The organism is Pseudomonas avellanae BPIC 631, from assembly GCF_000444135.1.
In the GTDB taxonomy this organism is placed as follows: Bacteria; Pseudomonadota; Gammaproteobacteria; order Pseudomonadales; family Pseudomonadaceae; genus Aquipseudomonas; species Aquipseudomonas avellanae.
Map to the genome: position 1 here is coordinate 1 of NZ_ATDK01000040.1, position 56,050 is coordinate 56,050.

Genomic DNA, 56,050 nt, shown 5'->3' on the forward strand with positions numbered 1-56,050 from the left:
ACGCAGAGCGTCCAGAACGGCATGCGACGCGGAGCGTCGCACGATAGTTGAGGTTGAGATAGTTACGATTATCGTTCCGCACGCTCCAGCGTCGGAATGCAGTGCGTGACGCTCCGCGTCACAGATCTGTGCCGCGCCGCGCATTCAAGATCGGACGCAGAGCGTCCAGAACGGCATGCGACGCGGAGCGTCGCACGATAATCCTCAGGCGAAAAAAAGCCCCGAGCGACTTGGTCGTTCGGGGCTTCTTTAGGAGTTTTACAGGCCGGCAGCGGCGCGCAGGGCGTCGGCGCGGTCGGTTTTTTCCCAAGTGAAGGCGGTGAAGGTGTCATCGCCAACGGTCATTTCGACCGGGGTACGACCGAAGTGGCCGTAGGCCGCAGTGGCCTGGTACATCGGGTGCAGCAGGTCGAGCATGGTGGTGATGGCATACGGACGCAGGTCGAAGTTGTCGCGGACCAGTTTGATGATCTTGTCGTCCGACAGCTTGCCGGTGCCGAAGGTGTTCAGCGAGATCGACGTAGGCTGAGCCACACCGATAGCGTAGGACACCTGAATTTCGCAGCGTTCGGCCAGACCGGCAGCGACGATGTTCTTGGCCACGTAACGACCGGCGTAGGCCGCCGAACGGTCAACCTTAGATGGGTCCTTGCCGGAGAACGCACCGCCACCGTGACGGGCCATGCCGCCGTAGGTGTCGACGATGATCTTGCGACCGGTCAGACCACAGTCGCCTACCGGGCCACCGATGATGAAGTTGCCGGTCGGGTTGATGTGGAACTGGGTGTCCTTGTGCAGCAGGTGCGCAGGAATGACGTGCTTGACGATCAGTTCCATTACGCCTTCGCGCAGGTCTTTGTAGGACACATCCGGGTTGTGCTGGGTCGACAGCACGATGGCATCGACGCCGACCACCTTGCCGTTTTCATAGCGGCAAGTGACCTGGGATTTTGCATCCGGGCGCAACCACGGCAGCAGGCCGGATTTGCGGGCTTCGGCCTGACGCTGTACCAACTGGTGAGAGAAGGTGATCGGCGCGGGCATCAGCACGTCTGTTTCGTTGCTGGCGTAGCCGAACATCAGGCCCTGGTCGCCAGCGCCCTGATCTTCAGGCTTGCTGCGGTCAACGCCTTGGGCGATGTCCACCGACTGCTTGCCGATGATGTTCATCACGCCGCAGGTCGCGCCGTCGAAGCCGACGTCGGAGCTGTTGTAGCCGATGTCGAGGATGACGTTACGCACGATGTCTTCCAGATCGACCCAGGCCGAAGTCGACACTTCGCCAGCGATGATTGCCACGCCAGTCTTGACCAGCGTTTCGCACGCTACACGGGCGTATTTGTCTTCAGCGATGATGGCGTCCAGAACCGCGTCGGAAATCTGGTCGGCGATCTTGTCCGGATGCCCTTCGGACACGGACTCGGAGGTGAAAAGTGAGTATTCGCTCATCTCTACGGGTTTCCTTCATTTTACCGATGGTGAGTGTTGCCAGCCGGTCGCTGAAAATGGCGAACCTGGATCTGGAAACCATTACGTAAGCCTACATAGAGGCTTTCCCCGGGAACTAGCCCCGCAGCGATGGCCCAACGGGCCAGGTCTTCCTGCTCGAAACCTAACCAGAGATCGCCACAGGCCTCTCTGGCCCAACTCTGGTCATGACTACACAATTCTGTTACCAGCAAGCTACCGCCGGGTTTTACATGGTCGGCCAGTTGCCTCAAGGCTTCGGCCGGTGCTGCAAAATGGTGAAGCACCATGTTGAGGACGACACAATCGGCGCTGACTTTAGTGTCGGTCAGTGCATCGGCCAGTCTCAGCTCAACGTTAGCCAGCGCCCTGCGCTCGCACAGGCCCCGCGCCAGTTCAAGCATGGCCGGGCTGCTGTCCATGGCAATCACCTGCTGGAAGCGTTGCGCCAGCTCTGGCAGAAAGCCGCCGTCGCCGGGGCCTACTTCCAGCGCGGTTGCCTGCGCACCGAAGCTCAGTTTGTCGAGCAGCGTCAGCAGGCTCTCGCTGTATTGCGCCAGCCCTGCAATCAGGTCTTGCTGGGCGCGAAATTTCTCCGCAGTGCGGGCAAAAAAATCCTGGCTGGCCAGTGCGCGTTGCCGATGCACCAGGCCGATACGCCCCTGAACATCGTCGGGCAAGCCTAGCGTATCGATTTCATCGAGCAACGCCGCGTGCAGCCTGCCGCCGGGCAGATCGGTATGGGGCAGGGCGCGACGGTAGAAAATCGCATTGCCTTCACGCCTTGTAGCAACCAGATCAGCCTGTGCCAGCACTTTGAGGTGGTGACTCATGCCGGACTGGCCAATGGCAAAAATCTGCGCCAGTTCCAGCACGCCAAACGAATCGTTGCTCAGCGCGCGCAGCACATTCAGTCGCAAAGGGTCGCCGCCGGCCTTGCACAATGCAGAGAGGTCGTCGCAGGCGTCATGGCGAATGGCAGGTACGCGCAGGTTCATGGTTGCGCAGTCTAAAGAGCGATCCTGAACGTCGCAAGGGCAATATCAAAAAGTTTTGATATTGCTTGATGGGTGGCATCGGTCAGGCTTTGTGAACTTGTCGCGCTGATGGGTAATCCAGTCCTTACAGGCCAAATAATGTCCGTGATGCAGGAAAAAAGCCTATGGTCGACTATCTGTGATTGCCCCCGGCCTGTCCCTGAGGGAAAATGGCCGTCTTTTTTCCGATCCTAATTTTACAATTCCCAGGAGATCAGCGATGCCAAGCCGTCGTGAGCGTGCCAATGCTATTCGTGCCCTAAGCATGGATGCCGTGCAAAAAGCCAACAGCGGCCATCCGGGTGCCCCGATGGGCATGGCGGATATCGCCGAGGTTCTGTGGCGCGATTATCTGAAACACAACCCGACCAACCCGTCGTTTGCCGACCGTGACCGTTTCATCATGTCCAACGGCCACGGCTCGATGCTGGTCTATTCGCTGCTGCACCTGACCGGCTATGACCTGTCCATCGACGATCTGAAAAACTTCCGTCAGTTGCACAGCCGCACGCCGGGCCACCCGGAGTTTGGCTACACCCCAGGCGTTGAAACCACCACTGGCCCACTGGGTCAGGGTTTTGCCAATGCCGTCGGTTTCGCCGCTGCCGAGAAGACCCTCGCTGCACAGTTCAACCGTCCAGGCCACTCCATCGTTGATCACCATACCTACGTGTTCATGGGTGATGGCTGCATGATGGAAGGCATTTCGCACGAAGTCGCCTCCCTGGCCGGCACGCTGCAACTGGGCAAGCTGATCGCGTTCTACGATGACAACGGCATCTCCATCGACGGCGAAGTCGAAGGCTGGTTCACCGATGACACGCCAAAGCGTTTTGAAGCCTACGGCTGGCAGGTCATTCGCAATGTCGACGGTCATGACGCCGACGAAATCAAGACCGCCATCGACACCGCTCGCAAAAGCGACCAGCCAACGCTGATCTGCTGCAAGACCACCATCGGTTTCGGCTCGCCGAACAAGCAGGGCAAGGAAGAGTCCCACGGTGCACCGCTGGGCGCTGACGAAATCGCCCTGACCCGCGCTGCTCTGAAGTGGAACCATGGTCCTTTCGAAATCCCGGCTGATATCTACGCCGAGTGGAATGCGAAGGAAAAAGGCCTGGCTGTTGAAGCTGAGTGGGACCAGCGCTTTGCTGCCTACTCTGCTGCCTTCCCGGAGCTTGCCAATGAATTTATCCGTCGCATGAGCGGCGAACTTCCTGCTGACTTTGCCGAGAAGTCGGCGGCTTACGTTGCCGAAGTCAACGCCAAGGGCGAAACCATTGCCAGCCGCAAGGCCAGCCAAAACGCGCTGAGCGCACTGGGCCCGTTGCTGCCGGAAATTCTCGGCGGTTCGGCTGACCTGGCCGGTTCCAACCTGACCATCTGGAAAGGCTGCAAGAGCATCACTGGCGAAGATCCTAACGGCAACTACCTGCATTACGGCGTTCGCGAGTTCGGCATGGCCGCCATGATGAACGGCATTGCTCTGCACGGTGGCTTCGTGCCATATGGCGCAACCTTCCTGATCTTCATGGAATACGCGCGCAATGCGGTGCGTATGGCCTCGTTGATGAAAAAGCGCGTGATCTACGTGTTCACCCACGACTCCATCGGTCTGGGTGAAGACGGTCCGACTCACCAGCCAATCGAGCAACTGACCAGCCTGCGTACCACGCCGAACCTGGACACCTGGCGTCCGGCAGATGCCGTTGAATCGGCAGTGGCCTGGAAATACTCGCTGGAGCGTAACGACGGCCCTTCCGCGTTGATCTTCTCGCGTCAGAACCTGACTCACCAGGCGCGTGAACCGCAGCAAATAGATGCCATCGCTCGTGGTGGTTACGTATTGCGCGACTGCGCTGCAGAACCCGAGCTGATCCTGATCGCGACCGGTTCGGAAGTTGGTCTGGCCGTTGAAGCCTACGAAAAGCTGACCGCTCAGGGCCGCAATGTTCGTGTGGTTTCCATGCCATGCACCAGCGTCTTCGAAGCTCAGGACGCAGGCTACAAGCAAGCCGTTCTGCCACTTCAGGTCAGCGCACGTATTGCTATCGAAGCGGCTCATGCCGACTACTGGTACAAATACGTGGGCCTGGAAGGCCGTGTGATCGGCATGACCACCTTCGGCGAGTCGGCGCCTGCGCCACTGCTGTTCGAAGAGTTCGGCTTCACGCTGGAAAACGTCCTGAGCATTGCTGACGAGCTGCTGGAAGACTGATCAGCTGCTTGATGTTGATGTTGATGTTGTGGGAGCGAGCTTGCTCGCGAATGAGAGCACTCGGTTTGCCTGACTCACCGAGGCGCTTCCTTCGCGGACAAGTCCGCTCCCACAGGTTTTATCGTTTACGCAACCTGGTTCATCCCCTGGCGAAAATTTCATGCCCCAGCCCCGCCCTTACAAAGTTGCTCTGAACGGTTACGGCCGTATTGGCCGTTGTGTTGTACGCGCGTTGTGCGAGCGGGGGGCCAAGGCCGGGTTTGAAGTGGTTGCCATCAACGACCTGGCTGACATGGCCAGTCTCGAATACCTCACGCGCTTTGACTCCACACACGGCCGGTTCCCTGGCGAAGTGCGGGTCGAAGGGCAATACCTGCACATCAACGACCACCGCATCAAGGTGCTGCGCAGTGCGACGCCGGAAGGCATCGACTGGGCCGAGCTGGAAGTCGATCTGGTGCTTGAGTGCTCAGGTGTCTACAACAACCGTGACGACGGCCAGCGTTTTCTCGCGGCCGGTGCGCCACGGGTGCTGTTTTCCCAGCCGATGGCCAGTGAGCGCGATGTCGATGCCACGGTGGTGTTCGGCATCAATCAGCAGAAACTGACCGGCCGGGAATTACTGGTTTCCGCAGCGTCGTGCACCACCAACTGCAGTGTGCCACTGCTGCGTTTGCTGGATCAGGCCATCGGGCTTGAATACATCACCATCACCACGATCCACTCGGCGATGAACGATCAACCGGTGATCGACGCTTATCACCACGAGGATCTGCGCCGCACACGCTCGGCGTTCCAGTCGATCATTCCGGTGTCCACCGGTCTGGCGAGAGGAATCGAGCGGCTGCTTCCGGAACTTGCCGGCCGAATTCAGGCCAAAGCTGTTCGTGTGCCGACCGTCAATGTGTCGTGCCTGGACATCACGTTGCAAACGGCGCGGGACACCGACGCCGTGGAAATCAACCGTATCCTGCGCGAGGCTGCCACCAGTGGCCCGCTCAAGGGGCTGCTGGCCTACACTGAGTTGCCGCACGCCAGCTGCGATTTCAATCATGACCCGCATTCGGCGATTGTCGATGCGAGTCAGACCCGCGTTTCTGGTCCAAGGCTGGTGAATTTGCTGGCCTGGTTCGATAACGAGTGGGGCTTTGCCAATCGAATGCTCGACGTCGCTGATCACTTTTTGCGCGTCGCTGACCAATAACAGTAAAAAACAGGAATGCTCATGACCGTCTTGAAGATGACCGACCTCGATCTGCAAGGTAAACGTGTACTGATCCGCGAAGACCTCAACGTTCCGATAAAGGACGGCGTGGTCAGCAGCGATGCACGTATTCTTGCCTCGCTGCCGACCATCAGGCTGGCGCTGGAAAAAGGCGCGGCCGTCATGGTCTGCTCGCACCTGGGCCGTCCGACCGAGGGCGAGTTTTCTGCTGAAAACAGCCTCAAGCCGGTTGCTGAATACCTGAGCAAGGCATTGGGTCGTGACGTTCCGCTGGTCGCCGATTACCTGGACGGCGTTGACGTCAAGGCGGGCGACATCGTGTTGTTCGAGAACGTTCGCTTCAACAAGGGCGAGAAAAAGAACGCCGACGAGCTGGCGCAGAAGTACGCGGCCCTGTGCGACGTGTTCGTGATGGACGCTTTTGGCACCGCTCACCGCGCTGAAGGCTCGACCCACGGCGTGGCCAAATACGCCAAGGTGGCTGCTGCTGGCCCGTTGCTGGCTGCCGAACTGGAAGCGCTGGGCAAGGCGCTGGGCGCTCCGGCTCAGCCAATGGCTGCTATCGTCGCCGGTTCCAAAGTGTCGACCAAGCTGGACGTGCTCAACAGCCTGAGCGCGATCTGCGATCAGTTGATTGTTGGCGGCGGGATTGCCAACACCTTTCTGGCCGCAGCCGGTCACAAGGTCGGCAAGTCGCTCTACGAGCCAGACCTGCTGGACACCGCGCGCGCCATTGCCGCCAAGGTCAGCGTGCCGTTGCCGACTGACGTGGTGGTTGCCAAGGAATTCGCCGAGAGCGCCACTGCAACCGTCAAGCTGATCGCTGATGTGGCCGACGACGACATGATTCTGGACATTGGCCCACAAACTGCTGCGCACTTCGCCGAACTGTTGAAATCTTCCGGGACTATCCTGTGGAACGGTCCGGTTGGCGTATTCGAGTTCGACCAGTTCGGTGAAGGCACCAAAACGCTGGCCAAGGCCATTGCCGAGAGCAAGGCGTTCTCCATCGCGGGCGGTGGCGATACGCTGGCAGCGATCGACAAGTATGGTGTGGCAGATCAGATTTCCTACATCTCGACCGGTGGCGGTGCGTTCCTCGAATTCGTGGAAGGCAAGGTTCTGCCAGCGGTTGAAATGCTCGAACAACGTGCCAAGGCCTGAGTAGCGGCTTTGGGCAAGGAGTAGTCAATGGTCAGGGCGTTACCGTGGTTTCTCATCGCAGGTTTGCTGGCCGGTTGCGCGGGCAAACCTGCGGCTGATGAGGTGGAGAGTGACTCCCCGACCCAGCCGCTCCAGCTGAGCTGCTATCAGGCGGGCTGGCAAGCCGAGACCGTGCCGGTGATCTACAAGCGTGGCGGGCCGGAGGTGTGGGATCGGTACGAATTCATGCCGCGCAAAACCGGCAGCGTGGGTTGCCTGTAGTTCAGGCCTCAGACCTGTCAGTCACCATTGACGGGCTTCGGTGGTTTTTATTGAATGAATATTTTTCCGAGCAGCCAGGAGACGTGATGAAAGGCGTGATTGCCCTTGGGGCTTTGGCACTGCTTGGCGGTTGTTCGAGCATGAGCACACCGCAGCAGAATGACCCCTGGAACCGTTGGGTCTGCGACAGCAATGCAGAGGTCAACTGGCGCTACATCGACTCGGCCAAAAAGGAAGTCGATGTTCGCCTGAATCAGAGCGATCAGGTGTTCAGGCTCAAGGCTGAACCCGGCGCTGCCAGCGGAACGCTGTACAGCAACAACGTGTTGGCATTCGTCAACAAGGGTAGCGAAGGCCTGATTTATTGGGACGCTACCAACGATCTGATCGGTCGCGGCTGCAAGGCCCGATAAGTCGGATCACGCGCACACACGCCCGGCCCCTGTGGCCGTGCCTATAACTTGAATAGCAGCCGCCACTACGGCAGGCTTGCACGATAACGACCCTACCGGGAGAGAGACAGACAATGGCACTTATCAGCATGCGCCAGATGTTGGACCACGCAGCCGAATTCGGTTATGGCGTTCCAGCTTTCAACGTAAACAACCTGGAACAGATGCGCGCCATTATGGAAGCGGCCGACAAGACCGACTCCCCGGTGATCGTTCAGGCTTCTGCCGGTGCCCGCAAATACGCCGGTGCGCCGTTCTTGCGCCACCTGATTCTGGCGGCTGTTGAAGAATTCCCGCACATCCCGGTGGTCATGCACCAGGATCACGGCACCAGCCCGGATATCTGCCAGCGCTCGATCCAGCTGGGCTTCAGCTCGGTCATGATGGACGGCTCGCTGCGCGAAGACGGCAAGACCCCGGCTGACTATGACTACAACGTCGATGTAACCCGTCGCGTGGTCGCTTTTGCCCACGCCTGCGGCGTTTCCGTGGAAGGCGAGCTGGGCGTTCTGGGTTCGCTGGAAACCGGCATGGCCGGTGAAGAAGACGGCGTTGGCGCAGAAGGCGTTCTGGACCACAGCCAGATGCTGACTGACCCGGAAGAAGCGGCCGACTTCGTCAAGCGCACCCAGGTTGATGCACTGGCCATCGCCATTGGCACCAGCCACGGCGCGTACAAGTTCACCAAGCCGCCTACCGGCGACATCCTGGCAATCGAGCGCATCAAAGAGATCCACAAGCGCATCCCGAACACTCACCTGGTGATGCACGGTTCTTCGTCGGTTCCACAGGAATGGCTGAAGATCATCAACGAGTTCGGCGGCGACATCAAAGAAACCTACGGTGTGCCGGTCGAAGAAATCGTTGAAGGCATCAAGCACGGCGTGCGCAAGGTCAACATCGACACTGACCTGCGTCTGGCCTCTACCGGTGCCATCCGCGAATTCATGGCCAAACACCCAAGCGAGTTCGACCCGCGCAAGTACCTGGCCAAAACCGTTTCGGCCATGCGCGACGTGTGCATCGCGCGTTACGAAGCATTCGGCACCGCTGGCAACGCCTCGAAGATCAAACCGGTCTCCCTGGACGCCATGTTCGAACGCTACGCCCGTGGCGAGCTGGATGCCAAGATCAACTGAGTTGATTGCGCATTGAAAAAAACCGCAGAAATGCGGGTTTTTTATAACACTTCGAAATTGGCTGCGCGGCACAGGTTTGTGACGCGGAGCGTCGCGACAGGCATTCCCACGCTGGAGCGTGAGGAACGATCGATGTCCGGGAGAGCACCTACAGCTATCGTGCGACGCTCCGCGTCGCATGCCGTTCTGGACGCTCTGCGTCCTCTCTTGACGTGCTTAAACGCTCTTCATCAACCCAGCACACGCTGCCTTGTAAGCCTCGTGCTGATACTTGTTCAGCGTATCGGGCAGGGCGAAAGCGTGTTTCTTGTTTTGCGCGTTGATGGTCTGCGGCGAGATCAGCGCTACATCGCAATCGGACATCAGTTGAAAGATGGTTTCGATCTTGAAGGTGGTCGGGCCGCCGGCGAATTCGCCTTTCTTGCTGCGCTTTTTGATGGCGATGTGGCTAACGCCGTTTTCGCGTACGAAGCTGGCGAGCTGCGTAGCGAAAGCCTTGACGTTGGCAGGCTCTTCATCGTCTTCCAGCGCGATCTTTTTCGTGGCCAGGGGCAGATGAGCGAGCCCGCTGCTCTGCCGAGTGGCGAGGGCGAAAATGGCTTCGCTGCCTTTGATTTCTACACCGCAAATAATCATGAGAAAACCTGATGAGCTCGTTCATATAAAGAAGCAGGTTATCTCATCGTAGCCGTTATTCCTGCGCAATCGACTCCAGGTATTCCGAACGCTCATCGCTCATGCGCGCAATACAGTCGTTTTCACTGATGGTGAACGCCTTGCTGCCAGCGGCAGAAGGGAACACATCGACCGCGCAATCGGCATCACGCAGCTTTTCCCACGCCTGCTGAGCCGTCTTGAGTTTGCTCGTAAAATCGTTGAACTGTGATTTGTTGGCAACGAACTGTGACTGAACGCGCTTGAGCAGGTTGTCGAAGTTTTCCTTGAGCAACTGTTCTGCGGTCGTGCGGCTGTAAACCGAGCATTCCAGGGTTTGCTTGTCGTCGTCGACACCGTCACAAGGCGAAGCGTCCGGGTTCTGAGCAGCCTGCACGCCAGTCACAGCCGTTGCCGTCAGGGCCAGGGTCAGCAAAAACGTTTTCATCGAGTCGCTCCGATCCATTGATACGCTGGATTCTGTCTCAAGCGCGAGACAATGAACAGGTTTACGACATCGCAGGGCGATACGCCGTCACCCTTTGTCGCATCTTGACGCTTTCGGCAAACCCCCTGTCGTTTTTGCACCCGGCTCGCCTGACCCTCCGGCATATGCTGGCCTCATTAGCGCCGACAGCCGATTCGGTGCGCCGGAATCAAAAAAGGGGACAGCCTGATGAGCCCAGCCGAATTGCACGCCGACAGCATCGTTATTGACGGGCTGATCATTGCCAAGTGGAACCGCGAGCTGTTTGAAGACATGCGCAAGGGCGGCCTGACGATGGCCAACTGCACCGTTTCGGTATGGGAAGGTTTTCAAGCCACCATCAACAGCATCTGCACCAGCCAGAAACTGATGCGCGAAAACAGCGACCTGGTCATGCCGGTGCACACCACCGCCGATATCCACAAGGCCAAGGAACTGGGCAAGACCGGCATCCTCTTTGGCTTCCAGAATGCGCATGCTTATGAAGACCAGATCGGCTACGTCGAGATCTTTAAGCAGCTCGGCGTTGGTATCGTGCAGATGTGCTACAACACGCAGAACCTGGTCGGCACCGGCTGTTACGAACGCGATGGCGGCCTGTCGGGTTTCGGGCGTGAAATCGTCGCTGAAATGAACCGTGTCGGGGTGATGTGCGACCTGTCCCACGTGGGGTCGAAAACCTCTGAAGAGGTCATTCTCGAATCGAAGAAACCAGTCTGTTATTCCCACTGCCTGCCGTCCGGTCTTAAAGAGCATCCGCGCAACAAATCCGATGCTGAACTGAAGTTCATTGCCGACCACGGCGGCTTTGTCGGGGTGACCATGTTCGCGCCGTTCTTGGCCAAGGGCATCGAGTCGACCATCGACGATTACGCCGAAGCCATCGAATACGTGATGAACATCGTGGGTGAGGATGCCATCGGTATTGGCACCGATTTCACCCAGGGCCACGGTCAGGACTTTTTTGAATACCTGACCCATGACAAGGGCTACGCCCGCCGCCTGACCAGCTTCGGCAAGATCATCAACCCGCTGGGCATTCGTACCGTGGGCGAGTTTCCCAACCTCACGGAAACCCTGCTCAGGCGCGGTCACCCCGAGCGCGTGGTGCGCAAGATCATGGGCGAGAACTGGGTCAACGTGCTGGCCGACGTCTGGGGCGAGTAACCCGCCAGCCAAACCTTATCGAATTGAACCCCCACGGCCCTGGCGGCGGTGGGTGTAAACCAAATTATCTGGAGTTTGACCCCCATGGCTAAAATCGCCCCGCAACTGCCCATCGAAGTCGACAGCGAAACCGGTGTCTGGACCTCCGATGCGTTGCCGATGCTCTACGTGCCGCGGCACTTTTTCGTCAACAACCACATGGGCATCGAAGAAGTGCTGGGCGCCGACGCGTACGCCGACATTCTCTACAAGGCCGGTTACAAATCCGCCTGGCACTGGTGTGAAAAAGAAGCTGAATGCCACGGCCTGCAAGGCGTTGCGGTATTCGAGCACTACATGAAGCGTCTGTCGCAGCGCGGCTGGGGGCTATTCAAGATTCAGGACATCGATATCGAAAAAGGCACCGCCAGCGTGAAGCTTGAGCATTCGTGCTTTGTGTACGTCTACGGCAAGGTCGGACGCAAGGTCGACTACATGTTCACCGGCTGGTTCGCCGGGGCGATGGACCAGATACTCGCCGCCAGCGGCAGCTCGATCCGTACCGTCGCCGAGCAGGTTTACGGTGGCTCCGAAGAAGGTCACGACGACGGACTGTTCGTCGTCAAGCCGCTGTAAATCGAGGATCGCGTTATGGCTTTCGAAGCGATGTTTCAGCCGATCCAGATTGGCAAGCTCACCATCCGCAACCGTGTGCTCAGTACCGCGCACGCCGAGGTGTACGCCACTGACGGCGGCATGACCACTGACCGCTACGTGAAATATTACGAAGAGAAAGCCAAGGGCGGCATCGGCCTGGCCATTTGCGGCGGCTCATCAAGCGTTGCCATCGACAGCCCGCAAGGCTGGTGGAAGTCAGTCAATCTGGCGACCGACAGGATCATCCCGCACTTTCAGAACCTCGCCGACGCCATGCACAAGCACGGTGCGAAGATCATGATTCAGATTACCCACATGGGCCGTCGCTCGCGCTGGGATGGCGATCACTGGCCGACCCTGATGTCGCCGTCGGGCATTCGTGAGCCGGTGCACCGCGCGACCTGCAAAACCATCGAGCCGGAAGATATCTGGCGCGTTATCGGCAACTACGCCAGCGCAGCCGCCCGTGCCAAGGCCGGCGGGCTGGACGGCGTCGAATTGTCTGCCGTGCATCAGCACATGATCGACCAGTTCTGGAGCCCTCGGGTCAACAAACGCACCGATGAATGGGGCGGCAGTTTCGAGAACCGCATGCGCTTCGGCCTGGAAGTGATCAAGGCCGTGCGCAAGGAAGTCGGCCCCGACTTTTGTGTGGGTCTGCGCATCTGTGGCGACGAGTTCCACCCCGATGGCCTGAGCCACGAGGACATGAAGCAGATCGCCAAGTATTACGACGAAACCGGCATGATCGATTTCCTCGGCGTGGTGGGCTCGGGTTGCGACACCCACAACACCCTGGCCAACGTCATCCCTAACATGAGTTATCCACCGGAGCCGTTCCTGCATCTGGCGGCCGGTATCAAGGAAGTGGTGAAAGCGCCGGTGCTGCACGCGCAGAACATTAAAGACCCGAATCAGGCCACGCGGATTCTGGAAGGTGGCTATGTCGACATGGTCGGCATGACCCGCGCGCACATTGCCGACCCGCACCTGATCGCCAAGATCAAGATGGGTCAGATCGACCAGATCAAACAATGCGTGGGCGCCAACTACTGCATCGACCGTCAGTATCAAGGGCTGGACGTGCTGTGCATCCAGAACGCCGCCACCTCCCGCGAATACATGGGCGTGCCGCACATCATCGAAAAGTCCGCCGGGCCGAAACGCAAGGTCGTGGTGGTCGGTGCTGGCCCTGCCGGCATGGAAGCGGCGCGGGTTTCTGCCGAGCGCGGCCATGACGTGACGCTGTTCGAGAAGAAGGCGTTTATCGGCGGGCAGATCACCACCGCATCGAAAGCACCGCAGCGCGACCAGATTGCCGGCATCACGCGCTGGTTCCAGCTGGAACTGGCGCGCCTGAAAGTCGATCTGCGGCTCGGCACTGCTGCGGATGCGGCAACCATCCTCGACCTGCGCCCGGACATTGTGGTGCTGGCAGTGGGTGGTCATCCGTTTCTGGAACAGAACGAACACTGGGGCGCGGCAGAAGGGCTGGTGGTCAGCAGTTGGGACGTACTGGACGGCAAGGTCGCGCCGGGCAAGAACGTGCTGGTCTACGACACCATCTGCGAGTTCACCGGCATGTCGGTGGCTGACTTTCTGGCCGACAAGGGCTGTCAGGTCGAGATTGTCACCGATGACATCAAGCCGGGCGTGGCGATCGGCGGTACGTCGTTCCCGACCTACTACCGCAGCATGTACCCCAAGGAAGTGATCATGACCGGCGACATGATGCTGGAAAAGGTCTATCGCGAGGGCGACAAGCTGGTCGCGGTGCTGGAAAACGAATACACCGGCGCCAAGGAAGAGCGGGTGGTCGATCAGGTGGTGGTGGAAAACGGCGTGCGCCCGGACGAAGCGATTTATTACGCGCTCAAGGAAGGTTCGCGCAACAAGGGCCAGATCGACATCGACGCACTGTTCGCCATTCAGCCACAACCTTCATTGAGCGAGCCGGGCGACGGTTATTTGCTGTTCCGCATCGGCGACTGCGTGGCGCAGCGCAATACCCATGCAGCGATCTACGACGGCTTGCGGCTGTGCAAGGATTTCTGACCGCAGCGGCAAGTTGTCAGCTGCAAGCTGCAAGTAGAAGCCTTTGCTCAGTGCTTTTTCTTGAAGCTTGCAGCTTGAGGCTTCCAGCTTAAAGCTCGCACCTTGAGGTCAACGTGATGCTAGACACCCTTCTTCCCATCCTGCTGTTCAGCGCCCTGGGCCTTGCGGCGCTGGGCGCATGGCGGCGGGTAAGCATGTGGCGCAACGGACGGCCCTCGAAAGTCGACCTGCTCGGCGGGCTGTTGGCCATGCCCAAGCGCTACATGGTCGACCTGCACCACGTAGTCGCACGCGATAAATATATCGCCAATACCCACGTGGCCACGGCAGGCGGCGCAGTCGCCTCGATTGTGCTGGCGATTCTGGTGCATGGTTTCGGCTTGCATAACCGGGTGCTGGGCTACGCGCTGCTGCTGATGACCACGGTGATGTTTGTCGGCGCGGTGTTTGTCTACCGACGTCGCCTCAACCCGCCTGCGCGTTTATCCAAAGGACCGTGGATGCGCCTGCCGAAAAGCCTGATGGCGTTTTCTGCAAGCTTCTTTCTGGTCACGTTGCCGGTAGCCGGTATTCTTCCCGAGCACTTCGGCGGCTGGGTGCTGGTCGCCATTCTCGTGCTGGGCGTGTTGTGGGGCGTGAGCGAGCTGTTCTTCGGCATGACCTGGGGCGGGCCGATGAAGCACGCTTTCGCCGGGGCCTTGCACCTGGCCTGGCATCGGCGTGCCGAGCGTTTTGGCGGCGGACGTTCCACCGGCCTGAAGCCACTTGATCTGAATGATCGGACTGCACCGCTGGGTGTCGAGAAACCCGCAGACTTTACCTGGAACCAGTTGCTGGGTTTCGACGCCTGCGTGCAGTGCGGTAAATGCGAAGCTGCGTGCCCGGCGTTCGCGGCAGGTCAGCCGCTGAACCCCAAGAAGCTGATCCAGGACATGGTCGTCGGCCTTGCCGGCGGCACCGACGCAACATTTGCCGGCAGCCCGTACCCATCGCTGGATGGCAAAGGCAAGCCACTGGGCGAGCATGGCGGCAACCCGCATCAGCCCATCGTCAACGGTCTGGTGGATGCCGAGACGCTGTGGTCCTGTACCACCTGCCGCGCCTGTGTCGAAGAGTGCCCGATGATGATCGAGCACGTTGATGCCATCGTCGATATGCGCCGTTACCTGACCCTGGAAAAAGGCGCGACGCCGAACAAAGGCGCGCAAGTGCTGGATAACCTGATCGCCACCGACAACCCCGGCGGTTTCGCACCGGGCGGGCGGATGAACTGGGCGGCGGATCTGAACCTGAACCTGCTCAGCGATACAAAGACCGTGGACGTGCTGTTCTGGGTGGGCGATGGCGCGTTCGACATGCGCAATCAACGCACGCTGCGTGCGTTCGTCAAAGTCCTCAAGGCCGCCAGGGTGGATTTCGCCGTGCTGGGCCTTGAAGAGCGCGACAGCGGTGACGTGGCTCGGCGTCTGGGCGATGAGGCGACGTTTCAGACGCTCGCCCGCCGCAACATTCAGACCCTGGCCCAATACCGCTTCAAACGCATCGTCACCTGCGACCCGCACAGCTTTCATGTGCTGAAAAACGAATACGGCGCACTGGGCTGCGACTATCAGGTGCAGCATCACAGCACCTTCATGGCCGAATTGGTACAGCGCGGCGTCCTGAATCTGAGTCAACACAAAGGCGCCAGCGTCACCTATCACGACCCGTGTTACCTGGGCCGCTACAACGGCGAGTACGAGGCTCCGCGTGAAGTGCTGCGCGCGCTGGGTATCGAGGTCAGGGAAATGCAGCGCTCGGGCTTTCGTTCTCGCTGCTGCGGTGGCGGGGGCGGCGCACCGATTACAGACATCCCCGGCAAACAGCGGATTCCCGACATGCGCATGGACGACATTCGCGAAACCGCTGCCGAGCTGGTGGCGGTGGGCTGTCCACAATGCACGGCCATGCTTGAAGGTGTGGTTGAACCGCGGCCGCTGATCAAGGACATCGCTGAACTGGTGGCCGATGCGCTGATTGAAGAAGTTATCCCCAGTCCGTCTGTTGCCGCCAAACGTGAACCTGCGGAGGTGCACTGATGAGCGACATTATCCGCCGCGATCCTCGAGCTGAATGGATCGCTCGTAATCGGCTGCACCCGTTGCATGCGGCCATGCAGCCCGCACACAGCAACTGGATGGGACCCAACGGCTTGATGCGCAAGAACGTGCATGGCCTGGGGTTTATCGGCCCCAACGGCATCAAGCGCATCGACCGTAGCGGCGCGCAGCAGGGCGGGACGAGCAAGCGTTCGGCGGTGTCCGATGTGCAGTTGCCGGTGCATGTGGTTGCTGCGCCAGCGTTCTATATCAACGTTGTTCCCGACATGGTTGGCGGTCGCTTGAGCAGCCATGATCGCGACTTGTTGGGCCTTGCGCGTCAACTGGCCGGTGCCGAAGGCGCGGTGCTGGCGGTGGTGTTCGGCGAACATAAAGAGAAAGCGTTCGACAGTGCAGGTGTGGACCGGCTGTTGGCGCTCAATGGTAACGAGTTCGATGGCTACTCTCCTGAACAGCGCGTGCAGGGTTTGCGCGCTGTGGATAACCAGTTCGGCCCGCAGCACTGGTTATTCCCTGATAGCCGCACTGGCGGTGGTGAACTGGGGCGGCGCTTTGCGGCCAGCCTTGGCGAGCGTCCTGCAACGCGGGTCTGGCAGGTCAAGGGCGAGCACTGCACAAGCCGCGCCGGGGCCGGCCGCGAAGACCTTGTTCGTCCCTTGGCGCGTTTGATTCTGGCCGACATCGAGTGCGCCGAGCCGGTCAGTGAAACCCGCCATGAAGCGTTGCCCGTCGAGTTATCCACAGGCACGGCGCGCCGCTTGTCGCGCATCGAAGACCTGGGCGCAGTGGCGGTTGATCCTGCAGTTATCCCCATGGCCGAAGCAGAATTCATTTTGTCCGGCGGTAATGGTGTGCGGGACTGGGCGCTTTTCCACCGCGCCGCTTTAGCCTTGGGCGCAACCGAGGGGGCGTCGCGGGTAGCGGTGGACGATGGTTTCATGGGGCGTGAGCGTCAGGTGGGTGCCAGTGGCACGTGGGTCACGGCGCGGGTTTACCTGGCGGTCGGCATCTCCGGGGCGATTCAGCACCTGCAAGGTATCGGCGCCTGCGACAAGGTCATAGCGATCAATCTGGATGCGGGCTGCGACATGATCAAGCGCGCTGATCTGTCGGTCATCGGCGACGGTGGCGAAATCCTCACCGCATTGATTGCAGCGGTCCAAGCCTGGCGTAACGGGGAGAAGCGTGATGCGGCCTGACGTGTCTGTGGATAAATATGGCGTACAGATCATCAGCCTGGTCTCCGTAGGCGCGCACCCGACATCAGGCCGTGCGCGCCGCGCCGAACAGGACGCGCGGGCAGTCGAACTTGGCTTGCAACTGGTTGGGGATAACTTGCAGGTGCTGCATGCCGGCAACCCTGAAGAGCCAGCTTTGCGCGCCTACCTGGGCATGGGCTTGAGCGAACTGCATGTGCTTGAGCAGCCCGACGGTGCTGACGCGCTGGCCGCGCTGACCGATTACATACGCAACTCCGGCGCACAGATGGTGCTGGCTGGCAGCCAGGCGGAAACCGGCGAAGGCTCGGGCATGCTGCCGTTTCTGCTGGCCGAAGGGCTTGGTTGGCCGCTGGTGACCGGGCTTGCGCAGGTCGAGTCGCTGAGTAATGGCATCGCACTGGTTTTGCAGGCATTGCCACGTGGCCAGCGCCGTCGCCTCAAGGTTCGACTGCCGTTTCTCGCCACTGTGGATAACGCAGCGCCTGCGCCTCGGCAAAGTGCTTATGGGCCGGCGCAGCGCGGCTTGGTTGAGGTAGAAACTGTCGAAGCAGTTATTGATGAGTTATGCACAGCTCAATCACTGCGCCCCGCTAAACTGCGCCCCAAGCGTCTCAAGGTGATCAAAGCCAAGAGCGGCGCTGACCGTATGAAAGCGGCTACTGCCAAGGCTAGCGGGGGCAGTGGGCAGGTGTTGAAGGGAGTAAGTGCGGAGGAAAGCGCGGCTGCAATATTGAAATTGCTGATTGAGGAAGGTGTTGTCAGGTGAGGCGTTCGACTTACGCACATTCTCTGTGCGTGCAGCTGTGGATAACATGTTTGCGGGTTGCCAGGCGCCCCGGATTGCGCGGCTTTGAAGGCCGTGATCATAAAACGAACAGTTTGCCGTAAAAGGCGGCTTATCCTGATTGTGGATAAAAATCCCCTTCGGGGAGTGGGTTGGGTAATTGCCCACAATCTCTGTTGGTGTGCCTGTGGGTAAGTTGTTCATGGTTGTCTGCACGCCTTTAAATACGTGGCCTTTAAAGGTTTGTACAAAAAACGATCAAAGTTTGCGCCAGGTATGCCGGTTCCTTTCGCAGGCAGTGCGGGGGAATTGAGTCGAGTTTTCCACAGGGCATTTAATCTGCCGACTCAAGTTACTCCCAAAGTCTGTTGGTGCATCTGTGGATAAAGTGTTGGCGTCTGGCTGCAGCCTTTGAAATACGGGCTTTACAGTGAGCTGGTTGAAAAGTAACCAGCTCATCTGTACACGCTGGCAATCACCTATGGAATTGCTTCATCACCCCCTATTACCGGGAAGGTTTAGAAGCTCCCCGGTAATGGCGTTTGAGCTGTTAGTGTCTGGAACCCGCTGACCGCCCGAGTAACAACCACAACGACTCGGAGCCAGGTTTCTCTGGTGACCATTCCGGGATTGATTTATGGGTCTGAAGGCATCTATAACTGATGCCCTGATGGGTTACCAAGTGACCTACCTGATACTGAACGCCTGGTGCCCACGCCGTGACGCCACCGCCGCTCTCGGATTCAGTTGTGACGGTCAGAGGTTCGCTTCCAGCGGAAAAGCCGTCCTTTTCGTCCTGCGCGATGATCTGGTACATATAGTCAGTGGCAGAAGTGAGTCCAGCGTCGGTATAGGTGGTTTGTGGCGAGGTGACAACAGCAATCCGCATCTGATTTCGGTGAACAAGGTACTGCCTGATGGTGTGCAGCCCTGTAGAAGCTGTCCATTCAAGGGACACGCTATAAGCAGAAATATCCGTTGCTTTAAGATCAGTCGGTGCTGATGGCGGTTGATTCTGATCCATATACACAGTCAGCACTGGGGACAAGTCCGATGTGTTGCCCTCGATGTCAGTCGCGCTGATCTGATAATCGTAGATAGCGCCAGGTGAAACATCTGTATCGATAAACGGTGGCGCCGTTGGAGTACCCACAAGCGCGCCGTTTCTGAACACATTATAGATTCGGACCGGGTGTGCACCTTCCGAAAGCCGCCAGATCAGCGTTATCGAATCTTTTGTTTGCCATGACAATGTAAGGTCAGCAGGTACTGAGGGTTTGTCCGGCACAGGCGTCTCACCTCCGGTCAGATAACCGTAGCGGTTCACGAACTCCCAGTTGTACTCCTTGCCATTCTTGTCTTTCCCGGCATCCCAGTTGACCGACCAGGTCATCAGACCACGGATTGGGTTTCCAGCATCTTTCAGTTCTTGCAGTGCGTCTTTGACGTCCTGTGGATTAACCACGTAACCGGTAGCGGCACCGTCATTATTGCTGGGTAGTCCAATCGCCAGCCTGTCAGCCGGAATCGATGCGTAACCACGTGTTCCGTGAATCAGGCTATCGGTCAGGTAATAAAGAAATGCTTTCTTTTGGGTGTCGTTGTTTTGAGTGACCCACAGGTTCAGTTCATCGACCCAAATGCCATCGCCGCCCTGGTTGTAGTACTGAGGTGCGATAAAGTCGTACAGGTCTTCCAAGGCGTTGATGTAGGCGAGATAGGAGCCCGCTGCTCGCAGGTAGGGAAACTCCGGGGCCATACTGATAATGAAATGTTTTCCTTCTGCCTCGTAATGCTTGCGTACCAACCGCAGTGCGGCCGGTAATACCGTCCGGTTATCGGCAAAGGTAATGGCGGCTTGTTCAAGGTCGATGTCCAGGCCGTCAAAGCCATAGACTTCGACCAGGCGAATAATTTCATAGGCCAGTGCATCTTCCTGACCTTCATGCAGCTCAATATGTGCGTCAGCCCCACCAAGAGAAATAAGCACCGCACGGCCTTGTGCATTCAGCGCTGCTACTTGGGCGCGAAACGCATCGTCACTCAGGTTGTAAGGTTTGAAGGTGGGAATGCCTGCACCTTTCATGAAGGCCACTGCCACGACGTTATAAGCCTCGGGAATATCTGTCAGCGCCATCTCCTTGAACAGGCCCTGCTGGTAGCCCTGACCGGGTTCGGAAGGCCAGTTGTGCCAGAAGCCCATGAGAATATTTTTGCCTCTTATATCCGGCATGTCCGAGGCTGCGTCGACTTTCCTGTTTTTATATTGATTGATGATTTTTGGGTTGAGCATGGTTCGTGTCTCCGTCCGTTGGATTGACTTCAATGGGAGTTGATCACGAAAGGATTTTTCACGTAACTGTCAGAAATGACGGTATCGGCGGAGCAATTGTTGTGCAGGGGAGCGGGAAAGTCGTCAGTCGACGATCATGCGAGCAGGCTCACCTCGCAGGAGAGTGAGCCGTACTGGGTATTGCCATAGGCGTGGGAGACCGCTACTCGTGATTCACCGCCACACCTTTCAGATAAGGCGCGGGCTCTGCGCCGAGGTTTTCCAGCATGCGCGCGCTGTACCAGTCAATAAAGTTGACCACGCCGAACTCATAGGTTTTCGAGTAGGGGCCGGGCTGATAAGCGGTGGAGTTGATGCCGCGCTGGTTTTCTTCGGCCAGACGGCGGTCCTGGTCGTTGGTGGCGTCCCAGACCTGACGCATGCGCGCTACGTCGTAGTCCACGCCTTCCACTGCGTCCTTGTGGACAATCCACTTGGTGGTGACCATGGTTTCCTGCGCGCTGATCGGCCACACGGTGAACACGATGATGTGATCGCCCATGCAGTGGTTCCAGGAGTGGGGCAGGTGCAGGATGCGCATCGAGCCCAGCTCCGGGTTCTGGATGCGGCCCATCAGTTTTTTACAGCCGACCTTGCCGTCCATGGTCATCGACACGGTGCCCTTGAGCAGCGGCATGCGCACGATGCGGTTACGCAGGCCGAAACTGGCGTGGGCGTAAGGGATTTTCTCGGCGTCCCACGCTGCGGCGGATGCGGCCACATGGTCCTTGAAGGCCTGATCGGCACGCGGGTCGGTGACGTCGTCCCATTCCAGCAGGGTCTTGAGCAATTCCGGGTGTGCGCCGCCGCAGTGATAGCACTCGCGGTTGTTCTCCAGCACCAGCTTCCAGTTGGCCTTCTCCATCAAGGTGGTTTGCACCGCCACCTTGGTGTTTTCCATGTCGTAGGGTTCCATGTAGTGCTTGAGTGTCGCCAGGAACTCATCGATGGCAGGCGGGTTTTCCGCCAGGCTGATGAAGATGTAACCGCCTGCGGTCTTGACGTGCACCGGCTTGAGGCCGAACTGCTTCATGTCGAAGTCGTCGCCCATTTCAGTGCCGGCGTACAGAAGGCGGCCGTCCAGTTCGTAGGTCCACTGGTGATAATGACAGACCAGTTTGGCGACCTTGCCTTTCTCGGCAGTGCAAAGGCGCGAGCCGCGATGGCGGCATACGTTATGGAACGCATTGACCGCGCCGTCCGGGCCACGTACCACAAGGATCGGGTTCTTGCCGATCTGCAGCGTCAGGAAGTTGCCCTTGGTCGGGATCTCGCAGGTCATTCCGGCGATCAGCCATTCTTTATGAAAGATTTCCTGCATGTCGATTTCAAACAGCCGGTCATCACTGTAAAAAGGCTGCGGCAGCGAGTACGTGCGCTCGCGATTTTGCAGCATCCCGGCAGTGGCCTTGCGTGCAGGTTCCAGCGGATCGCCCAGGCTCAAGGTTGCGGTGACGTCCATCGTTAAAATCCCTCATGACCGCGTCATGGGCGGCCTGCGAATGTGGCTGATACGGTTGTGGTCAAGACGATAGATCAGTCGTTCACGCTTATGACCCTTGATGGCGAGTGTGGAGCCGGGCGCTTGGCGAACCTTATCCATGGGCGACATGGCCCAATCTGTTCCCGACGCGACAGCCCTTGTTCTTCGGGGCTGGTCGCGGTAAGTACGTGAATGTCGTTGATGGATAAACGGCCGCTTCGCGCGTTACGCAGAATCGGCACATGAGAGGCCGACAGTCGGCCGTGGAGATCACGTATGTCCCAAAGCTTCCTCAGCCCGGTTACCACCCAGACATGGGCCAACGGGCGTCACCTGGTTCGGGTCGTCAAGGTGATCCAGGAAACCTGGGATGTTCGCACCTTTTGCTTCATGGCCGACCAGCCGATCATGTTCTTTTTCAAGCCCGGGCAGTTCGTGACCCTGGAGCTTGAGATCGACGGCGTGCCGATCATGCGCTCGTACACCATCTCCAGCTCGCCATCGGTGCCCTACAGTTTTTCGATCACCGTCAAGCGCGTGCCGGGCGGCAAGGTCTCCAATTACCTGCATGACACGCTGAGTGAAGGGCAGGAGCTGGCGGTGCACGGCCCGGTCGGGCTGTTCAATGCCATCGACTTCCCGAACCCGAAAATCCTCTACCTCAGTGGCGGTGTCGGTATCACCCCGGTGATGTCCATGGCGCGCTGGTTCTACGACACCAACGCCAATGTCGACATGGTCTTCGTGCACAGCGCGCGCTCGCCAAAAGACATCATCTACCACCGCGAGCTGGAGCACATGGCTTCGCGGATCGACAACTTCAGCCTGCATCTGGTCTGTGAAAAACACGGGCTGGGCGAGCCGTGGGCCGGTTATCGCGGCTACCTGAACCAGAAAATGCTCGAGCTCATGGCTCCGGATTTCATGGACCGCGAAGTGTTCTGTTGCGGGCCGACGCCGTACATGACCGCCGTCAAGCGCCTGTTGCAGGAAAACGGCTTCAACATGGCCCAATACCATGAGGAGTCGTTCGGAGCGACACCGCCCGAAGCCCGCGCCGATGCCGTCGAACAGGCAGAAATCGCTGCCGACGCACCTGATGTTGACGCCGCTGACCTGCATCAGGTCGAGTTCACCGACACCGGCAAGAGCATCCGCGTGGCTCCGGGCGAAACCGTCCACGCCGCCGCCGCCAAACTCGGCCTGATGATCCCCAAAGCCTGCGGCATGGGCATTTGCGGCACGTGCAAGGTCATGAAGCTGAGCGGCGAGGTGGAAATGGAACACAACGGCGGCATCACCGACGAAGATGTTGCTGATGGCTACATCCTGTCGTGCTGCAGCGTGCCGAAGGGGGATGTGCGGATTGAGTATTGAGACAGGACGCAGAGCGTCGGACGATAGTTGAGATTATCGTTGCGCACGCTCCAGCTTCGGAATGCAGTGGGTGACGCTCTGCGTCACGAATCTGCGCCGCGCCGCAGACTCAAGACCTGACGCAGAGCGTCCAGAACTGCATGCGACGCGGAGCGTCGCACGATAGTTGGGGGTATCGTTGCGCACGCTCAAGCGTGGGAATGCAGTGCGTGATGCTCTGCGTCACAGATCTGCGCCAAAACGCGTAGTCAGGATCTGGCTGGGGCTTCATGACCCCTTCTGGCTCTGCCTGTAAACCGCCAGCGCGGGCAGCAGTTGCTGGTCGATGGCCTGGCGGACGGCGGGGAGGAGGGTAGCGCTGCCGCTCAAAAGTTGTTCTACCAGACGCCGCAGGGCTGTCGCGCGCTCGGCGTTCAGGCCGCAGACGGCGTGGGCGCAAGCCTGTTCGGCTGTGGCGCCGCCGGGTGTTTCGAACCCCAGCGCTCTGAGTTGGCCGAGCAGGTCTTCCTGGTCAATCAAATCTGCGTGCATCATGGCGTCTGTTCCTTTGGTCGGGCTTTTTTTCGATTCTGGTCGGGCCGCCTGCCAAGGGCAAGTCCTGTGCGTCGTGCATGGCAGGATTGACTACAGGTGCGTCGTTTTCAGTTCAGGTCGTGGTCATTGGGTTTGCAGGTTTTCTATCGTGTTGTCGACCATGACTTTTGCCATTTCCACCAGGTGCATGATCGTCAGCGTCATGTCTCGCTGTGCGCCGTTCATGCTGTCGCTGAATTCGTAGGCACTGGTTGAGGCGCAGCGCAGCAGGTCACTGGCATACATCAGTGCGTCTTCGTGGCTAATGGTGGGGCTGGCGCGGTAGGGGGGTGGATCGGGGACGAGTTTGAGCATGTGATGTGTCTCCTGGAGTTTTAAAAGACCATTACCGTCGGCTACTAAGCGAGGGTGGTGATCATGCGCAGGTAGTAGCCCGGTCCAGGAACCCCGGTGCATCCGAAGATGCCCCACGCACGACCACCATAAAAGTGCAGGCCGTTGAAAGCACCTTGCACGAGGTGGCGCGATGCGCCTGGATAACGAGGGCTACTAATCCTCATCGCTGAATATGCAGCGACGGGCGCAGAGTAGTCATCGAAATCGGCAGGCACAATAGGCCGGGAGTTTCTCGGAAATTTCCTTCAAGTGATACAGACAAGTCCCGCAAATTCGTTACAAATTCTTGTTCGTTGCTCAGGTTTGCTAAACTGCGCAGCTTGCCAGGAGCTGCCATGAATTACCGTCACGCCTACCATGCCGGCAACCACGCCGACGTGTTCAAACACCTCACCCTGACTCGCTTGATCGCCCTGATGGCGCGCAAGGAGCAGCCGTTTGCCTATCTCGATACCCACGCCGGGCTCGGGCTTTACGACCTAAAAGGCGATCAGGCTACCCGCACGGGCGAATGGCTTGAGGGCATCGGCCGTCTGTGGAACACTCCGGACCTGCCAGCGCTGGCGGCCGATTACATGCAAGTGCTGCACGACATGAACCCCGATGGCGAGCTGCGCTATTACCCCGGCTCGCCTGAACTGGCCCGCCGCCTGACCCGCGAGCGCGAGCGTGTGCTGCTCAATGAGAAGCACCCCGAAGACGGGCGTCTGCTCAAGGAAAACATGAAGGGCGACCGCCGTGTGGCGGTGCATCTGGGTGAAGGCTGGCATGTGCCGCGTGCCTTGTTGCCGGTTGCTGAAAAGCGCGCGGTCATGCTCATCGACCCGCCCTTCGAGCAGCTCGATGAAATGAAGCGCTGCGCGGTGGCGCTCAAGGAAACCATCGCGCGTATGCGCCAGACGGTGGCTGCGATCTGGTACCCGATCAAGGACCCGCGCCTGTTGCGACGTTTTTATCAGGACCTGGCCGAGACCGGCGCACCCAAGCTGCTGCGCGTCGAACTGTACGTCCACCCGCTGGACACCCCGGCAAGCCTGAACGGCTCCGGCCTGGCCATCGCCAACCCGCCTTGGGGCCTGGAAGAAGAGCTGCGCGAGTTGATGCCGTATCTGGCCGACAAACTGGGCCAGACCCAGGGCGGCTGGAAGATGGACTGGTTGATTGCCGAGTAGGCGTGCCTGCATCCAGAACTGCATGCCCACGCAGAGCGCTCAGCGTGACACACAGTTCCTGACAGGCTTTAGAAGACGGTGTAGAGCGGACCGGGCGACGCTTCGCTGCCGGGAACCGGCAGCAAAACAAGTACGCACGGCGTATCAGGCACAATCAAGGTGGCCTGTTTCAGGGCCGCTTCGCAACCCTTCGCGGACGAGTCCGCTCCCACGCCCTGCGGGCAGAAAAGCGTTGTGTGGCAGCGGACCGGGCGACGCTTCGCTCGTCCGCGATCTGTGTGTTTTGTGGGAGCGGACTTGTCCGCGAAGAGGGTCGTACATCCGCAAAAAAACTGTCGCCCCCACCATCGCCTTCGCGGACAAGTCCCACACAAGCGCTCCTTGCCCTCCGGGCAGAAGCCCGAGGGGAGTGCCTCAAGCCGGCAGACAAACCCCGGTGCCGCCCAGGCCGCAGTAGCCCTGCGGGTTTTTGGCCAGGTATTGCTGATGGTAGGTTTCGGCGAAGTAGACCGTCGGGGCTTCTTCGATTTCAGTGGTGATACCGCCCAACCCGGCTTTGCTCAGCTCGGCCTGGAACGCGTCGGCGCTGGCCTTGGCGGCTGCGAGTTGCTCAGGGGTTGTGCAGTAGATCACCGAACGGTACTGAGTGCCGATGTCGTTGCCCTGGCGCATGCCCTGGGTCGGGTTGTGCGCTTCCCAGAACACTTTCAGCAGCGATTCATAGCTGATTTTCTCAGGCTTGTAGACGACCAGCACCACTTCAGTGTGGCCAGTCAGACCGGAGCAGACTTCTTCGTAGGTCGGGTTCGGTGTAAACCCGCCCGCATAACCTGCAACGGTACTTACCACACCTTCCTGTTGCCACAGGCGACGTTCGGCGCCCCAGAAGCAACCCAGACCGAAGATGGCGAATTCCACGTTGCTGGTGAACGGCCCCAGCAGCGGGTTGCCGTTGACGAAGTGCGTTTCCGGGAGCGTCATCGGTGTTTCACGACCCGGCAGTGCTTGTTCAGCGGTAGGCAGTACGTTTTTGTTCACAAGAATTTCCGAGCGCAGAGTCATGAACCATATCCTCTCGTTTAGAGACGGCAGCAGGGGCCAGGACGGATGAATACAAGTACATAGGTCCCGTTACACGCAGAAACAAGTGCTGCCGTGTAATAACAGACCAACAGTGTGCCCCAGAGAGCAGGGTGCAGGGAAGGTTGTCAGGCAGACGGGCGACGAGGGTAACGCGTCAGTTTTTCGATCAGCTCTTCGCCGGGGATGGGCCTGTCGAACAGGTAACCCTGGCCGACATCGCAGCGATGGCGACGCAGAAACGCCAGCTGGGCAGCGGTTTCGATGCCTTCGGCGACCACTTTTAGCTTGAGGTTGTGAGCCATGGCGATCACCGCCGAGGTGATTTCCATGTCGTCTTCATCGTCCGGGATGTCGCGGATGAAGCTGCGATCGATCTTGATCACATCGATGGGGAATTTTTTCAGGTAGCTGAACGACGAGTAACCGGTGCCGAAGTCATCCATGGCCAATGACAGGCCAAGCTTCTTCAGCGAGTCGAGTTGCTGGCGGGTGTCTTCGGTGGCTTCCAGCAGCAGGCCTTCGGTCAGCTCCAGTTCCAGCAGCGACGGGTCGAGCTGTTCCTCTTTGAGGATGGCGGCAATCGAGGACACCAGTTCCGGGTCGGAAAACTGCTTGGGCGATACGTTGATCGCCACGTGCAGGTTACCGAAACCAGCAGCGGTCAGGTCCTTGCTCATGCGGCAGGACTGCCGGGCAACCCATTTGCCAATCGGAATGATCAGGCCGGTTTCTTCTGCCACGCTGATGAACTGGTCCGGACGGATCATGCCTTTTTCAGGATGATTCCAGCGCAGCAGCGCTTCCATACCCAGCAATCGGCCGGTCAGCAGGCACAGCTTGGGCTGATAAAACACTTCCAGCTCATTCTGGGTCAGCGCGCGGCGCAGGTTGTTCTCGACGAACAGCTTGTAGCTGGCCTCGGCATTCAGCGCCTCGGTGAACACCTGAACCTGATGCTTGCCGTTGGCCTTGGCCTTGTGCAGGGCCAGCCCGGCGTTTTTCATCAGGGTTTGCGGGTCGCGACCGTGCAATGGCGCGCAGGCCAGACCCACGGAGCCGGTTACGCTAATCAGCTGGTTGTCGACGAACATCGGCTTGTCCAGCGTCGCCAGCACTTGGCTGGCGGTGGTCTGCCCGGTTTCCTGGCCGGTGTTGTCCAGCAGCACGGCGAATTCGTTACTGGCAAAACGCGCCAGCACGTCGGTCGGGCTCAACGTGTTGCGCAGGCGGCGCGCCAGGCTGATCAGCAGCTTGTCACCTGTCTGGTGGCCGAGGCTGTCGTTGATGCGCTTGAAGTTGTCGATGTCGACCAGCAACAGGCTCATCGGCGTGTCGGTGTCGCGGCCAAAGCGTTCGTCCAGATTGCGGATGAAGGCCGGACGGTTGCCCAGATTTGTCAGGTTATCGGTGTACGCCAGGCGCTCGATGCGCTGCTGCGCGAGCTTGCTCTGAGTGATGTCTTCATAGATGCCGATGTAGTGCGTCAGCTCGCGGTTGTCGCCGTACACCTTGGAAATCGACAACTGACCCCAGTAGGGTTCGAGGTTCTTGCGGCGGCTCTTGAACTCGCCCTGCCAACTGTTGCTGTTGGTCAGGCTGGAGTTGGCCTCGAGCAGCAACTGGTTGAGGTTTTCCAGCGCGGGCAGCTCCGACAGCTTGTTGCCGGAGACTTCCTCGGAGCTATATTGAGTGATCGCCGTGAAGCTTGGGTTGACGTACTCGACCACGCCATTGCAATTGACCAGCAAAAAGGCGTTGGCGCTTTGTTCGACGGCGCGCTGGAACAGGTGCAACGCATTGGTCGCAGCCCGGCGGTTATGGTTGTTGATGACCTGAGCGAACTGATCGGCCAGTTCGCCAGCAAACGCGATTTCGTCGGACTGCCATTCACGCGTCGAGCCCGACTGCTCCAGGCAAAGCACACCAATGACTTGCCCGTCGATACGGATACTGGCGTCCAGGACCGCGCGCGTCTCTCCAGGTCTCAGGCTTATCGCCATTTCCCGGGTGCGCGGGTCTGTCTGGATATTGCTGGCGTCAATCGCCCTGCTGGTATTCAGGGCTTGCAGATAAGTAGGGTAGGCGCTGATGTCAATCGCCGTACGGGTCTGGTAGTCGCCACTTTCCCGACGATAGCCGGTGATCGGCTCAAGACGCTTGTCGTTGAGGTTCCAGATGCTGGCGTGATCGACATCGTAGATATCGCACGCGCTTCTGGTAATCAGTTCTGCCGCTTCCAGCAGGGTATTGGCCGTGGTGTAACGGTGGCGGGTCAGGCGCAGGATAAGGTCTTGCTGGGCGCGCACTCGTTCAAGGTGTGCAAACTGGTCACGCTGGGCACGTTGGTTGAGTTCCAGGGCAATCTGCAGCCGTGAGTTGCGGGTTTCCAGCTCAGAGTCAGTGACCGATTCGCCCTCGGTGACACGGTCTTCCACGATCATGAAATAACCGCGCAGCAAATGACGATTGTGCTGTTTGTAGGCTTCGCCGATTTCGAGCAGGCCAAGCGGGCCTTTAGGGCTGTGCAGCGTATAGCGGATCAGGTAATTCGGAGACGAGGCCAGTTGCAGTTGAATGTCATCGTGCAGTTGATAACGTGCTTGCGGCTCCATGAGGCTGGCGTAAGGGGATCCAATCAGGGCGCAAAGGTCAACAGCCGACAGCCCGAGCTGTTTTTCACAGTTCGGGTCGAGAAACAACAGCGCCCAATTGGCTTCATTCAGCCGCTCGAAACGCAGCATGCCCAGGCGCGATGGCATCGGCAATTGCGTCACTACCTCGGCTGCGGATCTACCGGCAGCATCGGTTTGGCTTTTCATGAACAAACTCGCTTCCGGAATACTAGTCGCGACGGGGGGTAAACCCACGCTCGCTTATGGCAAGGTTGCATCATGCGGCCCATGCTTACAAGAGACCACAGTGGCTTAGTGCTATAAAAGTGTCGGCCGCAGGCGCAGGTTCTTCAATGTAACTGGTCGGATACTCGAAATTACCTGTTTTAAGCACAAAACCCCTGTTTTCAGGGGATATCGGCCGTGCGGGTTCAAGCTCTTCGAGAGGGCGTGCGGTCAGGTCTTCGCCGCCTTTACCTCTTTGGGCGGCAATTGCAGGAAGATCCCGGCTGCGAACATGGCCAAGACTCCGACGCTCAGGAAGGTCAGCTGGAATGCACCCAGCACACTGCTGACCTCGCCGCTGGTCACCTCTTCACTGAAGCCGCCCAGCAAGGCCGCAGCGCTGGCAACCCCAAGGCTCAGCGACAACTGCGCCACTACCGAGAGCAGGCTGTTGCCACTCGCGGCGCTGGCGTCGTCCAGGTCGATCAGGGTCACGGTGTTCATCGCCGTGAACTGCAAGGAGTTCACCGCGCCGAGCAGCCCCAGGTGTATCAGCAGAATCCAGTACGGCGTTTGCCCGTCCACCAGCGCCAGACTGGCCAACAGAATGCCGAGCAGCAATGTGTTGCTGGTCAGGATGACCCGATAACCCAGGTGTTCGATCAACCAGCGCGCCACGGTCTTGGCGAACATGCCCGCCGCCGCCAGTGGCAACATGCTCATGCCGGCCTGCGAGGGCGAATACCCCAGCGCGACCTGCAGCAGCAACGGCACCAGAAAGGGCAGGGCACCGCTGCCCAGCCGCGCGAACAGGTTGCCCATGATGCCCACCGCAAACGTGCGGGTGCGAAACAGCGATGGTGCAAACAGCGGCGACTCGATGTGTCCGGCCCGCAACCAGTAGGCCGCCAGGCAGCCCATCCCGGCAAACAGCAGCAGCACCACGCGCATGTGCGGCAGGTGCAGTTCGCCCAGGCCTTCCAGCGCAATGGTGATCAGCACCATCGCTGCGCCAAACAGAATAAAGCCGATGCCGTCGAAATGCGTTCGGCCACCGCCAGGCAGATCAGGGATGAAGTGCTTGACCGCGTAACAGCCCAGAAGCCCGACCGGAATGTTGATCAGGAAAATCCAGTGCCAGCTCAGGTACTCGACCATCCAGCCACCCAGCGTCGGGCCCAGTAAAGGGCCGAGCAAGCCGGGTATGGTGATGAAGCCCATGATCCGCACCAGCTCTGATCGCGGGTAGGCGCGCAACACAATAAGCCGCCCGATGGGCACCATCAGCGCGCCGCCAAGCCCCTGGATAATCCGCGCCGCGACCAGCATGGTCAGCGAGTTGGACAGTGCGCACAGCAGCGATCCGAAACTGAACAGCAAAATGGCGCTGAAAAAGATGCGTTTGATCCCGAAGCGGTCGGCAATCCAGCCCGAGGCCGGGATCAGCAGCGCGATCGTCAGCATGTAGGCGATGACCACCGACTGCATGCGCAGCGGATCTTCTGCCAGAGAGCGGGCCATGGACGGCAGGGCGGTATTGAGAATCGTGCCGTCCAGGCTTTGCATGAAGAACGCAATGGCGATGACCCAGGGCATCCAGCGCAGGGTCTTTTCGTCCATGATCGGCGCTGCTGAGTTCTGCATAGGCTCCTGCTATAACGTGAAGGTGATGTGGCTGACCAGCGCACCCGGCAGTTGAATGGAGCCGGTCTGGCGCTGAGTGTAGGTACTCGATTGCAGGATCAGTTCCCGCTCGCGGGTCAGGTCTTCCAGCGCGCTGCCCAACAGGCTGTAGGCGCTGTCATCGAAGCGCATGGTACTGACCGGTGCGACGATCCTGCCCTCTTCGACCCAGAACGTTGCGAAACGTGTCATGCCTGTCAGACGCGCGGCGGCTCTATCCGAGAAGTTCAGGTACCACAGGTTGCTGATGTAAAGCCCTGTGCCGAGCTTTTCAAGCACCTGATCGAGCTCCAGCGAACCACCGGTAATGTCCAGCGCGCTGGGCCATTCACCGTAATCCGCGCCATTGGCGGGCAGGTCGTATTCGGCAGCACTGCTTGAATCCACCAGCCGTTCACCGGCCTGACCATCGACGATCAGCGTCAGGTCCTTGCGCGGGTAGCCTTCACGCGAGAACGCCGGCGAAAGCGAGCCACTGACGTGTTCTTCGACACTGAATAACGGGCTGAACCGGGTGTCACCGTCATACAGCCGTTGCAGCGGGCTGCGTTTGCTGGCCAGCGCCTGCGCGGAGAAGCCACCCCAGGTGAGCATGCCGATTATTTCATCCACGGCTGCCGGTGCCAGATAGGCGCGGTATTGGCCCGGTTCAAGGGTGTGCAGCGGGCGACCGAGAAACTCAAGTTGCTCACGCGACTGCTCAAACCGTCTTACGAAGGCCTCATTGTTCCAGTGATGACCGGCATAGTTGGCTTTCACCGCCTGCCCGTTCTCATGAAACAGGCTCCAGTCGAAATTGAAGCTGTTGGCCTGATGCCAGCCCAGCGCGCCCCAGGAACTGGCGAAGCCTCGATACAGCGGGCCTGCGGCATAAAAGCCCACCAGATCCAGTTCGCTCGACAACTCGCAGATCTGCTCGACGACCTGTGCAGTGTCGGGCAGCGGCAGGTCCTGAACGTTACTGCTCTGCCAGGCTTCGGTGTTGGGCAGCAGATATGGGTCTTTCGCCAAGGCAGGCAGCGTTTCGCGCAATTGCTGCAAGGCGTCGGTCAGGCGCTGGGTGTCTGTCTCTGTATCGCCGGAAAGTGTCACTTCCAGATTGGCATGCCGCTCATCATCGATCAGCTTGAACGTCGCGATGACCTGCTGCACGCGGCCGGCCTGGCGTACCTGGCCGTGGTTGAAGCGAATGAAGTCCGACGCTTCGGCGTCGTAAGCCAGGGTGAAGTGTTCGGTCGGGCTGATGGCAGCCTTGAGCATGGCGACCAGCGCCTCGAATTGCTGTTGGTGCGACATCAGGCGTCTCCTCCGAATACATCGACATTGGCAAACACGCACGCCGGAGAGGCGTGACCGACACGGATCACCTGGTTGGGCTCGCCCTTGCCACAATTGGGTGTGCCGAGCACTTTGAAGGTGCTGGCATCGCCGACAGCGCTGAGGTTTTTCCAGAATTGCGCGGAGATCGCCCGATAGTTGGGGTTTTTCACCACGCCCTTGAGCTCGCCGTTTTCAATCAACTGACCCCATTCACAACCGAACTGGAATTTGTTGCGCGCATCGTCGATAGACCATGAGCGGTTGCTCGACATCAGAATGCCGTGCTCGATAGTGCCGATCAGGCCATCCATCGACTGGTCGCCCGGTTCGATGTTCAGGTTGGCCATACGATCGATCGGCGCGCGATTCCAGCCACAGGCGCGGCTGTTGGCAACGCCGTCCATGCCGCTGCGGTACTGCGACAGTGCGCCACCGAGCGGACGCTGCAGCAGGCCGTCGCGGATCAGAAACTGCTTGTTCGCCGGGGTGCCGTCGTCATCGTGCGCGTAACTGGCCAGTTGTTCGGGAATGTCCGGGTCGAAGGTCACGTTCAACAGGCTGGAGCCGTATTGCAGCGTGCCGAAATCCGAGGTCTTGACGAAGCTGGTGCCTGCGTAATTACGCTCGTCACCGAGAATCCGGTCCAGTTCCAGCGGATGGCCGATGGACTCGTGAATCTGCAGCACCATCTGGTCGGGCATCAACAGCAGGTCGCGCGGTCCTGACGGCGTGTTGGGCGCGAGGATCAACTGCAAGGCCTCATCGGCCACCCTTGCAGCGGAGCCGATCAGCCCGCAGTTGCTGAGCACTTCGATGCCGCCTTGTTGGCCGAAGTTATGGCCGCCCAGTGTGCGGGTCTGGCTGTCGCGGCCGTCGTAGGCGGTCACGCTCATGCCGGGAAACACAAAACGCTGTGCCTGACGAAGCTGCGCACCTGCGGTGTTCAGGTAGATCTGCTCGACGGTTTCCAGCCCCAGAATGGCCCGCCAATTGACCAGACGCTCGTCTTTCGGGACTGCGCTGGACTCAGCCATCAGCAGGCCAATGCAGTCGCTCAACGGCGGGAAGACTTGGTCCATGTTCGGTGACAGGTAGTCAGCCCTGGCGGTTGAAACGGCTTGCTCGCTCAGGTCCAGCAGCGCGTGCGGTGCAAGGCGGCGGGCCAGTGCTTCGGCCTGATGCAGGGCTGCCTGCAAGCCCTGGCGGGAAATGTCGTTGGTGGCGGCGTAGGCTTCAACGCCATTCAGGCGCACGGTGAGCATTGCGCCTTCATCGCTGCTCAGCGACGGTGGCTCGGCCACATTCTTGCGCACACACAAGCGTTGGCCGGTGCGGCGCACATAACGTACGGAAAAGAATTGCGCTTCACTCTGCAAAGCAGCGAAATGCTGCTCGAGCCGGGCGGAGAAATCGAACATGCAGACAAACTCCTTCTTGAGGGTGGTCGGTGAAGTCCGGAAGGCCTTTTGAGCCGATTGCCTTTGAGAGGGATATTACCCCCAAAGATTGCCAGGCTGTACTTGCAAGCATTGAGCCAGACGCTTCAGCCCTGCATCACCAGGCGGATGTCCGCTGCGAGTTCACGCACGCGGTCTTCTTCGGTGTCCCACGAACACATGAAGCGCGCGCCGCCATTGCCGATGAAGGTGTAGAAGCGCCAGCCCCTGGCCGTCAAGGCTGCGATGGCAGGCTCCGACAGTTGCAGAAACACGCCATTGGCCTGCACCGGGAACATCAGTTCGACGCCGGCAATGTCCTTGACCAGATCAGCCAGCAACTGCGCGCACCGGTTGGCGTGGCGAGCATGTTTGAGCCACGCGTCGTTTTCCAGCAGGCCAACCCAGGGCGCGGACAGGAAGCGCATTTTCGACGCCAATTGCCCGGCCTGCTTGCAGCGGTAGTCAAAATCGACGGCCAGATCGTGGTCGAAAAACAGGATCGCCTCGCCCACCGCCATGCCGTTTTTGGTGCCGCCGAAGCACAGCACATCAACGCCGGACTTCCAGGTCAGCTCGGCCGGCGATGCATCCAGAAATGCACAGGCATTGGAGAAACGCGCACCGTCCATGTGCAGGTGCAGGCCCAGTTCCTTGCAGGTGGCGCTGATGGCCTTGAGCTCTTCTGGCTGATAGACGCCGCCCACTTCCGTGGCCTGAGTCAGGGTTACGACGCGCGGCTTGGGGTAGTGAATGTCCTGACGCTTGAGCGCCACTTCACGAATCGATTCCGGGGTCAGCTTGCCGCCAGGGCTGCGGGCAGTCAGCAGCTTGGAGCCGTTGGAGAAAAATTCCGGTGCGCCGCATTCATCGGTTTCGACGTGAGCCGTTTCCGAACAGATGACACTGTGGTAACTCTGGCACAGCGAGGACAGCGCCAGTGAGTTGGCCGCTGTGCCGTTGAAGGCAAAAAACACTTCGCAGTCGGTTTCGAACAGGCGGCGGAAATCATCCGAGGCGCGTGCAGTCCATTGATCGTCCCCATAGGCACGTTGATGGCCCTTGTTCGCCTGCTCCATCGCGGCCCACGCTTCAGGGCAGATACCGGAATAGTTGTCACTGGCGAACTGTTGGCTTTGGTCTGTCATGGCCGATTCCTTATGGGCAATTATGCTGCGCACTGTAGCGAACAAAGAGGGGGGCGGTCATGCTTTGCATGCACGACGCGCCCACACATTCAGGAGTGATATGGATCTTTCCAACCCGCCTTTTCTGCCCGGACGCAATAAGGCGCTGGACCTGCTCAAGTGGCTGGCGATGCTGAGCATGGTGCTCGATCATCTGCGCTATGTGGGCTGGTCGATTGATTTTCTTTATGTGCCAGGACGTTTCGCCTTTCCCTGGTTCTGTCTGGCGATTGCGGTAAACCTGTCACGGCGCAGCGCAGCCCTTGTGGCCCCGCGTGTGCAATGGCGGTATCTGGGCTGGTTGTTGGCGTTCGCCGCGCTGTCGGAAATTCCGTATCGACTCTTCATGGCGGATGCGACCGTGCTGAACGTGATGCCGACCCTGTTGCTGGGGTTGTTGATTGCTCAGGGCTGGCAGCATCGCAATGTAACGACCCGTGTCATGGCCATCGTCGCCCTGTTGCTGGCAGCGGTTTTTCAACAGCACTTGATGTTTGGCTTCGCCGGCGTGCTGTTGCCGCTGGTCTTTATGCTGGTGCTGCAAAAACAGCTTTGGTATGCGGTGTTCCCGGCTGCCTTCTGCTTGGCGGGGAACGCCTGGCCACAGATGTTCGCCGGTGCGGCCTGGGGCGATCCAGTTTCCACAGGTTCGATAATTGCCTGTGCGCTGGCGCCGGTGCTGGGCATCGCGTTGCTGCGCAGCAAGCCTGGGTTTGCAGTGATCCCGATGCGGCGCTGGGCCTACGCGATCTACCCGCTGCATTTTCTGATGTTGCTGGGAGTGCGGGCGGTGCTGGAGGGGGTGTGAGAACCGCAACTGCAATTATCGTGCGACGCTCCGCGTCGACATGCCGTTCTGGACGCTCCGCGTCCTCTTTGCGACGCAGAGCGGCCCTTCATCCATCAGCTATTGGGCAGTAACCGGCAAGTAATGCTCTTGATGTAACGCGTCTCGGCAATCGCCGGGTGTACCGGGTGGTCCGGGCCCTGACCTCCGCGTTCCAGCAACTGGATGTTGCGATCCAGATGGCGGGCGCTGGTCAGAAGGATGTTCTGCAAGTCGTCTTCCGGCAGGTGCATGGAGCACGACGCGCTGATCAGGATGCCGTCCTTGGACAGCAGGCGCATGGCCTGTTCGTTCAGGCGGCGATAGGCACCTTCGCCGTTCTTCATGTCTTTTTTACGTTTGATGAACGCAGGCGGATCGGCAACGATGACGTCGAAACGCTCTTCACCGGCTTTCAGCTCTTTCAATGCTTCAAAAACGTCGCCTTCGATGCAGGTCATCTTCTCTGCAAAACCGTTCAGCGCCGCGTTGCGCTCCACGCCATCCAGGGCAAAGGACGAGGCATCGACGCAAGTCACGTCACTGGCGCCAAACGCTGCCGCCTGAATCCCCCAGCCACCGATGTAGCTGTACAGGTCCAGTACACGCTTGCCTTTGACGTAAGGGGCGATGCGCGCGCGGTTCATGCGATGGTCATAGAACCAGCCCGTCTTCTGCCCGGCCGTGACCGGAGCTTCGAACTTCACGCCGTTCTCTTCCAGCGCAACCCACTCCGGCACCAGGCCGAACACGGTTTCGACGTAACGATTCAGGCCTTCCGCATCGCGGGCCGCCGAGTCGTTCTTGAACAGAATACCGCTAGGCTTGATGACCTGAACCAGCGCCGCAATGATGTCTTCCTTGTGGTTTTCCATGGTGGCCGAGGCCAGCTGGACGACCAGAATGTCACCGAAGCGATCAACCACCAGGCCCGGCAGCAGATCGGAATCGCCGAAAACCAGGCGATAGAACGGCTTGTCGAACAGACGTTCGCGCAGCGAAAGCGCCACATTGATGCGGTGCACGAGCAGGGATTTGTCGAGCGCCAGCTTGATGTCGCGCGACAGCAAGCGTGCACAGATCAGGTTGTTGGGGCTCATGGCGACGATGCCTAGCGGCTTGCCGCCAGCCGCTTCAAGCAATGCCTGATCACCGGCCGCAAAACCATTCAGCGGAGTGGCGGCTACGTCGATTTCGTTGCTGTAGACCCACAGATGACCCGCGCGCAGGCGGCGGTCGGCGTTGGCTTTGAGGCGCAAGCTAGGCAGGGACATGACGTCGCTCCTGAAAAAAGAGCGGGATTATAGCGCGTCATCCCGCTGATGCGCCGGGTTGACGACAACTTTCGTAACCTATTATGCCGACAGCGCCTCAATGATCGGGGCTGACCTTTACGCCACGGCGCACAGGGCCTGAAGCTGTCTATCAGCTAAAGTTCCGAGAATATCTTCGTCCCCGGTGATGGACCGTTGCCCCTCAAAAGGGTCAGAATCCACTCACTACCGAGAGTGATTACCTATGTCCGAAGAGCTTACCTCCGAGCAGATCCAGATAGCGTTGCAAGGCATCAGCGTGCCCCCGCAGCCACAGATCATGGTGGATCTGCAGATGGAGCAGTACATGCCTGATCCGGACCTGGGCGCGATTGCACGTCTCATCGCACAGGATCCCGGCCTGTCCGGGGCGCTGCTGAAGATTGTCAATTCTGCGCATTACGGCCTGTCCAACAAGATCGCCTCGATCGACAAGGCGGTGAACCTGTTGGGCAGTCGGACCGTTATCAATCTGATCAACGCGCAGTCGATCAGGGGCGAGATGACCGATGAAACCATCGTAGCACTCAACCGCTTCTGGGATACCGCGCAGGATGTCGCGATGACCAGTCTGACGCTGGCCAAGCGCATCGGCTCGCAAACGGTGGATGAATCCTATGCACTGGGTCTGTTTCATGACTGCGGCATCCCGCTGATGCTCAAGCGTTTCCCCAATTACATGCCGGTGCTTGAAGGCGCTTACGCCAACGCCGGGCCTGAGCGCCGCATTGTCGATACCGAAAACAATGCGTTTGACACCAATCATTCGGTTGTGGGCTATTACACGGCCAAGTCCTGGCGGCTGCCGGCGCACATTACCGACGCGATCGCCAATCATCACAACGCATTGGCGATTTTTCAGGACGATACCAGCCGTAATGCCACGCTGAAAAATCTCTTGGCCCCCTTGAAAATGGCCGAGCATATTTGCCAGTCCTACCAGGTGTTGGGTAAGCAGGACGAGGATCACGAATGGGAAAGCATCGGCGCGCTGGTGCTGGACTACGTCGGGTTGTCCGAATACGATTTTGAATACCTGAGGGAGAGTATCCGCGAGCTGGGCGCGCGCTGATTCTGCACGCTGCCAGCCCTTACTTTCCGCACGACCGAGTGATCCATGCCTGAATTACCAGAAGTCGAAACCACCCGCCGTGGCATCGCGCCGCACCTTGAAGGTCAGCGCGTCAGCCGCGTGATTGTTCGTGATGGCCGTTTGCGCTGGCCCATTCCCGAAGACCTGGACATCCGTCTGTCCGGGCAGCGCATCATTCAGGTGAGTCGCCGCGCCAAGTACCTGCTGATTCAGGCCGAAGTGGGCACGCTGATCAGCCATCTGGGCATGTCGGGCAATCTGCGGCTTGTCGAGGCCGGGCTTCCGGCGCTCAAGCACGAGCACGTCGATATCGAGCTGGAGTCCGGGCTGGCGCTGCGTTACACCGACCCGCGCCGGTTCGGGGCGATGCTCTGGAGTCATGATCCGCACAACCACGAATTGTTGATTCGTCTTGGCCCGGAGCCGCTGACCGACCTGTTCGACGGCGAGCGCCTTTACCAGCGCTCGCGCGGTAAGTCGATTGCCGTAAAGCCGTTCATCATGGACAACGCAGTCGTGGTGGGTGTGGGCAATATCTACGCGACCGAAGCGCTGTTTGCGGCGGGTATCGACCCTCGGCGCGAAGCCGGTGGGATCTCCAGGGCGCGTTACCTGAAGCTGGCCATCGAGATCAAGCGCATTCTGGCCTATGCCATCGAGCGCGGTGGCACGACGTTGCGTGACTTCATCGGCGGCGATGGCAAGCCCGGGTATTTTCAGCAGGAATTGTTTGTCTACGGGCGCGGCGCTCAGCCCTGCAAGGTTTGCGGTACAACGTTGCGCGAGATCAAACTGGGCCAGCGCGCCAGCGTTTACTGTCCCAAGTGCCAGCGCTGAACGACTTATGAACCCTGAGCTACTTGCTTAACCCGCATCCCTGTTTATAGTGATGGCACCCTAATTTGCGACGCCTGAAGGACCACGCCATGAGCCCGTTTCGTATTTTCGCTGCCACGCTGGCGTTGTTCATCGGTTTGCAGGCCTTGCCCGCAGTTGCTGCCGATATCACGCAAGGCAGCGGCGATCCGGTCTACACCATCCAGAACCCGCCCGCGTTCGCCATGATCGGAGACTTGCTGATTGCCCGACCGCTGCTGATCGGCGCGACCATCATCGGCACAGGTCTGTTTGTCATTGCGGCACCCTTTGCGGCGGCAGGCGGCAATCTTGGCGCGACGGGCAAGGCGCTCGTCGTCGATCCGGGCAAGGCGGCCTTTGTGCGTTGCCTGGGTTGCACCGGTGACGGATACGGCAAGCAGCAGTAAGGCCTGGATCAGACCTTGCTGGTGATGATCCGGTACTTGTCCATCAGTTGCTCTTTGCTCTCGACGTGATTTTCATCCAGCGGGATGCAATCGACCGGGCAAACCTGTTGGCATTGCGGCTCGTCGTAATGCCCCACACATTCGGTGCACAGGTTCGGATTGATCACGTAGATCTCTTCACCTTGTGAAATCGCTTCGTTTGGGCACTCGGGTTCGCAGACGTCGCAATTGATGCAATCGTCAGTGATGATAAGGGACATGAATTGCTCCTGCCGCGGCCGACGCCGGGGCATATGAAAACCAATGCGGCGAATTGTGCCGCATTAGGCTTCAGGATGCACCTTGATGTGCTAGCGTTTAAATCGCTCGGTCAGTGCCTGAGCGACGGCAGGGTGTACGAACTTGGTGATATCACCGCCCAACGCCGCGATTTCGCGCACCAACGTCGAAGAAATGAACGAGTAACGCTCTGACGGCGTGAGGAACAGGCTTTCGACGTCCGGTGCCAGTTGCCGATTCATGTTCGCGAGCTGAAACTCGTACTCGAAGTCCGACACCGCACGCAGGCCGCGCAGAAAGACATTGGCGTTCTGTTCCTTGGCAAAATGCGCCAGCAACGTCGAGAAGCCGACGACCTCCACGTTGGGCAAGTGCTTGGTTACCTCACGGGCCAGCTCGACGCGTTGTTCCAGAGGAAACAGCGGGTTTTTCTTCGGGCTGGCGGCAACTGCAATGACCACTTGGTCGAACAGGCGCGAGGCGCGTTCGACCAGATCGCCATGGCCCTTGGTAATAGGGTCGAAGGTGCCTGGGTACAACACTCGGTTCATCGCGTCGTCCTGGTCGGAGTCCGTTGTGGGACTCGGATGGTATCGCAGCCGTCCCGATGGGCCAAGCGACTCGACGGATGGAAAAGCCCGTATTGCGCCGATTATCGGCCATGTATGGCGTGAAACCCCTGATTCAGGGGCTATTTACTGTTATGGCACTTATGCAATCAACGCATGAAAAGTTTATAAATCAGGCGCTGAATCGCTTTGCCGTACGGTGGATAAATCAATCGCGCTGCGTTCAGGCGCTGTTTGGTGAACACCGCCTTCGCCTGGCTGAAAGTAAGAAAGCCTTCGCGGCCATGGTAATTACCCATGCCCGAAGGGCCGACCCCGCCGAAAGGCAAATCGTCCTGAGCGGCATGCATCAGCGTGTCATTGATCGACACTCCGCCAGAATGCGTGCGCTCCAGTACCTGCCGTTGCTCGGCCTTGTTGTAGCCGAAGTAGTACAGCGCCAGCGGGCGAGGGCGCTGGTTGATGTAGGCGTAGGCGTCTTCGATACGGTCGTAAGGCACGACCGGCAGCAACGGCCCGAAGATCTCGTCCTGCATTACCAGCATGTCGTCGTTGACATTGATTAACACACTGAACGGCATGCGCCGATCCTGGCCCTGCTCATACAGCGTGATGATTGTCGCGCCCTTGTTCGCAGCGTCTTCCAAACAGTGGTTCAGGCGCAGCAACTGGCGTTGATTGATGATTGCGGTGTAATCCGGGTTGTCGATCAGCGTCGGGTAGAAGCGCTTTACTGCTGCGGTGTAAGCGTTCACAAACCCTGTCAAACGATCCTTCGGCACCAGCACATAATCCGGGGCAATACAGGTTTGTCCTGCATTGAGCGTCTTGCCGAATGCGATGCGCTCGGCGGCGTCCTGCAGCGGTACATCCTGCGACACGATGGCGGGCGATTTGCCGCCCAGCTCCAGAGTGACCGGCGTCAGATTTTCAGCGGCAGCGCGCATGACATGCTTGCCAATGCTGGTTGCGCCCGTAAACAGCAGGTGATCGAACGGCAGGCGCGAGAACGCCATGCCCGTTTCAGCTTCGCCGAGCACTACCGCAACCAGGTCTTCCGGGAACACGTTGGCAAGCAAACGCTTGAGCAGCGCGCCGGTTGCGGGTGTCGATTCACTGAGCTTGAGCATTACCCGGTTGCCTGCCGCCAACGCACCGATCAAAGGCCCGATCGCCAGGAAAAGCGGGTAGTTCCACGGCACAATCACCCCGATCACGCCCAGCGGCTGATATACAACTTTCGCCGATGCAGGCTGAAACATCAGCCCAACGCGCCGCCGCGACGGTTTCATCCAGCGCTTCACGTGTTTTCGTGCATCAGCAATACCCAGCAGGCTCGGCAACAGCTCGGCCAGAAGGGTCTCATCGGCACTGCGCTGGCCGAAGTCTGCGCCTATCGCATCGATCAGGTCCTGGCGATGAAGGCTCAACAACTCGCCCAGCGACTTGAGCCATTGCAGGCGCTGTGCTGCCGACGGCATCGAATTGACCCTGAATGCGGCACGTTGCAGGGCAAATGCTTGGTGCATTGTTTCAATTGAAGGGCCAGTGTGCTGAGGCGCTGTTTCGGCGAGCATGGAGGTTTCCGGGTTGGGTGTGACGGGATTTTTAGAGTTATTGCTCTATAGAGTCAAATTGTTCATGCCCCCGGTCGTTGCAACCAATGGTTTTTTGAATGCTTAAAGGCATACGGTCATCTGATTTCTGTATGCCTTCAGGCGTTCGCTTGTTATTCGATATAACAATCACGAGGCTGACTGCCTGCTGTCAAAGCGACGATTCAGTCACCATAGTGGCACTTGCCTGCGCTAAGATTGCCATCATCCCATCCGCAACCGAGCGTCCTGGCCCAGCATGGCACCCCGTACCAAAACCCGTGAGCGTATTGTGCAAGCCAGCCTTGAGCTGTTCAATCAGCAAGGCGAGCGTTGCATAACCACCAATCACATTGCTGCGCACATGGAGATATCACCCGGCAATCTCTATTATCACTTTGCCAACAAGCAGGTAATCATTGCCGAGCTGTTCACCCAGTATGAAACGCTGGTTGGCAGTTTTCTGACATTGCGCACAGACCGTCTGCCGACTATCGAGGACAAGCGCGATTACTTTATGGCAATGATCGACGCCATGTGGCGCTATCGTTTTCTGCACCAGGACCTTGAACACCTGCTGACGTCGGATGCGGAGCTTGCCAGGCGCTACCGGCGTTTTTCGTACCGCTGCCTGATGCAGGCGATGAACATTTACCGGGGGTTCATCAAGGCGGGCATCCTGCAGATGGATGAGTCGCAGATCGAGTGGACCAGCCTCAATACCTGGATTGTGCTGACGTCGTGGGTGCGGTTTTTGTGCACTAACCGGGAAAACAATGCCGAGTTGAACGAATCAGCCATCCGGCGTGGTGTCTATCAGGTGCTCATGCTCGAATCGGTCTTTGTCGCGCCTCAGGCTCGCGAAGCGTTCGATGCGTTATGTGAAACGTTCCATTCATCGTTGCCAGAGGCTCTGGCCTGAATCCAGAGCCGATGAGCAGCCTGACTATCGGGTTTCTGCCACAGGAGTGTGTCATGTCCATTGCGCAACTGATCAGCCCTGAACGCCTGGCCATGCGCCAGAAGACGCCAGGCCTGGTCATTCTCGATTGTCGCTTTGCACTGGAAGATGCGGATTACGGCCAGCGCAACTATGCGCAGGGCCATATCGAAGGTGCGTCGTTTGCCGATCTGAAGCGTGACCTCAGCGGGCCGGCTATCAAAGGCAAGACCGGACGCCACCCGCTGCCGGAGCCTGCTGCCTTGCTGGAAAGCATTCAGGCATGGGGCATAAATGCCGACAGCGACGTCGTGCTGTACGACGACGGCCCCGGTATGTTCGCCGCGCGCGCCTGGTGGCTGCTGGCCTGGATGGGCAAGCGTGAGGGTGTTTACCTGCTCGACGGTGGGCTTAAAGCCTGGCACGCGGCGGGTTTGCCGCTGAGCCTGGATGCGCTGAACCATGAGCCGGGCAATTTCAGCGGCGAGCCGGACATGTCGATGTTGCTCAGTGGCAGCCGATTGCAGAGCCGCCTCGGGCGTGTGGAGATGACGTTGATCGATGCCCGCGCTGAAGCCCGCTTTCGCGGCGACGTGGAGCCTCTGGACCCTGTTGCCGGACACATCCCTGGTGCGCAGTGTGCGGCCTGCACCGACAATCTCGGGCCGGACGGGCGTTTTCTGCCGCCCGAGCAGCTCAGGCGGCGTTTCGCCGAAAAGCTGCAAGGCCGCCCGCCGGAAAGTCTGGTGTCCTATTGCGGCTCGGGCGTCACGGCCTGTCATAACCTGTTCGCGCTGTGCCTGGCTGGCTACCCGATGGGCACCCTGTATGCAGGATCCTGGAGCGAATGGATTACCGATCCGACGCGTGAAATAGCCACTGGCGCCTGTTAATCCGGCGTCAGCTTGCGCTGGCGCTTTGATGTACCTGCGCGGCGCTCAGCCATGACGGGATACGCCGATCGAGGTAATAAGTAGGGTTGCGCAACGAGCCATCGACAAAACCGACGTGCCCGCCTTTGGCATGCAGTTCAAATTCGGTGCAGGCTGACAGTTCGCCGGGCTCGGGCAGGCTGTGGGGGAAAACGAATGGATCGTCGCGAGACTGGATAATCAGCGTAGGCGTTTCAATCTGGCCCAGGTAATAGCGACTCGATGCACTGCGGTAATAATCCGTCGCATCGACGAAGCCGTGCAGCGGGGCCGTCACCCGGCCATCGAAGTCCCAGAACGTTCGCATGTTCTCCAGCGAGCCCAGGGCAGACAGTTCGGCGAGCCCTTCGGTGAGCCCTTCATGTTGAAAGCGCTGTTGCTTGTCGCGGATGTACGTCAGCATTTCGCGCATGAAGTGCCGTTGATAGACCTTGGAAAACCCCTGGCCAATACGGTTGGCGCACTCGTCCAGACGAAAAGGGACAGACACCGCTACCGCACCCAGCAGATCGCTGTGCTTGCCTGACTCGCCCAGATACTTGAGCAGCACGTTGCCGCCCAGTGAATACCCCACGGCATATAGCGCAGCCAGTGGGCGCAGCGAGCGTAAATGGGCGATCACCTCAGCCAGGTCTTCGCTGGCCCCGGAGTGATAACTGCGCGACAGCAGATTGGGCTCTCCCGAGCAGCCGCGCCAGTTGAGCGCCACACTGGCCCAGCCCTTCGTCGCCATTGCCTTTTGCAGGCCGGCGACATAAGGCGAGTTGGACGACCCGGTCAGGCCGTGCAGCACCAGCACCAATGGCGCATCAGCTTCGTTCGGCCCATGCCAGTCCATGTCCAGAAAATCCCCGTCCTTCAACCACAACCGCTCGCGAGTACGCGCCAGCAGCGTTGGCTTGCGCACCAGCGGGCCCCAAAGCGTCTGCAGGTGCGGATTACCCATGCCGACGGCCGGGACGAACGGGTTTGCATGGGGAACAAAGGCAGGGCGTGTAGGCACGGTATTGCTCGACGATCAATTCAAGGGCTGATGCGGTACGTTGCCACTAAGTGGGCCGGGATGTAAGTGGCCTGGCGGTGTCGTTGCGCACGAAAGTTGAGATTATCGTTCCCAGCGCTCCAGCGTGGGAATGCAGTTCACGACGCTCCGCGTCGCAAAAGAGGACGCGGAGCGTCCAGAACGGCATGCCGACGCGGAGCGTCGCACGATAGTTGTATCATTGCCGCAGCGCAGCGCAACGTCATGCCCAGCCCGGAATCACTGCACATAAACGAAAGCGCTTTTTTACCGCGATGGCACTGACATCGAAGAACCGCTGTGCGACGCTCCGCGTCACAGATCTGCGCCGCACACTCAGGATCGGACGCAGAGCGTCCAGAACGGCATGCCGACGCGGAGCATCGCACGATAATGGAGGTTATCGTTCCGCACGCTCCAGTGGCACGAGCCCTGATTAACCCCGCTGCCACAACGCGTAATACACCTGTCCGGCCTTTTTCTCGCGATGCAATCGCCAACTGCCCGGCAAGCCGGTGGTCGAGGGCGGTGTTTCGCTTTCGGTGTAGATCCAGGCGGTATCAGCCAGCCAGCCATGGGTTTCCAGCAGGTTGCAGGCCGAAGCGAGCAGGCCCTGATGGAAGGGCGGGTCGAGGAAGACGACGTCGAAGGGCGAGGCGATGGCGGTTTCCAGGTGGCGCAGGGCGTCGGTCTGGGAAACCTGGCCGCTGGTGCAGTTCAGGGCGTTGAGGTTCTGGCGCAGGCTGGCGATGGCGGCAGCGTTGCTGTCCAGTGCCAGGCCCATGCTGGCGCCGCGCGACAACGCTTCGAAGTACAGCGCGCCGCTGCCGGTGAAGACGTCCAGCACCCTGGCGCCCGCGATGTAAGGCGCGAGCCAGTTGAACAGGGTTTCGCGCACGCGATCCGGCGTCGGGCGCAGGCCGGGGGCGTCCGGGAAAGTCAGGCGGCGGCTGCCCCATTCTCCCCCGATGATACGAAGCTGACCCAGGCCGTTATGGCCCTTCGGACGTGGATTGGCCATCAGTGTTCCGGGACCCCTACAGGTTGGCGAACGGGTTTGTCGGTCGGCGCGGGCAGCGGCTTTTGCTCCACTGTCGCGCCTACGCTGACGATAACCATCTTGTCGGCGCTTAAATGCTTGCTCATGGCTGCCTTGACCTGTTCGACCGTCACGCTCTGGGCAGCGGCCATGTAGTCCTCAAGGTAGGTCAATGGCAGATCATAGAAGCCGATGGTACCCAATTGGCCGACGATGGCTGAGTTGCTGGCTGCGGTAAGCGGGAAACTCCCGGTCAGCTCGCGTTTCACGTCGTCGAGTTCTTTCTGGGTCGGGCCGTTGGCGAGGAAGTCGCGAACAATGTCCTGGACCAGCTTGAGGGTGTTTTCGCTCATTTCCGCACGCGTCTGCAGACCGATCATGAACGGCCCGGCCACCTGCATGGCCGTGAAGCCAGACGAGACACCGTAGGTCAGCCCGCGTTTTTCACGTACTTCGGTCATCAGCCGGCTGCCGAAACCGCCGCCGCCCAGCACCGAATTACCGACGGTCAGCGCCGCATAATCCGGATCGTTGCGGTCGATGCCCAGTTGCGCGAGCATCAGGTGGGTCTGGTTTGACGCAAACTCGATGTGCGTCGGGCCAGCCTTGGGTTCGATCGGGTCGGCAACCTTGGCCAGCGCCGTGCCTTTTGGCAGCGAGGCGGACACCTGCGCGGCGATGGCTTGCGCTTCATCTCGCGACAGGTCGCCGACCAGTGCAATCACCGCATTGCCAGCCGCATAGGCCTTGGCATGGAACGCCTTGAGTTGAGCCAGCGTAATGGCATTGATGCTTTTTACATTGCCTTCGCTCGGGTGAGCATAAGGATGATCGCCATACAGACGCTCGAACAGCGCCTTGTTGCCGATCGCACCCGGGCTCTGCTTCTGGCTTTCCAGGCTGTCGATCAGCTGGTTTTTGAGGCGCGCCAGCGAGTCGGCAGGGAAGGTGGGCTTGCCCACGACCTCGCCAAACAACTTCAAGGCCGGGTCACGCTTGTCGATCGCACTCAGGCTGCGCAGCGACGCGACGGCCATGTCGCGGTAGGAACCGTTGCCGAAGTCCGCGCCCAGCCCTTCAAAACCCTGAGCGATGGCGCTGACGTCTTTGCCCTTGACGCCTTCATTGAGCATGGCGTTGGTCAGCAAGGCGATGCCGGGCGATTTCTGGTCCTGACTGCTGCCAGCGGCAAAAATCACGCGCATGTCGAACATCGGCAGTTCGCGAGACTCGACGAACAGCACCTTGGTGCCTTCGGCGGTGTTCCAGGTCTGGATGTTCAAGGCGCGGCGGGCAGGGGCCTTGCCGTCCAGTTCCTTTAGGGTCTGCAGATTGCTGCCCAATGCCGGTGTGGGTTGAGTGGCCTGGGTCGGGTCGGCAACAGCGGCTTCGTCAGCCAGCACGGATTGGGCGCCAAAGGCACCCAGCGAACCGGCCAGGATCAGGCCGAGCAGCGCATGACGTGGAGCATTGCGCTTGATCATTTGGCTTTCTCCTCAGGCAGAACGTGCGCAACGCTGAGGCGCTCACGGGTGAAATAGGTGTTGGCGGCCTTCTGAATATCCTGCGGGGTCACGCTTTGCAGGTCTTCCAGTTCCTTGTCCATCAGTTTCCAGGACAGGCCGACAGTTTCCAGCTCGCCGATCATGGTCGCCTGGCTGGTTATCGAGTCACGCTCGTACACCACACCGGCGATGACCTGAGCACGGACGCGCTCGAGTTCTTCGGCGGACGGCGCCTTGGTTTTCAAATCATTCAGCAGACGCCAGATGCCGGCTTCGACATCGGCCAGGGTCTTCTTCTTTTGTGTATTGGGTGTGGCGCTGATCATGAACAGGCTGTCGCCACGAGCGAAGGCGTCGTAGCGCGACGAAGCACCGGACACCAGCTCTTCGCCACGTTCCAGCCGAGTCGGAATGCGCGCGCTGTAACCGCCGTCGAGCAGGGCGGCGATCAGGCGCAGGGCGTTGGCCGAGCGTGGATCTTCGGCGGTGGCGACGCTCGGCACGTTGAAACCGTAGATCAGGCTTGGCAGCTGGGTTTTGACATGCAGGGTAATCTTGCGCTCGCCGGGTTCGGCCAGCTCAAGCGGTTTTTTCGAGGGCGGCACGTCGCGGCGCGGGATCGGGCCGAAGAAACGCTCCGCCAGCGCCTTGACCTCGTCTGGCTGCACGTCACCGACCACCACCAGCGTGGCGTTGTTCGGCGTGTACCAGGATTCGTACCAGTGGCGCAGCTCTTCAACCTTCATGCGCTCAAGGTCAGCCATCCAGCCGATGGTCGGCGTGTGGTAGCCGCTGGCCGGGTAGGCCATCGCCTTGAAGCGCTCGAAAGCCTTGCCCATCGGCTTGTCATCGGTGCGCAAACGGCGCTCTTCCTTGATGACTTCGATCTCGCGGCCGAACTCGTCGGCGGGCAGTTTAAGGGTTGCCATGCGATCGGCTTCCAGCTCCAGCGCAACGCTGAGGCGATCGCGGGCCAGCACCTGATAGTAAGCCGTGTAGTCATCACTGGTGAAGGCGTTCTCTTCAGCGCCCAGATCGCGCAGAATCAGCGAGGATTCCCCCGGCCCGGTCTTGCTGCTGCCTTTGAACATCATGTGCTCAAGGGCATGAGACAGACCGGTTTGCCCCGGCGTCTCGTAACTGGAGCCGACCTTGTACCAGATCTGGGAAACCACCACCGGAGCGCGGTGATCTTCGCGGACAACCACCTTCAGGCCGTTATCCAGGGTAAATTCATGGGTCGGTTGCGGGTCAGCAGCCAATGCTGTCAAAGGCAGACAAATTGTGCTGAGCAGCAGGCCTGCGGCGCGGCGGGCTAGAGCATTCATTCGTTGTTTGAACCTGTAGGACGGCCCGCGTGAACTTAGCGTCGGCGGGCGCGGGGGTGTTAGGATACTGATCCGTTTGCCTCAGAGACAGCCTTCACTGGCCAATTGCGAGTGAAACCTGTTTAAAGCGCAGGTAAAGGTAGCTGCTTAAGCGGCCGCTGAGTGAACAAGAAGTCCTAAACGCAGTCTGTTTTGCATGTCAGAATTTTCCGCGCCGCCCTCTGGCGGCCCGCAACCTTGAGATAGCCGTCATCCATGTTTGGTTCCAGCGACGACAAGAAGACCCCAGCTGCGGCTGGTGAGAAGAAAGGCCTGTTCGGATGGCTGCGCAAGAAGCCGCAGCAAGAAGCCGAACCAACGCCGCCAGAATCATCGCCGACGCAACCCGAACCGGTCGTCGATCAGGTTATAGCGACCCCCCAGGTCGAGCCATCTGCTGCCCCGCAACCTGTGCCCGAGAGCATCGCCCAGGCTGATGCGCCTGCCCCGCAGATCACTGTCGAGCCGGGCGCACCGTCACCTCAGCCCTGGCTGACCTTGCCGGTCACCGAAGAGTCGGTGGCGCTGAGTGATGAGCGCGAGCCGCACGTAACCCCGGCGATTCCGCTACAGGGTCATGTTCATGTCGTGCCTGAGCCTGTGGTGTCTGAACAGGTGGTGTCCGAACCTGTCGCCTATGAGCCGCAAGCCGAGCCTGTAGCCGATATCCTGCCGCTCAGCGTTCAAGAACCGGTATTGGTTGAGCCTGTTCCTGAACCTGAACCTGAACCCGTCGCGGCCCAGTCCGTTCTGCAGCCAGTGCAGCCTGCTCAGGCAGTGGTTCCGATCACAGCGCCAGTAGTTCCGGCACCTGCGCCTGAGGCAGAGGCCGGCAAGGTCGGTTTCTTTGCTCGCCTCAAGCAGGGCCTGTCGAAGACCAGCGCGAGCATCGGCGAAGGCATGGCCAGCCTGTTTTTGGGCAAGAAAGCCATTGATGATGACCTGCTGGAAGAAATCGAAACCCGTCTGCTGACCGCAGATGTCGGCGTCGAGGCCACTTCAGTCATCATCAAGAGCCTGACCCAGAAGGTCGCGCGCAAGCAACTGACCGACGCTCAGGCGTTGTACACCTCGCTGCAGGGTGAGCTGGCAGCGATGCTCAAGCCGGTCGAGCAACCGTTGGTGATCAAGGCCGAGCACAAGCCTTTCGTGATTCTGGTGGTGGGCGTCAATGGCGCGGGCAAGACCACGACCATCGGCAAACTGGCCAAGAAGCTGCAACTGGAAGGCAAGAAAGTCATGCTGGCGGCGGGCGACACCTTCCGAGCTGCCGCCGTCGAGCAATTGCAGGTCTGGGGCGAGCGTAACCATATTCCGGTCATCGCCCAGCACACCGGTGCCGACTCCGCCTCGGTGATCTTCGATGCCGTGCAGGCCGCCAAGGCCCGTGGCATCGACGTGCTGATCGCCGACACCGCTGGCCGTCTGCACACCAAGGACAACCTGATGGAGGAGTTGAAGAAGGTTCGCCGCGTGATCGGCAAGCTCGACGCCGACGCTCCTCATGAAGTCCTGCTGGTGCTCGACGCCGGCACCGGTCAGAACGCCATCAATCAGGCCAAACAATTCAACCAGACGGTCACCCTGACCGGGCTGGCACTCACTAAACTGGATGGCACAGCCAAAGGCGGCGTGATTTTCGCCCTGGCCAAGCAGTTCGGCCTGCCTATTCGCTATATCGGCGTGGGCGAGGGCATCGATGATCTGCGTACCTTCGAGGCCGAACCCTTTGTTCAGGCTCTGTTTGCGGAGCGGGAGCGTCCATGATTCGATTCGAGCAGGTCGGTAAGCGCTATCCGAATGGACATGTCGGGTTGCATGAACTGAGCTTTCGAGTACGTCGCGGCGAGTTTCTGTTCGTCACCGGTCATTCCGGTGCCGGCAAGAGCACGCTGTTGCGCCTGTTGCTGGCCATGGAGCGCCCGACGACCGGCAAACTGATGCTGGCAGGCCAGGACCTGGGGCAGATCAGCAACGCGCAGATCCCGTTTCTGCGTCGTCAGATCGGCGTAGTGTTCCAGAATCACCAGTTGCTGTTCGACCGCACCGTCTTCAACAACATCGCCTTGCCCCTGCAGATCCTCGGCCTGTCCAAGCCGGAGATTGCCAAGCGTGTCGATTCGGCACTTGAGCGCGTGGCGCTGTCCGACAAGTCCGATCTGTACCCAGGCGACCTGTCCACCGGTCAGCAACAGCGCGTCGGCATCGCCCGTGCGATTGTCCATCGCCCGGCCTTGCTGCTGGCCGATGAGCCGACCGGTAACCTCGACCCACGCCTTGCTGCGGAAATCATGGGTGTATTTGAAGACATCAACCGACTGGGGACCAGCGTGCTGATCGCCAGTCACGACCTGGCATTGATCGCCCGCATGCGCCACCGCATGCTGACCCTGCAGCGCGGTCGTCTGATCGGTGACGGGGAGGCCGGAGTATGAGTGCCACACGCAGCCCCAAGGTTTCAGAGCGCGTTGCGCCCAAAGCCGCCGATCCTTCGCCGCAAAAGCAGAAAAAACCGCGCCACGATCACGATGATGACGGCCCTGACTTCAGTGCATTGTTATCTGCCTGGCTGGAAAGCCATCGGTCCAGTCTGGTCGACAGCCTGCGTCGTCTGACCAAGCAGCCGATCGGCAGCTTCTTTACCTGTCTGGTCATGGCCATTGCCCTGAGCCTGCCCATGGGTCTGTCATTGCTGTTGAGTAATGTCGAGCGCCTGGGTGGTTCGTGGCAGCGTGCGGCGCAGATTTCGATCTATCTGAATCTGGATGCCAGCACCACTGATGGCACCCGCATGCGCGATGAGATCAAGGCAATGCCCGGCGTGGCAGATGCCGAGTACATCAGCAGCGAACAGGCATTGGGCGAGTTCAAGCAACAGTCCGGCCTGGGCGAGGCCCTCAAGGAATTGCCGGAGAACCCGTTGCCAGGCGTAGTGCTGGTCACGCCGGATGAAGTGGACAAGCCCGCGCTGGAAGCCTTGCGCACCCGGCTCGCTGGCCTGCCGAAAGTGGAGCAGGCGCAACTGGATCTGGTCTGGGTCGAACGACTGGCCGCAATCCTCAAGCTGGGTGACCGGTTCGTTTTCGGCTTGACGGTTCTGCTGGTCTCGGCTTTGCTGTTGGTAATTGGTAACACAATACGTCTACATATCGAAAACCGCCGCACCGAAATCGAAGTCATCAAGCTGGTGGGCGGCACCGACAGCTACGTGCGCAGGCCATTCCTTTATATGGGCGCGCTGTACGGTTTCGGGGCAGGGATCCTGTCCTGGGGGGTTCTGGCGTATGGCCTGAACTGGCTGAACGGTGCGGTCGTCGGGCTGGCGGGTCTGTATGGAAGCGACTTTGCGCTGGCGGGTGTTCCGACGGGTGATGGTCTTTCGCTCTTGCTTGGAGCTGTTCTGTTAGGGTATATCGGTGCCTGGATTGCGGTCGCTCGTCACTTGCGTGAACTGGCACCCCGCTAAAGGGAAATTTTTCGTTCACCAGATCGGCTTCTGAAAATCAAGGAACTTGGTTAGCGGTTCCGGGTCAATCTGGCTAGTGTTGAACTGCACATCACATGTGCGCTGGAGGTTTTTTCGTATGACCACTTCTTTGCAACCTGCTTATGCTTTAGTCCCGGGTGCAAACCTCGAGGCCTATGTGCACACGGTCAACAGCATTCCATTGCTGACGCCGGAGCGGGAGCGTGAACTGGCTGAGAGTCTCTACTATGAGCAGGATCTGGACGCGGCCCGACAAATGGTCCTCGCCCACCTGCGATTCGTCGTGCACATCGCGCGCAGTTATTCGGGTTACGGTCTGGCTCAGGCTGACCTGATCCAGGAAGGCAACGTCGGCCTGATGAAGGCTGTGAAGCGCTTCAACCCGGAAATGGGCGTGCGTCTGGTGTCGTTTGCCGTGCACTGGATCAAAGCCGAAATTCACGAGTTCATCCTGCGCAACTGGCGCATCGTCAAGGTCGCCACGACCAAGGCGCAGCGCAAGCTTTTCTTCAACCTGCGCAGCCAGAAGAAGCGTCTGGCCTGGCTGAACAATGACGAGGTGCATCGCGTTGCCGAAAGCCTGGGTGTCGAGCCGCGCGAAGTTCGCGAAATGGAAAGCCGCCTGACCGGCCACGACATGGCCTTTGACCCGGCAGCCGAAGCGGATGACGACAGCGCCTTCCAGTCGCCGGCCAACTACCTGGAAGACCACCGGTACGACCCGGCGCGTCAACTGGAAGACGCAGACTGGACCGATAACTCCACCGCCAACCTGCATCAGGCGCTGGATGTGCTGGACGAACGCAGCCGCGACATCCTCTACCAGCGCTGGCTGGCAGAAGAAAAAGCCACGCTGCACGACCTGGCGCAGAAGTACAACGTCTCCGCCGAGCGCATCCGCCAGCTGGAAAAAAGCGCGATGAACAAGCTCAAGACGTCGATTGCTGCGTAAGACTACCCGGCAACGAAAAACGCCCCGAGATGATCGGGGCGTTTTTGTTTGTGTATCAGCTATCGTGCGTCGCTCCGCGTCGCATGCCGTTCTGGACGCTCTGCGTCCTTTTCGCGACGCAATCACCACCGACGGCTGCTATTCAACCCCTGCAAATACTCATCCCCACCCAACTGACGCATCTGCTGGCGAATCCAGCCGGCACGGCGCGAGACGTAGCCGCTCGGGTGGCTGGCGCTCCATTGGCGGGGGTTGGGCAGGACGGCGGCGAGGTAGCTGGCCTGTTGCTCGGACAGAGCGCTGGCGTTGGTGCGGAAGTGGTGTTGCGCGGCAGCCTGGGCGCCGAATACGCCTTCGTCCCATTCGACGCTGTTGAGGTACACCTCAAGGATGCGCTCCTTGGACCACAGCAGTTCGATGAGCATCGTGAACCAGGCCTCAAGCCCTTTGCGCAGGTAGCTGCGGCCCGACCACAGAAACAGGTTCTTCGACACCTGCTGGCTCAACGTGCTGGCCCCGCGAATAGAACCGCCTTGCTCGTTGTGCAGAATGGCGGCCTGAATCGCATCGACGTCAAAGCCCCAATGCTCGGCAAACTTCTGGTCTTCGCCGGCAATGACCGCGATTTTCAGGTTGTTGGAGATTTTTTCCCACGGTTGCCAGTCGCGTTGCAGGTCGATGGGTTCGCCATCGAACCAGGATTCGACCTTGCGCTCGACCATCAGCGCCGTGCCCGGTGGCGGTACCCAGCGCAGGACCAGAACCACGAGCGCGCTGCCCGCAGCGAACCACAGCAGGGCTTTTATGAGGCGACGAAGAATAATTTGCAGCATAGAGATGGCTTGGCCGAACCCGTTGAGCGGGCCATTATACAGACCGTGCGCCTTCCGACGATTTTTCCCTGGAGTTCCTGATGCTTCGTAGTTTTTTGATGCTGGCCGCTTTCTTCGGCTTTACCGGCGTGGCGTTGGGCGCATTCGCGGCTCACGGCTTGAAAGAACGCCTGAGCGCCGAGTACCTGGCGGTTTTTCATACCGGCGTGCTTTACCAGCTTATCCATGCGCTGGCGCTGCTGGGCGTGGCCGTATTGGCGACGCACATCCCCGGACGCCTGATCAATTTTGCCGGGTTTTCTTTCGCCATCGGCATTCTGCTGTTCTCCGGCAGCCTGTACGCATTGACCCTGACCGGCATCAGCAAACTGGGCATCATCACCCCGTTCGGCGGTCTGGCGTTTCTGTTTGGCTGGTCGATGCTGGGGCTAGCGGCCTGGAGGCTGGGCTCTGCTCCTTGAGCGGTCCCGGAACAACAGGTCGCTTGAGACGAATGGCGTGGCTTTGCCTTGGTCATACCGGCTGATCGGGCTAGAATGCTGGCCCCCTAAAATGATGGCTGCTGTCGCATGCGCATTCAGTTGAACGGTGAATCCTTTGAATTGCCAGATGGCGAGACCGTCACTGCGCTGTTGACCCGCCTGGACCTTGGCGGACGCCGGGTTGCGGTGGAGCTGAACCTGGACATCGTGCCGCGCAGCCAACACGTATCGACCGTTTTGCGCGAAGGTGATCAGGTCGAGGTGGTGCATGCCATCGGTGGTGGCTAGTTTGCACTCGCCCTGCACCGAACCCCAATTTGCACGTTATGAGGATTTCCGATGAGCGATGTTCGCAGCGACAAGCCCTTCGTCCTGGCCGGTCGGACTTTCGAGTCGCGCCTGCTGGTGGGCACCGGCAAGTACATTGATATGGAACAGACCCGTCTGGCCATCGAAGCCTCGGGTGCCGAGATCGTCACCGTTGCCGTGCGTCGCACCAACCTGGGCCAGAACCCGGGCGAGCCGAACCTGCTCGACGTGTTGCCACCTGACCGCTACACCATCCTGCCGAACACCGCTGGCTGCTTCGATGCGGTCGAGGCAGTGCGCACCTGCCGCCTGTCCCGCGAACTGCTCGACGGCCGCAATCTGGTCAAGCTGGAAGTGCTGGCCGATCAGAAAACCCTGTTCCCGAACGTGATTGAAACCCTCAAGGCCGCTGAAATACTGGTCAAGGACGGTTTCGACGTCATGGTCTACACCAGCGATGACCCGATCATCGCCCGCCAACTGGCTGAAATCGGCTGCATCGCGATCATGCCGCTGGCTGGTCTGATCGGCAGCGGTCTGGGGATCTGCAACCCGTACAATCTGCAGATCATCCTTGAAGAAACCAAAGTGCCGGTGCTGGTCGATGCCGGTGTCGGTACTGCGTCCGACGCCACCATCGCGATGGAGCTGGGTTGCGAGGCGGTGTTGATGAACTCGGCCATCGCCCACGCTCAGCAGCCGGTGATGATGGCCGAAGCGATGAAGCACGCTGTAATTGCCGGTCGCTTGGCGTACCTAGCCGGGCGCATGCCACGAAAACTCTATGCCAGCGCGTCTTCGCCGCTGGATGGCCTGATCAAGTAAGAGCCCGTTGATGACTGATACACACGTTCCGCACCCCGAGTTGCCTGCTGCCGAAGAAGGCGAAGAGCGCCCGCACCGCCGCATCAAAAGTTTTGTGATGCGCGCTGGCCGTATGACCGAAGGCCAGCAGCGTGGTCTGGATCAGGGTCGCCCGTTGTTCGGCCTGTCGCTGACCGACACGCCGGTGGATTTCGATAAGGTGTTCGGCCGTTCTGCGCCGCGCACGCTGGAGATCGGCTTCGGCATGGGCCATTCGTTGCTGGAAATGGCCGCGGCGTCACCGGAACAGGATTTCATCGGTGTCGAAGTGCATTACCCTGGCGTGGGCGCGATGCTCAATGGCGTGCTCACCCAGGGGCTGAACAATGTGCGCGTCTACGATTGCGACGCCATTGAAGTGCTGAACCGCTGCATTGCCGATAACAGCCTTGATCGACTGATGCTGTTCTTCCCGGATCCGTGGCACAAGAGCCGTCACCACAAGCGCCGTATCGTGCAGCCCGAGTTTGCCGC

At 59.6% G+C, this 56,050-nt stretch carries 51 protein-coding genes and 1 pseudogene (1 of these 52 cut by a window edge); 28 read left to right on the forward strand and 24 right to left on the reverse strand.

Annotated elements, in window-relative coordinates; translation table 11 throughout:
• Positions 1-258: 258 nt before the first annotated feature.
• Positions 259-1,449, reverse strand: a complete 1,191-nt coding sequence (metK, locus tag DW49_RS0101210; RefSeq protein WP_002555698.1) for a methionine adenosyltransferase — start codon at positions 1,447-1,449, stop codon at positions 259-261.
• Between the two features lie 20 nt (positions 1,450-1,469).
• Positions 1,470-2,465 carry an ArsR/SmtB family transcription factor gene (locus DW49_RS0101215; RefSeq protein WP_005737417.1) on the reverse strand — a complete coding sequence of 332 codons (996 nt, stop codon included), beginning with the start codon at positions 2,463-2,465 and terminating at the stop codon, positions 1,470-1,472.
• Positions 2,466-2,724: 259 nt separating this feature from the next.
• Between DW49_RS0101215 and tkt the strand changes: the two genes are divergently transcribed.
• The 6 genes from tkt (at position 2,725) to fba (ending at position 8,963) form a co-directional block, all read left to right on the forward strand.
• Positions 2,725-4,722 (forward strand): transketolase, encoded by a 1,998-nt coding sequence (tkt, locus tag DW49_RS0101220; protein ID WP_005613902.1) that lies wholly within the window; start codon positions 2,725-2,727, stop codon positions 4,720-4,722.
• 160 nt (positions 4,723-4,882) lie between these two features.
• Positions 4,883-5,926 carry an erythrose-4-phosphate dehydrogenase gene (gene epd / locus DW49_RS0101225; protein ID WP_005613904.1) on the forward strand — a complete coding sequence of 348 codons (1,044 nt, stop codon included), beginning with the start codon at positions 4,883-4,885 and terminating at the stop codon, positions 5,924-5,926.
• A gap of 21 nt (positions 5,927-5,947) precedes the next feature.
• Complete coding sequence (locus DW49_RS0101230) at positions 5,948-7,111, forward strand: phosphoglycerate kinase (protein ID WP_005613906.1); 1,164 nt, start codon at positions 5,948-5,950, stop codon at positions 7,109-7,111.
• Positions 7,112-7,138: 27 nt separating this feature from the next.
• Positions 7,139-7,372, forward strand: coding sequence for a putative periplasmic lipoprotein (locus DW49_RS0101235; protein WP_005613907.1), 234 nt, complete (start codon positions 7,139-7,141; stop codon positions 7,370-7,372).
• A gap of 86 nt (positions 7,373-7,458) precedes the next feature.
• Positions 7,459-7,785, forward strand: a complete 327-nt coding sequence (locus DW49_RS0101240; protein ID WP_005613908.1) for an MliC family protein — start codon at positions 7,459-7,461, stop codon at positions 7,783-7,785.
• 113 nt (positions 7,786-7,898) lie between these two features.
• Entirely contained in the window at positions 7,899-8,963 is a 1,065-nt protein-coding gene (gene fba / locus DW49_RS0101245; RefSeq protein ID WP_003382375.1) for a class II fructose-bisphosphate aldolase, read from the forward strand.
• Positions 8,964-9,179: 216 nt separating this feature from the next.
• On the opposite strand, the gene DW49_RS0101250 is transcribed toward fba, so the two are convergent.
• Together DW49_RS0101250 and DW49_RS0101255 are read right to left on the reverse strand one after the other, a co-directional pair.
• Entirely contained in the window at positions 9,180-9,599 is a 420-nt protein-coding gene (locus DW49_RS0101250) for a DUF3010 family protein (RefSeq protein WP_003382376.1), read from the reverse strand.
• Positions 9,600-9,654: 55 nt separating this feature from the next.
• A complete protein-coding gene (locus DW49_RS0101255; protein WP_003382378.1) occupies positions 9,655-10,065 on the reverse strand; it encodes a lysozyme inhibitor LprI family protein in 411 nt (136 codons plus the stop codon).
• A gap of 228 nt (positions 10,066-10,293) precedes the next feature.
• On the opposite strand from DW49_RS0101255, the gene DW49_RS0101260 reads away from it, so the two are divergent.
• The 6 genes from DW49_RS0101260 (at position 10,294) to etfB (ending at position 18,047) form a co-directional block, all read left to right on the forward strand.
• Positions 10,294-11,271, forward strand: coding sequence for a dipeptidase (locus DW49_RS0101260; protein ID WP_005613910.1), 978 nt, complete (start codon positions 10,294-10,296; stop codon positions 11,269-11,271).
• 84 nt (positions 11,272-11,355) lie between these two features.
• A complete protein-coding gene (locus DW49_RS0101265) occupies positions 11,356-11,886 on the forward strand; it encodes a DUF5943 domain-containing protein (protein ID WP_005613912.1) in 531 nt (176 codons plus the stop codon).
• Positions 11,887-11,901: 15 nt separating this feature from the next.
• Positions 11,902-13,962: a dimethylglycine demethylation protein DgcA gene (dgcA, locus tag DW49_RS0101270; protein WP_005613913.1), complete on the forward strand. Its 2,061-nt coding sequence runs from the start codon at positions 11,902-11,904 to the stop codon at positions 13,960-13,962.
• 116 nt (positions 13,963-14,078) lie between these two features.
• Complete coding sequence (dgcB, locus tag DW49_RS0101275; protein ID WP_005613914.1) at positions 14,079-16,040, forward strand: dimethylglycine demethylation protein DgcB; 1,962 nt, start codon at positions 14,079-14,081, stop codon at positions 16,038-16,040.
• Entirely contained in the window at positions 16,040-17,260 is a 1,221-nt protein-coding gene (gene etfA / locus DW49_RS0101280) for an electron transfer flavoprotein subunit alpha (RefSeq protein WP_024421077.1), read from the forward strand. The genes dgcB and etfA overlap by 1 nt, the downstream gene beginning before the upstream one ends.
• Complete coding sequence (gene etfB, locus DW49_RS0101285; RefSeq protein ID WP_005613916.1) at positions 17,250-18,047, forward strand: electron transfer flavoprotein subunit beta; 798 nt, start codon at positions 17,250-17,252, stop codon at positions 18,045-18,047. Before etfA ends, etfB begins: the two co-directional genes overlap by 11 nt.
• Positions 18,048-18,615: 568 nt before the next feature.
• Here etfB and DW49_RS0101290 read toward each other — a convergent pair.
• Positions 18,616-20,358 carry a carbohydrate-binding protein gene (locus tag DW49_RS0101290; protein WP_005613918.1) on the reverse strand — a complete coding sequence of 581 codons (1,743 nt, stop codon included), beginning with the start codon at positions 20,356-20,358 and terminating at the stop codon, positions 18,616-18,618.
• 202 nt (positions 20,359-20,560) lie between these two features.
• On the reverse strand, positions 20,561-21,859 hold the full coding sequence (gbcA, locus tag DW49_RS0101295; protein WP_005613919.1) for a glycine-betaine demethylase subunit GbcA: 1,299 nt from the start codon (positions 21,857-21,859) through the stop codon (positions 20,561-20,563).
• A gap of 297 nt (positions 21,860-22,156) precedes the next feature.
• Between gbcA and gbcB the strand changes: the two genes are divergently transcribed.
• A complete protein-coding gene (gene gbcB / locus DW49_RS0101300) occupies positions 22,157-23,257 on the forward strand; it encodes a glycine-betaine demethylase subunit GbcB (protein ID WP_005613920.1) in 1,101 nt (366 codons plus the stop codon).
• Positions 23,258-23,524: 267 nt separating this feature from the next.
• Here gbcB and DW49_RS0101305 read toward each other — a convergent pair whose 3' ends face one another.
• The 3 genes and pseudogenes from DW49_RS0101305 to DW49_RS1000000134490 all read right to left on the reverse strand — a co-directional run.
• On the reverse strand, positions 23,525-23,791 hold the full coding sequence (locus tag DW49_RS0101305) for a hypothetical protein (protein ID WP_003382388.1): 267 nt from the start codon (positions 23,789-23,791) through the stop codon (positions 23,525-23,527).
• Between the two features lie 123 nt (positions 23,792-23,914).
• Entirely contained in the window at positions 23,915-24,145 is a 231-nt protein-coding gene (locus tag DW49_RS0101310; protein ID WP_005613921.1) for a DUF6124 family protein, read from the reverse strand.
• Positions 24,146-24,386: 241 nt separating this feature from the next.
• Positions 24,387-24,524, reverse strand: a pseudogene (locus DW49_RS1000000134490) (DUF6124 family protein); the annotation flags it as partial.
• Here DW49_RS1000000134490 and DW49_RS0101315 point away from each other — a divergent pair.
• Positions 24,523-25,359: a 23S rRNA (adenine(2030)-N(6))-methyltransferase RlmJ gene (locus DW49_RS0101315; RefSeq protein WP_024420764.1), complete on the forward strand. Its 837-nt coding sequence runs from the start codon at positions 24,523-24,525 to the stop codon at positions 25,357-25,359. The pseudogene DW49_RS1000000134490 and the gene DW49_RS0101315 sit on opposite strands and share 2 nt — an antisense overlap.
• Positions 25,360-25,773: 414 nt before the next feature.
• On the opposite strand, the gene msrA is transcribed toward DW49_RS0101315, so the two are convergent.
• The 6 genes from msrA to DW49_RS0101345 form a co-directional block, all read right to left on the reverse strand.
• Complete coding sequence (gene msrA / locus DW49_RS0101320; RefSeq protein WP_005613924.1) at positions 25,774-26,421, reverse strand: peptide-methionine (S)-S-oxide reductase MsrA; 648 nt, start codon at positions 26,419-26,421, stop codon at positions 25,774-25,776.
• 146 nt (positions 26,422-26,567) lie between these two features.
• Entirely contained in the window at positions 26,568-29,261 is a 2,694-nt protein-coding gene (locus DW49_RS0101325) for a sensor domain-containing phosphodiesterase (RefSeq protein ID WP_024421078.1), read from the reverse strand.
• Positions 29,262-29,510: 249 nt separating this feature from the next.
• The gene (gene mdtD / locus DW49_RS0101330; protein WP_005613927.1) at positions 29,511-30,923 is read right to left on the reverse strand and encodes a multidrug transporter subunit MdtD; all 1,413 of its coding nucleotides are present in this window, start codon (positions 30,921-30,923) and stop codon (positions 29,511-29,513) included.
• Between the two features lie 9 nt (positions 30,924-30,932).
• The gene (locus tag DW49_RS0101335) at positions 30,933-32,258 is read right to left on the reverse strand and encodes a TldD/PmbA family protein (protein ID WP_005613928.1); all 1,326 of its coding nucleotides are present in this window, start codon (positions 32,256-32,258) and stop codon (positions 30,933-30,935) included.
• The gene (locus DW49_RS0101340; RefSeq protein WP_005613929.1) at positions 32,258-33,700 is read right to left on the reverse strand and encodes a TldD/PmbA family protein; all 1,443 of its coding nucleotides are present in this window, start codon (positions 33,698-33,700) and stop codon (positions 32,258-32,260) included. Before DW49_RS0101340 ends, DW49_RS0101335 begins: the two co-directional genes overlap by 1 nt.
• Before the next feature lie 125 nt (positions 33,701-33,825).
• Positions 33,826-34,866, reverse strand: coding sequence for a threonine aldolase family protein (locus DW49_RS0101345; RefSeq protein ID WP_005613930.1), 1,041 nt, complete (start codon positions 34,864-34,866; stop codon positions 33,826-33,828).
• 100 nt (positions 34,867-34,966) lie between these two features.
• Here DW49_RS0101345 and DW49_RS0101350 point away from each other — a divergent pair, with 100 nt between their 5' ends.
• A complete protein-coding gene (locus tag DW49_RS0101350) occupies positions 34,967-35,713 on the forward strand; it encodes a TraX family protein (protein ID WP_005613931.1) in 747 nt (248 codons plus the stop codon).
• A 95-nt stretch (positions 35,714-35,808) separates the two neighbouring features.
• Here DW49_RS0101350 and DW49_RS0101355 read toward each other — a convergent pair whose 3' ends face one another.
• Positions 35,809-37,005 carry a class I SAM-dependent rRNA methyltransferase gene (locus tag DW49_RS0101355; RefSeq protein ID WP_005613933.1) on the reverse strand — a complete coding sequence of 399 codons (1,197 nt, stop codon included), beginning with the start codon at positions 37,003-37,005 and terminating at the stop codon, positions 35,809-35,811.
• 298 nt (positions 37,006-37,303) lie between these two features.
• Here DW49_RS0101355 and DW49_RS0101360 point away from each other — a divergent pair, with 298 nt between their 5' ends.
• The 3 genes from DW49_RS0101360 (at position 37,304) to DW49_RS0101370 (ending at position 39,402) form a co-directional block, all read left to right on the forward strand.
• Entirely contained in the window at positions 37,304-38,116 is an 813-nt protein-coding gene (locus DW49_RS0101360) for an HDOD domain-containing protein (protein ID WP_183144944.1), read from the forward strand.
• A gap of 45 nt (positions 38,117-38,161) precedes the next feature.
• On the forward strand, positions 38,162-38,974 hold the full coding sequence (gene mutM / locus DW49_RS0101365; RefSeq protein WP_003379359.1) for a bifunctional DNA-formamidopyrimidine glycosylase/DNA-(apurinic or apyrimidinic site) lyase: 813 nt from the start codon (positions 38,162-38,164) through the stop codon (positions 38,972-38,974).
• 89 nt (positions 38,975-39,063) lie between these two features.
• Entirely contained in the window at positions 39,064-39,402 is a 339-nt protein-coding gene (locus DW49_RS0101370) for a hypothetical protein (protein ID WP_005613935.1), read from the forward strand.
• Between the two features lie 8 nt (positions 39,403-39,410).
• On the opposite strand, the gene DW49_RS0101375 is transcribed toward DW49_RS0101370, so the two are convergent.
• From DW49_RS0101375 to DW49_RS0101385, 3 genes are all read right to left on the reverse strand, one after another.
• The gene (locus DW49_RS0101375) at positions 39,411-39,662 is read right to left on the reverse strand and encodes a YfhL family 4Fe-4S dicluster ferredoxin (RefSeq protein WP_002555640.1); all 252 of its coding nucleotides are present in this window, start codon (positions 39,660-39,662) and stop codon (positions 39,411-39,413) included.
• 90 nt (positions 39,663-39,752) lie between these two features.
• Complete coding sequence (gene coaD, locus DW49_RS0101380; RefSeq protein ID WP_003348749.1) at positions 39,753-40,232, reverse strand: pantetheine-phosphate adenylyltransferase; 480 nt, start codon at positions 40,230-40,232, stop codon at positions 39,753-39,755.
• A 167-nt stretch (positions 40,233-40,399) separates the two neighbouring features.
• Positions 40,400-41,827, reverse strand: a complete 1,428-nt coding sequence (locus tag DW49_RS0101385; RefSeq protein WP_005613946.1) for a coniferyl aldehyde dehydrogenase — start codon at positions 41,825-41,827, stop codon at positions 40,400-40,402.
• Between the two features lie 277 nt (positions 41,828-42,104).
• On the opposite strand from DW49_RS0101385, the gene DW49_RS0101390 reads away from it, so the two are divergent.
• Together DW49_RS0101390 and DW49_RS0101395 are read left to right on the forward strand one after the other, a co-directional pair.
• A complete protein-coding gene (locus DW49_RS0101390) occupies positions 42,105-42,767 on the forward strand; it encodes a TetR/AcrR family transcriptional regulator (protein WP_005613947.1) in 663 nt (220 codons plus the stop codon).
• Positions 42,768-42,820: 53 nt separating this feature from the next.
• Positions 42,821-43,678, forward strand: coding sequence for a sulfurtransferase (locus DW49_RS0101395; protein WP_024421079.1), 858 nt, complete (start codon positions 42,821-42,823; stop codon positions 43,676-43,678).
• A 7-nt stretch (positions 43,679-43,685) separates the two neighbouring features.
• On the opposite strand, the gene DW49_RS0101400 is transcribed toward DW49_RS0101395, so the two are convergent.
• From DW49_RS0101400 to DW49_RS0101415, 4 genes are all read right to left on the reverse strand, one after another.
• Positions 43,686-44,720, reverse strand: coding sequence for a hydrolase (locus DW49_RS0101400; RefSeq protein WP_029768750.1), 1,035 nt, complete (start codon positions 44,718-44,720; stop codon positions 43,686-43,688).
• A gap of 454 nt (positions 44,721-45,174) precedes the next feature.
• Positions 45,175-45,759, reverse strand: coding sequence for a 16S rRNA (guanine(966)-N(2))-methyltransferase RsmD (gene rsmD, locus DW49_RS0101405; protein WP_005613950.1), 585 nt, complete (start codon positions 45,757-45,759; stop codon positions 45,175-45,177).
• Positions 45,759-47,261 carry a M16 family metallopeptidase gene (locus tag DW49_RS0101410; RefSeq protein WP_005613952.1) on the reverse strand — a complete coding sequence of 501 codons (1,503 nt, stop codon included), beginning with the start codon at positions 47,259-47,261 and terminating at the stop codon, positions 45,759-45,761. Before DW49_RS0101410 ends, rsmD begins: the two co-directional genes overlap by 1 nt.
• On the reverse strand, positions 47,258-48,610 hold the full coding sequence (locus tag DW49_RS0101415; protein WP_005613953.1) for a M16 family metallopeptidase: 1,353 nt from the start codon (positions 48,608-48,610) through the stop codon (positions 47,258-47,260). The genes DW49_RS0101410 and DW49_RS0101415 overlap by 4 nt, the downstream gene beginning before the upstream one ends.
• Before the next feature lie 255 nt (positions 48,611-48,865).
• On the opposite strand from DW49_RS0101415, the gene ftsY reads away from it, so the two are divergent.
• The 4 genes from ftsY (at position 48,866) to rpoH (ending at position 53,088) form a co-directional block, all read left to right on the forward strand.
• Positions 48,866-50,416, forward strand: coding sequence for a signal recognition particle-docking protein FtsY (ftsY, locus tag DW49_RS0101420; RefSeq protein ID WP_005613954.1), 1,551 nt, complete (start codon positions 48,866-48,868; stop codon positions 50,414-50,416).
• Positions 50,413-51,084 (forward strand): cell division ATP-binding protein FtsE, encoded by a 672-nt coding sequence (gene ftsE / locus DW49_RS0101425; protein ID WP_003379871.1) that lies wholly within the window; start codon positions 50,413-50,415, stop codon positions 51,082-51,084. The genes ftsY and ftsE overlap by 4 nt, the downstream gene beginning before the upstream one ends.
• The gene (gene ftsX, locus DW49_RS0101430) at positions 51,081-52,115 is read left to right on the forward strand and encodes a permease-like cell division protein FtsX (protein ID WP_003379872.1); all 1,035 of its coding nucleotides are present in this window, start codon (positions 51,081-51,083) and stop codon (positions 52,113-52,115) included. Before ftsE ends, ftsX begins: the two co-directional genes overlap by 4 nt.
• A gap of 118 nt (positions 52,116-52,233) precedes the next feature.
• Complete coding sequence (rpoH, locus tag DW49_RS0101435; protein ID WP_003379873.1) at positions 52,234-53,088, forward strand: RNA polymerase sigma factor RpoH; 855 nt, start codon at positions 52,234-52,236, stop codon at positions 53,086-53,088.
• A gap of 122 nt (positions 53,089-53,210) precedes the next feature.
• Here rpoH and mtgA read toward each other — a convergent pair whose 3' ends face one another.
• Positions 53,211-53,921 (reverse strand): monofunctional biosynthetic peptidoglycan transglycosylase, encoded by a 711-nt coding sequence (gene mtgA, locus DW49_RS0101440; protein WP_005613955.1) that lies wholly within the window; start codon positions 53,919-53,921, stop codon positions 53,211-53,213.
• A gap of 80 nt (positions 53,922-54,001) precedes the next feature.
• On the opposite strand from mtgA, the gene DW49_RS0101445 reads away from it, so the two are divergent.
• The 4 genes from DW49_RS0101445 to trmB form a co-directional block, all read left to right on the forward strand.
• Positions 54,002-54,382, forward strand: coding sequence for a DUF423 domain-containing protein (locus DW49_RS0101445; protein ID WP_005613956.1), 381 nt, complete (start codon positions 54,002-54,004; stop codon positions 54,380-54,382).
• 108 nt (positions 54,383-54,490) lie between these two features.
• Positions 54,491-54,691, forward strand: a complete 201-nt coding sequence (gene thiS / locus DW49_RS0101450; protein WP_005613958.1) for a sulfur carrier protein ThiS — start codon at positions 54,491-54,493, stop codon at positions 54,689-54,691.
• Between the two features lie 51 nt (positions 54,692-54,742).
• A complete protein-coding gene (locus tag DW49_RS0101455) occupies positions 54,743-55,537 on the forward strand; it encodes a thiazole synthase (protein ID WP_005613959.1) in 795 nt (264 codons plus the stop codon).
• Between the two features lie 97 nt (positions 55,538-55,634).
• Positions 55,635-56,050 carry the 5' portion of a tRNA (guanosine(46)-N7)-methyltransferase TrmB gene (gene trmB, locus DW49_RS0101460; RefSeq protein WP_221033809.1) on the forward strand. The gene runs 232 nt beyond the window's last position, so the window shows 416 of its 648 coding nt (coding positions 1-416); the start codon lies at positions 55,635-55,637; its stop codon lies beyond the right edge, outside the window.

Excerpts from the sequence above, each read along its gene's own strand:
- metK (WP_002555698.1), bottom strand. The coding sequence starts at position 1,449 with ATGAGCGAATACTCACTTTTCACCTCCGAGTCCGTGTCCGAAGGGCAT.
- DW49_RS0101215 (WP_005737417.1), bottom strand. The coding sequence starts at position 2,465 with ATGAACCTGCGCGTACCTGCCATTCGCCATGACGCCTGCGACGACCTC.
- tkt (WP_005613902.1), top strand. The coding sequence starts at position 2,725 with ATGCCAAGCCGTCGTGAGCGTGCCAATGCTATTCGTGCCCTAAGCATG.
- epd (WP_005613904.1), top strand. The coding sequence starts at position 4,883 with ATGCCCCAGCCCCGCCCTTACAAAGTTGCTCTGAACGGTTACGGCCGT.
- DW49_RS0101230 (WP_005613906.1), top strand. The coding sequence starts at position 5,948 with ATGACCGTCTTGAAGATGACCGACCTCGATCTGCAAGGTAAACGTGTA.
- DW49_RS0101235 (WP_005613907.1), top strand. The coding sequence starts at position 7,139 with ATGGTCAGGGCGTTACCGTGGTTTCTCATCGCAGGTTTGCTGGCCGGT.
- DW49_RS0101240 (WP_005613908.1), top strand. The coding sequence starts at position 7,459 with ATGAAAGGCGTGATTGCCCTTGGGGCTTTGGCACTGCTTGGCGGTTGT.
- fba (WP_003382375.1), top strand. The coding sequence starts at position 7,899 with ATGGCACTTATCAGCATGCGCCAGATGTTGGACCACGCAGCCGAATTC.
- DW49_RS0101250 (WP_003382376.1), bottom strand. The coding sequence starts at position 9,599 with ATGATTATTTGCGGTGTAGAAATCAAAGGCAGCGAAGCCATTTTCGCC.
- DW49_RS0101255 (WP_003382378.1), bottom strand. The coding sequence starts at position 10,065 with ATGAAAACGTTTTTGCTGACCCTGGCCCTGACGGCAACGGCTGTGACT.
- DW49_RS0101260 (WP_005613910.1), top strand. The coding sequence starts at position 10,294 with ATGAGCCCAGCCGAATTGCACGCCGACAGCATCGTTATTGACGGGCTG.
- DW49_RS0101265 (WP_005613912.1), top strand. The coding sequence starts at position 11,356 with ATGGCTAAAATCGCCCCGCAACTGCCCATCGAAGTCGACAGCGAAACC.
- dgcA (WP_005613913.1), top strand. The coding sequence starts at position 11,902 with ATGGCTTTCGAAGCGATGTTTCAGCCGATCCAGATTGGCAAGCTCACC.
- dgcB (WP_005613914.1), top strand. The coding sequence starts at position 14,079 with ATGCTAGACACCCTTCTTCCCATCCTGCTGTTCAGCGCCCTGGGCCTT.
- etfA (WP_024421077.1), top strand. The coding sequence starts at position 16,040 with ATGAGCGACATTATCCGCCGCGATCCTCGAGCTGAATGGATCGCTCGT.
- etfB (WP_005613916.1), top strand. The coding sequence starts at position 17,250 with ATGCGGCCTGACGTGTCTGTGGATAAATATGGCGTACAGATCATCAGC.
- DW49_RS0101290 (WP_005613918.1), bottom strand. The coding sequence starts at position 20,358 with ATGCTCAACCCAAAAATCATCAATCAATATAAAAACAGGAAAGTCGAC.
- gbcA (WP_005613919.1), bottom strand. The coding sequence starts at position 21,859 with ATGGACGTCACCGCAACCTTGAGCCTGGGCGATCCGCTGGAACCTGCA.
- gbcB (WP_005613920.1), top strand. The coding sequence starts at position 22,157 with ATGTCCCAAAGCTTCCTCAGCCCGGTTACCACCCAGACATGGGCCAAC.
- DW49_RS0101305 (WP_003382388.1), bottom strand. The coding sequence starts at position 23,791 with ATGATGCACGCAGATTTGATTGACCAGGAAGACCTGCTCGGCCAACTC.
- DW49_RS0101310 (WP_005613921.1), bottom strand. The coding sequence starts at position 24,145 with ATGCTCAAACTCGTCCCCGATCCACCCCCCTACCGCGCCAGCCCCACC.
- DW49_RS0101315 (WP_024420764.1), top strand. The coding sequence starts at position 24,523 with ATGAATTACCGTCACGCCTACCATGCCGGCAACCACGCCGACGTGTTC.
- msrA (WP_005613924.1), bottom strand. The coding sequence starts at position 26,421 with ATGACTCTGCGCTCGGAAATTCTTGTGAACAAAAACGTACTGCCTACC.
- DW49_RS0101325 (WP_024421078.1), bottom strand. The coding sequence starts at position 29,261 with ATGAAAAGCCAAACCGATGCTGCCGGTAGATCCGCAGCCGAGGTAGTG.
- mdtD (WP_005613927.1), bottom strand. The coding sequence starts at position 30,923 with ATGCAGAACTCAGCAGCGCCGATCATGGACGAAAAGACCCTGCGCTGG.
- DW49_RS0101335 (WP_005613928.1), bottom strand. The coding sequence starts at position 32,258 with ATGTCGCACCAACAGCAATTCGAGGCGCTGGTCGCCATGCTCAAGGCT.
- DW49_RS0101340 (WP_005613929.1), bottom strand. The coding sequence starts at position 33,700 with ATGTTCGATTTCTCCGCCCGGCTCGAGCAGCATTTCGCTGCTTTGCAG.
- DW49_RS0101345 (WP_005613930.1), bottom strand. The coding sequence starts at position 34,866 with ATGACAGACCAAAGCCAACAGTTCGCCAGTGACAACTATTCCGGTATC.
- DW49_RS0101350 (WP_005613931.1), top strand. The coding sequence starts at position 34,967 with ATGGATCTTTCCAACCCGCCTTTTCTGCCCGGACGCAATAAGGCGCTG.
- DW49_RS0101355 (WP_005613933.1), bottom strand. The coding sequence starts at position 37,005 with ATGTCCCTGCCTAGCTTGCGCCTCAAAGCCAACGCCGACCGCCGCCTG.
- mutM (WP_003379359.1), top strand. The coding sequence starts at position 38,162 with ATGCCTGAATTACCAGAAGTCGAAACCACCCGCCGTGGCATCGCGCCG.
- DW49_RS0101370 (WP_005613935.1), top strand. The coding sequence starts at position 39,064 with ATGAGCCCGTTTCGTATTTTCGCTGCCACGCTGGCGTTGTTCATCGGT.
- DW49_RS0101375 (WP_002555640.1), bottom strand. The coding sequence starts at position 39,662 with ATGTCCCTTATCATCACTGACGATTGCATCAATTGCGACGTCTGCGAA.
- coaD (WP_003348749.1), bottom strand. The coding sequence starts at position 40,232 with ATGAACCGAGTGTTGTACCCAGGCACCTTCGACCCTATTACCAAGGGC.
- DW49_RS0101385 (WP_005613946.1), bottom strand. The coding sequence starts at position 41,827 with ATGCTCGCCGAAACAGCGCCTCAGCACACTGGCCCTTCAATTGAAACA.
- DW49_RS0101390 (WP_005613947.1), top strand. The coding sequence starts at position 42,105 with ATGGCACCCCGTACCAAAACCCGTGAGCGTATTGTGCAAGCCAGCCTT.
- DW49_RS0101395 (WP_024421079.1), top strand. The coding sequence starts at position 42,821 with ATGTCCATTGCGCAACTGATCAGCCCTGAACGCCTGGCCATGCGCCAG.
- rsmD (WP_005613950.1), bottom strand. The coding sequence starts at position 45,759 with ATGGCCAATCCACGTCCGAAGGGCCATAACGGCCTGGGTCAGCTTCGT.
- DW49_RS0101410 (WP_005613952.1), bottom strand. The coding sequence starts at position 47,261 with ATGATCAAGCGCAATGCTCCACGTCATGCGCTGCTCGGCCTGATCCTG.
- DW49_RS0101415 (WP_005613953.1), bottom strand. The coding sequence starts at position 48,610 with ATGAATGCTCTAGCCCGCCGCGCCGCAGGCCTGCTGCTCAGCACAATT.
- ftsY (WP_005613954.1), top strand. The coding sequence starts at position 48,866 with ATGTTTGGTTCCAGCGACGACAAGAAGACCCCAGCTGCGGCTGGTGAG.
- ftsE (WP_003379871.1), top strand. The coding sequence starts at position 50,413 with ATGATTCGATTCGAGCAGGTCGGTAAGCGCTATCCGAATGGACATGTC.
- ftsX (WP_003379872.1), top strand. The coding sequence starts at position 51,081 with ATGAGTGCCACACGCAGCCCCAAGGTTTCAGAGCGCGTTGCGCCCAAA.
- rpoH (WP_003379873.1), top strand. The coding sequence starts at position 52,234 with ATGACCACTTCTTTGCAACCTGCTTATGCTTTAGTCCCGGGTGCAAAC.
- mtgA (WP_005613955.1), bottom strand. The coding sequence starts at position 53,921 with ATGCTGCAAATTATTCTTCGTCGCCTCATAAAAGCCCTGCTGTGGTTC.
- DW49_RS0101445 (WP_005613956.1), top strand. The coding sequence starts at position 54,002 with ATGCTTCGTAGTTTTTTGATGCTGGCCGCTTTCTTCGGCTTTACCGGC.
- thiS (WP_005613958.1), top strand. The coding sequence starts at position 54,491 with ATGCGCATTCAGTTGAACGGTGAATCCTTTGAATTGCCAGATGGCGAG.
- DW49_RS0101455 (WP_005613959.1), top strand. The coding sequence starts at position 54,743 with ATGAGCGATGTTCGCAGCGACAAGCCCTTCGTCCTGGCCGGTCGGACT.